The sequence below is a fragment of the Desulfobaculum bizertense DSM 18034 genome (assembly GCF_900167065.1).
In the GTDB taxonomy this organism is placed as follows: domain Bacteria; phylum Desulfobacterota; class Desulfovibrionia; order Desulfovibrionales; family Desulfovibrionaceae; genus Desulfobaculum; species Desulfobaculum bizertense.
In genome coordinates this window covers 57,672-114,705 of sequence record NZ_FUYA01000010.1, presented here as the reverse complement: position 1 = coordinate 114,705, position 57,034 = coordinate 57,672, and the positions used below count along the sequence as shown (strand labels likewise).

The 57,034-nt window shown below is 54.6% G+C and carries 56 protein-coding genes and 1 other RNA gene (1 of these 57 running past the window's edge); 38 read left to right on the top strand and 19 right to left on the bottom strand.

What is annotated here, in order from left to right; translation table 11 throughout:
- The 3 genes in view from cmk to B5D23_RS13185 are tightly spaced (at most 47 nt apart) and all read left to right on the top strand, a layout consistent with a single transcriptional unit that may run on beyond the window.
- Window positions 1-189 carry the 3' portion of a (d)CMP kinase gene (gene cmk, locus B5D23_RS13195; protein WP_078685916.1) on the top strand. 489 nt of this gene lie to the left of the window's left edge, so 189 of the gene's 678 nt are visible here — the last part of the coding sequence; its start codon lies beyond the left edge, outside the window; it ends in the stop codon at window positions 187-189.
- Between the two features lie 11 nt (window positions 190-200).
- On the top strand, window positions 201-959 hold the full coding sequence (gene cobM, locus B5D23_RS13190) for a precorrin-4 C(11)-methyltransferase (RefSeq protein WP_078685915.1): 759 nt from the start codon (window positions 201-203) through the stop codon (window positions 957-959).
- Between the two features lie 47 nt (window positions 960-1,006).
- Window positions 1,007-1,405, top strand: coding sequence for a secondary thiamine-phosphate synthase enzyme YjbQ (locus B5D23_RS13185; protein WP_078685914.1), 399 nt, complete (start codon window positions 1,007-1,009; stop codon window positions 1,403-1,405).
- Between the two features lie 76 nt (window positions 1,406-1,481).
- Here B5D23_RS13185 and B5D23_RS13180 read toward each other — a convergent pair whose 3' ends face one another.
- Window positions 1,482-2,474 carry an NAD(P)H-dependent glycerol-3-phosphate dehydrogenase gene (locus B5D23_RS13180; RefSeq protein WP_078685913.1) on the bottom strand — a complete coding sequence of 331 codons (993 nt, stop codon included), beginning with the start codon at window positions 2,472-2,474 and terminating at the stop codon, window positions 1,482-1,484.
- A 202-nt stretch (window positions 2,475-2,676) separates the two neighbouring features.
- On the opposite strand from B5D23_RS13180, the gene ahbB reads away from it, so the two are divergent.
- The 5 genes from ahbB (at window position 2,677) to B5D23_RS15360 (ending at window position 6,789) form a co-directional block, all read left to right on the top strand.
- Window positions 2,677-3,156 (top strand): siroheme decarboxylase subunit beta, encoded by a 480-nt coding sequence (ahbB, locus tag B5D23_RS13175; protein ID WP_078685912.1) that lies wholly within the window; start codon window positions 2,677-2,679, stop codon window positions 3,154-3,156.
- A 132-nt stretch (window positions 3,157-3,288) separates the two neighbouring features.
- Window positions 3,289-4,557, top strand: a complete 1,269-nt coding sequence (gene hemL, locus B5D23_RS13170) for a glutamate-1-semialdehyde 2,1-aminomutase (protein ID WP_078685911.1) — start codon at window positions 3,289-3,291, stop codon at window positions 4,555-4,557.
- Window positions 4,558-4,569: 12 nt separating this feature from the next.
- Entirely contained in the window at window positions 4,570-5,655 is a 1,086-nt protein-coding gene (locus B5D23_RS13165; protein WP_078685910.1) for a cobalt-precorrin 5A hydrolase, read from the top strand.
- Window positions 5,547-6,392, top strand: coding sequence for a precorrin-3B C(17)-methyltransferase (cobJ, locus tag B5D23_RS13160; RefSeq protein ID WP_078685909.1), 846 nt, complete (start codon window positions 5,547-5,549; stop codon window positions 6,390-6,392). The genes B5D23_RS13165 and cobJ overlap by 109 nt, the downstream gene beginning before the upstream one ends.
- Window position 6,393: 1 nt before the next feature.
- Window positions 6,394-6,789 (top strand): cytochrome c3 family protein, encoded by a 396-nt coding sequence (locus B5D23_RS15360; protein WP_078685908.1) that lies wholly within the window; start codon window positions 6,394-6,396, stop codon window positions 6,787-6,789.
- A gap of 630 nt (window positions 6,790-7,419) precedes the next feature.
- Here B5D23_RS15360 and B5D23_RS13150 read toward each other — a convergent pair.
- Entirely contained in the window at window positions 7,420-7,866 is a 447-nt protein-coding gene (locus B5D23_RS13150) for a universal stress protein (protein ID WP_078685907.1), read from the bottom strand.
- A 201-nt stretch (window positions 7,867-8,067) separates the two neighbouring features.
- On the opposite strand from B5D23_RS13150, the gene B5D23_RS15095 reads away from it, so the two are divergent.
- Complete coding sequence (locus B5D23_RS15095) at window positions 8,068-8,235, top strand: hypothetical protein (protein ID WP_159446009.1); 168 nt, start codon at window positions 8,068-8,070, stop codon at window positions 8,233-8,235.
- On the top strand, window positions 8,232-8,714 hold the full coding sequence (locus B5D23_RS13145; protein WP_078685906.1) for a hypothetical protein: 483 nt from the start codon (window positions 8,232-8,234) through the stop codon (window positions 8,712-8,714). The genes B5D23_RS15095 and B5D23_RS13145 overlap by 4 nt, the downstream gene beginning before the upstream one ends.
- A gap of 129 nt (window positions 8,715-8,843) precedes the next feature.
- On the opposite strand, the gene B5D23_RS13140 is transcribed toward B5D23_RS13145, so the two are convergent.
- Complete coding sequence (locus B5D23_RS13140; protein WP_078685905.1) at window positions 8,844-9,329, bottom strand: CinA family protein; 486 nt, start codon at window positions 9,327-9,329, stop codon at window positions 8,844-8,846.
- A gap of 180 nt (window positions 9,330-9,509) precedes the next feature.
- Here B5D23_RS13140 and B5D23_RS13135 point away from each other — a divergent pair, with 180 nt between their 5' ends.
- The 5 genes from B5D23_RS13135 to B5D23_RS13120 all read left to right on the top strand — a co-directional run bounded on the left by B5D23_RS13135 (window position 9,510) and on the right by B5D23_RS13120 (window position 14,326).
- Window positions 9,510-10,337 (top strand): DNA polymerase III subunit delta', encoded by an 828-nt coding sequence (locus B5D23_RS13135; RefSeq protein ID WP_159446008.1) that lies wholly within the window; start codon window positions 9,510-9,512, stop codon window positions 10,335-10,337.
- Between the two features lie 235 nt (window positions 10,338-10,572).
- Complete coding sequence (locus B5D23_RS13130) at window positions 10,573-10,980, top strand: cytochrome c3 family protein (RefSeq protein WP_078685903.1); 408 nt, start codon at window positions 10,573-10,575, stop codon at window positions 10,978-10,980.
- Window positions 10,981-11,053: 73 nt separating this feature from the next.
- Window positions 11,054-12,469 (top strand): hypothetical protein, encoded by a 1,416-nt coding sequence (locus B5D23_RS13125; protein WP_078685902.1) that lies wholly within the window; start codon window positions 11,054-11,056, stop codon window positions 12,467-12,469.
- A 384-nt stretch (window positions 12,470-12,853) separates the two neighbouring features.
- Window positions 12,854-13,021 (top strand): hypothetical protein, encoded by a 168-nt coding sequence (locus tag B5D23_RS15145; RefSeq protein WP_200803665.1) that lies wholly within the window; start codon window positions 12,854-12,856, stop codon window positions 13,019-13,021.
- An 18-nt stretch (window positions 13,022-13,039) separates the two neighbouring features.
- A complete protein-coding gene (locus B5D23_RS13120) occupies window positions 13,040-14,326 on the top strand; it encodes a ubiquinone/menaquinone biosynthesis methyltransferase (RefSeq protein WP_234985100.1) in 1,287 nt (428 codons plus the stop codon).
- Between the two features lie 14 nt (window positions 14,327-14,340).
- On the opposite strand, the gene B5D23_RS13115 is transcribed toward B5D23_RS13120, so the two are convergent.
- On the bottom strand, window positions 14,341-14,553 hold the full coding sequence (locus B5D23_RS13115) for a DUF2065 domain-containing protein (protein WP_233813190.1): 213 nt from the start codon (window positions 14,551-14,553) through the stop codon (window positions 14,341-14,343).
- A gap of 58 nt (window positions 14,554-14,611) precedes the next feature.
- On the opposite strand from B5D23_RS13115, the gene B5D23_RS13110 reads away from it, so the two are divergent.
- The 9 genes from B5D23_RS13110 to B5D23_RS13075 all read left to right on the top strand — a co-directional run bounded on the left by B5D23_RS13110 (window position 14,612) and on the right by B5D23_RS13075 (window position 27,723).
- The gene (locus B5D23_RS13110; RefSeq protein WP_078685900.1) at window positions 14,612-15,925 is read left to right on the top strand and encodes a nucleotide sugar dehydrogenase; all 1,314 of its coding nucleotides are present in this window, start codon (window positions 14,612-14,614) and stop codon (window positions 15,923-15,925) included.
- A gap of 75 nt (window positions 15,926-16,000) precedes the next feature.
- Complete coding sequence (locus tag B5D23_RS15090) at window positions 16,001-16,168, top strand: hypothetical protein (protein ID WP_159446007.1); 168 nt, start codon at window positions 16,001-16,003, stop codon at window positions 16,166-16,168.
- Between the two features lie 2 nt (window positions 16,169-16,170).
- Complete coding sequence (mqnB, locus tag B5D23_RS13105; RefSeq protein WP_078685899.1) at window positions 16,171-16,869, top strand: futalosine hydrolase; 699 nt, start codon at window positions 16,171-16,173, stop codon at window positions 16,867-16,869.
- A gap of 156 nt (window positions 16,870-17,025) precedes the next feature.
- Window positions 17,026-17,847: a 1,4-dihydroxy-6-naphtoate synthase gene (locus B5D23_RS13100; RefSeq protein WP_078685898.1), complete on the top strand. Its 822-nt coding sequence runs from the start codon at window positions 17,026-17,028 to the stop codon at window positions 17,845-17,847.
- Window positions 17,848-17,888: 41 nt separating this feature from the next.
- Complete coding sequence (locus B5D23_RS13095; RefSeq protein ID WP_078685897.1) at window positions 17,889-18,860, top strand: polyprenyl synthetase family protein; 972 nt, start codon at window positions 17,889-17,891, stop codon at window positions 18,858-18,860.
- A gap of 18 nt (window positions 18,861-18,878) precedes the next feature.
- Entirely contained in the window at window positions 18,879-21,371 is a 2,493-nt protein-coding gene (locus B5D23_RS13090; RefSeq protein ID WP_078685896.1) for a sensor domain-containing diguanylate cyclase, read from the top strand.
- A gap of 137 nt (window positions 21,372-21,508) precedes the next feature.
- Window positions 21,509-24,514 (top strand): AIR synthase-related protein, encoded by a 3,006-nt coding sequence (locus B5D23_RS13085; RefSeq protein ID WP_078685895.1) that lies wholly within the window; start codon window positions 21,509-21,511, stop codon window positions 24,512-24,514.
- 961 nt (window positions 24,515-25,475) lie between these two features.
- The gene (tyrS, locus tag B5D23_RS13080; RefSeq protein WP_078685894.1) at window positions 25,476-26,729 is read left to right on the top strand and encodes a tyrosine--tRNA ligase; all 1,254 of its coding nucleotides are present in this window, start codon (window positions 25,476-25,478) and stop codon (window positions 26,727-26,729) included.
- Between the two features lie 145 nt (window positions 26,730-26,874).
- Window positions 26,875-27,723 carry a 4-hydroxybenzoate octaprenyltransferase gene (locus B5D23_RS13075; RefSeq protein ID WP_078685893.1) on the top strand — a complete coding sequence of 283 codons (849 nt, stop codon included), beginning with the start codon at window positions 26,875-26,877 and terminating at the stop codon, window positions 27,721-27,723.
- Between the two features lie 555 nt (window positions 27,724-28,278).
- Here the strand turns inward: B5D23_RS13075 and B5D23_RS13065 are convergent.
- The 13 genes from B5D23_RS13065 to B5D23_RS13005 form a co-directional block, all read right to left on the bottom strand.
- Window positions 28,279-28,707 carry a F0F1 ATP synthase subunit epsilon gene (locus B5D23_RS13065; RefSeq protein WP_078685891.1) on the bottom strand — a complete coding sequence of 143 codons (429 nt, stop codon included), beginning with the start codon at window positions 28,705-28,707 and terminating at the stop codon, window positions 28,279-28,281.
- A gap of 23 nt (window positions 28,708-28,730) precedes the next feature.
- The gene (gene atpD / locus B5D23_RS13060; RefSeq protein WP_078685890.1) at window positions 28,731-30,146 is read right to left on the bottom strand and encodes a F0F1 ATP synthase subunit beta; all 1,416 of its coding nucleotides are present in this window, start codon (window positions 30,144-30,146) and stop codon (window positions 28,731-28,733) included.
- A gap of 18 nt (window positions 30,147-30,164) precedes the next feature.
- Entirely contained in the window at window positions 30,165-31,046 is an 882-nt protein-coding gene (locus B5D23_RS13055; protein WP_078685889.1) for a F0F1 ATP synthase subunit gamma, read from the bottom strand.
- Between the two features lie 17 nt (window positions 31,047-31,063).
- Window positions 31,064-32,572: a F0F1 ATP synthase subunit alpha gene (gene atpA, locus B5D23_RS13050; protein WP_078685888.1), complete on the bottom strand. Its 1,509-nt coding sequence runs from the start codon at window positions 32,570-32,572 to the stop codon at window positions 31,064-31,066.
- Between the two features lie 4 nt (window positions 32,573-32,576).
- Entirely contained in the window at window positions 32,577-33,128 is a 552-nt protein-coding gene (locus B5D23_RS13045; RefSeq protein WP_078685887.1) for a F0F1 ATP synthase subunit delta, read from the bottom strand.
- Window positions 33,125-33,694 carry a F0F1 ATP synthase subunit B gene (gene atpF / locus B5D23_RS13040; protein ID WP_078685947.1) on the bottom strand — a complete coding sequence of 190 codons (570 nt, stop codon included), beginning with the start codon at window positions 33,692-33,694 and terminating at the stop codon, window positions 33,125-33,127. The genes B5D23_RS13045 and atpF overlap by 4 nt, the downstream gene beginning before the upstream one ends.
- A gap of 85 nt (window positions 33,695-33,779) precedes the next feature.
- Window positions 33,780-34,196 (bottom strand): F0F1 ATP synthase subunit B, encoded by a 417-nt coding sequence (locus B5D23_RS13035; protein WP_078685886.1) that lies wholly within the window; start codon window positions 34,194-34,196, stop codon window positions 33,780-33,782.
- A gap of 201 nt (window positions 34,197-34,397) precedes the next feature.
- Complete coding sequence (locus tag B5D23_RS13030) at window positions 34,398-34,772, bottom strand: bactofilin family protein (RefSeq protein WP_078685946.1); 375 nt, start codon at window positions 34,770-34,772, stop codon at window positions 34,398-34,400.
- Between the two features lie 75 nt (window positions 34,773-34,847).
- The gene (rodA, locus tag B5D23_RS13025; protein WP_078685885.1) at window positions 34,848-35,963 is read right to left on the bottom strand and encodes a rod shape-determining protein RodA; all 1,116 of its coding nucleotides are present in this window, start codon (window positions 35,961-35,963) and stop codon (window positions 34,848-34,850) included.
- A complete protein-coding gene (gene mrdA / locus B5D23_RS13020) occupies window positions 35,960-37,747 on the bottom strand; it encodes a penicillin-binding protein 2 (RefSeq protein ID WP_078685884.1) in 1,788 nt (595 codons plus the stop codon). The genes rodA and mrdA overlap by 4 nt, the downstream gene beginning before the upstream one ends.
- Complete coding sequence (locus B5D23_RS13015) at window positions 37,731-38,195, bottom strand: hypothetical protein (RefSeq protein ID WP_078685883.1); 465 nt, start codon at window positions 38,193-38,195, stop codon at window positions 37,731-37,733. Before B5D23_RS13015 ends, mrdA begins: the two co-directional genes overlap by 17 nt.
- Window positions 38,196-38,207: 12 nt before the next feature.
- The gene (gene mreC, locus B5D23_RS13010) at window positions 38,208-38,987 is read right to left on the bottom strand and encodes a rod shape-determining protein MreC (protein ID WP_078685882.1); all 780 of its coding nucleotides are present in this window, start codon (window positions 38,985-38,987) and stop codon (window positions 38,208-38,210) included.
- Between the two features lie 160 nt (window positions 38,988-39,147).
- Window positions 39,148-40,188: a rod shape-determining protein gene (locus tag B5D23_RS13005; RefSeq protein WP_078685881.1), complete on the bottom strand. Its 1,041-nt coding sequence runs from the start codon at window positions 40,186-40,188 to the stop codon at window positions 39,148-39,150.
- A gap of 144 nt (window positions 40,189-40,332) precedes the next feature.
- Between B5D23_RS13005 and B5D23_RS13000 the strand changes: the two genes are divergently transcribed.
- The 14 genes from B5D23_RS13000 (at window position 40,333) to cydB (ending at window position 53,839) form a co-directional block, all read left to right on the top strand.
- A complete protein-coding gene (locus B5D23_RS13000) occupies window positions 40,333-41,295 on the top strand; it encodes a tRNA modification radical SAM protein MnmL/YtqA (RefSeq protein WP_078685880.1) in 963 nt (320 codons plus the stop codon).
- Window positions 41,292-41,789: a methylated-DNA--[protein]-cysteine S-methyltransferase gene (locus B5D23_RS12995; RefSeq protein WP_078685879.1), complete on the top strand. Its 498-nt coding sequence runs from the start codon at window positions 41,292-41,294 to the stop codon at window positions 41,787-41,789. Before B5D23_RS13000 ends, B5D23_RS12995 begins: the two co-directional genes overlap by 4 nt.
- A 182-nt stretch (window positions 41,790-41,971) precedes the next feature.
- A complete protein-coding gene (gene glmU / locus B5D23_RS12990) occupies window positions 41,972-43,351 on the top strand; it encodes a bifunctional UDP-N-acetylglucosamine diphosphorylase/glucosamine-1-phosphate N-acetyltransferase GlmU (protein WP_078685878.1) in 1,380 nt (459 codons plus the stop codon).
- 44 nt (window positions 43,352-43,395) lie between these two features.
- Window positions 43,396-43,626, top strand: coding sequence for a cell division protein ZapB (locus tag B5D23_RS12985; RefSeq protein WP_078685877.1), 231 nt, complete (start codon window positions 43,396-43,398; stop codon window positions 43,624-43,626).
- A gap of 9 nt (window positions 43,627-43,635) precedes the next feature.
- Complete coding sequence (gene zapA, locus B5D23_RS12980) at window positions 43,636-43,902, top strand: cell division protein ZapA (RefSeq protein WP_078685876.1); 267 nt, start codon at window positions 43,636-43,638, stop codon at window positions 43,900-43,902.
- A gap of 21 nt (window positions 43,903-43,923) precedes the next feature.
- Window positions 43,924-44,103, top strand: a non-coding RNA gene (ssrS, locus tag B5D23_RS12975) — 6S RNA.
- A gap of 260 nt (window positions 44,104-44,363) precedes the next feature.
- Window positions 44,364-45,977 (top strand): ribonuclease Y, encoded by a 1,614-nt coding sequence (gene rny, locus B5D23_RS12970; protein WP_078685875.1) that lies wholly within the window; start codon window positions 44,364-44,366, stop codon window positions 45,975-45,977.
- 613 nt (window positions 45,978-46,590) lie between these two features.
- Window positions 46,591-47,058, top strand: coding sequence for a cytochrome c family protein (locus B5D23_RS12960; RefSeq protein ID WP_078685945.1), 468 nt, complete (start codon window positions 46,591-46,593; stop codon window positions 47,056-47,058).
- Window positions 47,059-47,070: 12 nt separating this feature from the next.
- Window positions 47,071-49,092 (top strand): methyl-accepting chemotaxis protein, encoded by a 2,022-nt coding sequence (locus B5D23_RS12955; protein ID WP_078685873.1) that lies wholly within the window; start codon window positions 47,071-47,073, stop codon window positions 49,090-49,092.
- A gap of 407 nt (window positions 49,093-49,499) precedes the next feature.
- Window positions 49,500-49,874 carry a desulfoferrodoxin gene (locus B5D23_RS12950; RefSeq protein ID WP_078685872.1) on the top strand — a complete coding sequence of 125 codons (375 nt, stop codon included), beginning with the start codon at window positions 49,500-49,502 and terminating at the stop codon, window positions 49,872-49,874.
- Window positions 49,875-49,894: 20 nt separating this feature from the next.
- Window positions 49,895-50,053: a rubredoxin gene (gene rd, locus B5D23_RS12945; RefSeq protein ID WP_078685871.1), complete on the top strand. Its 159-nt coding sequence runs from the start codon at window positions 49,895-49,897 to the stop codon at window positions 50,051-50,053.
- A 123-nt stretch (window positions 50,054-50,176) separates the two neighbouring features.
- Window positions 50,177-51,382, top strand: coding sequence for an FprA family A-type flavoprotein (locus tag B5D23_RS12940; protein WP_078685870.1), 1,206 nt, complete (start codon window positions 50,177-50,179; stop codon window positions 51,380-51,382).
- An 80-nt stretch (window positions 51,383-51,462) separates the two neighbouring features.
- A complete protein-coding gene (locus B5D23_RS12935; RefSeq protein ID WP_078685869.1) occupies window positions 51,463-52,761 on the top strand; it encodes a cytochrome ubiquinol oxidase subunit I in 1,299 nt (432 codons plus the stop codon).
- A gap of 52 nt (window positions 52,762-52,813) precedes the next feature.
- Window positions 52,814-53,839, top strand: a complete 1,026-nt coding sequence (gene cydB / locus B5D23_RS12930) for a cytochrome d ubiquinol oxidase subunit II (protein ID WP_078685868.1) — start codon at window positions 52,814-52,816, stop codon at window positions 53,837-53,839.
- A gap of 614 nt (window positions 53,840-54,453) precedes the next feature.
- On the opposite strand, the gene B5D23_RS12925 is transcribed toward cydB, so the two are convergent.
- Both B5D23_RS12925 and B5D23_RS12920 read right to left on the bottom strand, forming a co-directional pair.
- The gene (locus tag B5D23_RS12925; protein WP_078685867.1) at window positions 54,454-55,905 is read right to left on the bottom strand and encodes a dihydrolipoyl dehydrogenase family protein; all 1,452 of its coding nucleotides are present in this window, start codon (window positions 55,903-55,905) and stop codon (window positions 54,454-54,456) included.
- Between the two features lie 15 nt (window positions 55,906-55,920).
- Window positions 55,921-56,616 (bottom strand): TVP38/TMEM64 family protein, encoded by a 696-nt coding sequence (locus tag B5D23_RS12920; protein ID WP_078685866.1) that lies wholly within the window; start codon window positions 56,614-56,616, stop codon window positions 55,921-55,923.
- Window positions 56,617-57,034: the final 418 nt, after the last annotated feature.

The window sequence follows — 57,034 nt, the reverse complement described above, 5'->3', positions numbered from 1 at the left end:
GGACACGATGCAAATCTGAAAAAGCTGGCCCAGCAGATTCGGGAACGCGATGAACTGGACCGCAACCGAAAAGTAGCTCCGCTGCGTCCTGCCAAGGATGCTGTGGTGGTGGATAGCTCAGAAATGGGCATTGACGAAGTATTTCAGGCGATTCTTGCGGCAGTTCATGCTGCTGTTGAGAGCGAGTAAACAGGATGAATATGGCTGACGCACAGGTTTGGTTTGTGAGTGCAGGCCCGGGAGATCCGGAGCTGATTACGGTTAAGGGACGTCGATTCATTGAAGAAGCAGACTGCGTCATTTACGCAGGTTCTCTTGTCCCCCGTGAGCTGGTAGCCTGCGCAAAAGACGGCGCAGAGGTCTATGATTCTGCCCCAATGACGCTGGAAGAGACCCACGCAATCATTCGCGAGGCAGTAGCACAGGAAAAGAAAGTTGTGCGAGTGCACACGGGTGACGCTGGTCTTTACGGCGCAGTTCGCGAGCAGGCGCGTCTTTTGGACGCAGACGGCATCAGCTGGGCAGTGCTTCCCGGCGTAACGGCGGCATTTGCGGGCGCTGCGGCAGCTGGCATGTCCTTCACTGTTCCGGAAAACACCCAGTCACTCATCATTACCCGCCTTGAGGGCCGCACTCCGGTTCCTGAGCGCGAAAAGCTGCGCAAGCTGGCCTCACATGGCTGCTCTATGGCGATCTACCTGTCCTCTGGCAATCCAGAAGGCGTGCAGGAAGAATTGCAGGCAGGCGGCCTTGATGACGAGACACCAGTTGTTCTGGCCTACCGCGTTGGCTGGCCGCAGCAGACCATTGTGCGCTCCACGCTTGGCAAACTTGCTGCCACCGCACACGAAAACAATTTCACCCGCCAGACAGTCTTTTTGATTTTCCCGGGTGAGGATGGCGAAGACCACATTTCCAAACTCTACGACGAAGGCTTTAGCCACGGGTTCAGAGCCTAGAAGATACCGGGACCGTAGCCGGGGCAAAGCACACAGGAGGAGTTCAGATGGAAAAGCTGACCATTGAAACAGAGCGTCGCGAGTCGCTCGTCAATGTGACCCACCTTGTGCAGGCACTGGTCACGCGCAAGGGCTGGCAAAACGGAGCAGTCCTGCTCTGGAGTCCACACACAACGGCAGGCATCACGGTAAACGAAGCCGCTGATCCTGACGTGGTCCGCGACATAACGCGCCACATGCATAGCATGGTGCCGCAGCGGAGTGACTTTGAGCACGCAGAGGGCAACTCTGATGCGCACATCAAAACCAGCCTCTTTGGCCCCGGGCAAACCCTGATTGTTGCCAATGGCAAAATGCAGCTCGGAACGTGGCAGGGAGTTTTTTTCTGCGACTGGGACGGCCCACGCCGACGCTCCCTGTGGGTACAGTGGCTTCCCGGAGAATGAGTCTCGCCACTCCAAGAGAACAAAAAAGCGGCCCCTTCCAAATGGAGGGAGCCGCTTTATTTTTGTCAGCAAGACGCTATTCGTCGCGAAGTTCGCGAGTCATCAGCTCGGTCACCGCTTCACGCGGGTCCTTGTCTTCGTAGAGCACCTGATACAGCTGCTCAGTGATGGGCATACTCACGCCCTTTTGCTTGGCAAGGGTGTACACGGCTTCGGTGGTTTTCACACCTTCGGCCACAGAGCGCATCTCGTCGAGAATATCCACAAGCTTTCTGCCCTGCCCCAGTTTGAGCCCCACCTGACGGTTCCGGGAGGCGTCACCAGTACAGGTCAGCACCAGATCGCCAAGGCCGGAGAGTCCACGGAAGGTTGCCTTTCTGGCACCCATTTTTTCACCGAAGCGGCTCATTTCTTCAAGGCCACGGGTAATGAGTGCGGCACGGGCATTTGAACCAAAGTTCAGACCATCCGAAACACCTGCGGCAATAGCCATAATATTTTTGAGTGCGCCACCGAGTTCAACACCACGGTAATCCGTGTTTGTGTATACCCGAAAGCTCTCCGAGGAGAGAATTTCCTGAAGCTTTTTGCCCCGGCGCTCGCTAGAGCAGCCAAGGGTCACAGTTGTCGGAATATTCCGGCACACTTCACTCGCGAAAGAAGGTCCAGACAGCATAGCAAAACGCGGTTTCATGTCGGACAGCACGTCGTCCACGACTTCGGACATGGTTCTGAGCGTTTTCAGCTCAATGCCCTTGTTCGCACAAATGATCGTCGGCTTATGTGGAAAATGCGGACGGAACTGCTCCAGTGCGTGGCGGGTAAACTGCGTGGGGACAACCCACACAAATGCTTCGGCACCATCGCAGACCCGGGCCATATCAACAGAGGCGTGCAGACCTTCATCAAGCCGGATGCCCGGCAGGTACCACGAATTCTCGTGATCCTTGTTGATTTTGGCTGTCACACCGCTTTCTCTGGCCCAAATACAGGTTTCCAGTCCCTTTTGGGAAAAGACGTTGGCAAGGGCAGTGCCCCAAGCGCCAGCGCCAATAACGGCAATCTTCATATGGCGGCAGTCTCCTGTAGGGATGTCTTATATGCGAGCGCAGTTTTTGCGCATTCACTGCTTAAAGTCGATGCTACATATTCCGAAGGTGCTGGGCAAGCTCAGTTTCACGGCTTGCAAGGGGTGCTCCCCTTGAGTATCACTGTCGCGGAAGAACGTAAAAATTCCGATTCCACACCTACCAGACAGAGGAAAGAAATCTATGGCAGCTCGTAAGTTTACCGATACCCAGCGTCAGATTCTGCGCCGGATTCAGGGCGATTTGCCCGACAGCGCCACGCCGTTTGCCGACATCGCCGCAGAAGTTGGTGCCAGCGAGCAGGACGTGCTGGATCTTGTCCGAAGTCTCAAGGCCGATGGAGCAATTCGCCGCTTTGGGGCAACGCTTCGTCACCAAAAGGCTGGCTACGCTTTCAATGCCATGGTTGCATGGCACGTGGAAGATGCTACAAAGATCACCGAAACGGGCCACAAAATGGCCGACCGTCAGGAAATTTCCCACTGCTACCATCGCCCCGGAACCGAAGACTGGCCTTACAACATTTATACAATGATTCACGGCCAAAGCCCGGACGACTACAAGCGCGTCGTCAGCGAGCTGATTCAGGAAACAGGCGTGGAAAAATATGAAGTCCTTGAAAGTCTCAAGGAACTGAAAAAATCGTCCATGAAATATTTCTAGGACATTGCAATATCCTGCCGTCCAGCGGCTGCACTGCCGTGCACTCCCTCGCGCGGTACTCTGCATTTTTTATTGGAAGAGGGATGAGCAGAGTTCAGGAAATGCCCTGCATTTTCTGACTGGAGACTCCTTATGACGAGTTCTGAAAAACTTTTTGCGCAGGCAAAAGAGCTGATTCCGGGCGGCGTAAACAGCCCGGTCCGCGCCTGCCTGAGCGTTGGTGCTGACCCACTGTTCATTGAAAGCGCCTCCGGCTCCCACATCAAAACTGTCGACGGCACCGAGCTTCTGGACTTCATCATGTCCTGGGGACCAATGCTTCTGGGCTATGCCCAGCCCGACGTGAACAAGGCCGCCTGCGACGCCGCAGCAAAAGGCTCCAGCTTTGGCGCTCCCTGCGCTCTGGAAGTCGAAATGGCCCGTGCCGTTGTGGACGCTGTGCCGTCTATGGATATGGTTCGTATGGTAAGCTCCGGTACCGAAGCGACCATGAGCGCCCTGCGCCTTGCCCGTGGCTACACAGGCCGCAGCAAGGTTGTGAAGTTCGTCGGCAACTATCACGGCCACTCTGACAGCTTCCTCGCAAGCGCTGGTTCCGGTCTGGCAACCCTGTCCATTCCCGGTACTCCCGGCGTCCCCGAAGAAACCGTCAAGCACACCCTGCTTGCTCCATACAACGACCTCGCAGCTGTTCGCGAACTCTTCGCCAAGCATGGCGACGAGATCGCAGCCGTGATTGTTGAGCCTTGCGCTGGCAACATGGGCCTCGTGCTCCCCGCAGAAGGCTTCCTCGAAGGCCTTCGCGCTGTGACCACAGAATACGGCGCCCTTCTTATTTTTGACGAAGTCATCACTGGCTTCCGCGTTGCCTTTGGTGGCGCAGGCTCCCGCTTCGGCATTGAGCCTGACCTGACCACCCTCGGCAAAATCATTGGTGGCGGCTACCCTGTCGGTGCATACGGCGGCAAGCGTGAGGTCATGGACCACATCGCTCCTGTCGGCCCGGTCTATCAGGCTGGCACCCTCTCCGGTAACCCCGTCGCTATGGCCGCAGGTCTCAAAACTCTTGAGCTGCTCTCCAAGGCTGACTACGCCGGACTTGAGAAGCGTACAGCACAGCTCGTTGACGAACTGCGCGCCATCTTTGCCGAAAAATCCATTCCGGTCTGCATCAACACCATTGCATCCATCTTCACCCTGTTCTTCTCCGAGCAGCCCGTGACGAACTTTGCAAGCTCCCAGCAGGCAGACTGCGAGCGCTACTCCAGCTTCTACCGCCAGATGCGCGCCGCAGGCATTAACCTTGCCCCGTCTGGATTTGAATGCTCTTTCACTTCCTTTGCTCACACCGAAGAAGACTACGACAAGTTCCTCTCCGCTGTCCGCAAGGTTCAGTTCTAACTCGGAGTCCACATGACAGCACAGCTCCCCGATTCTTCTTGCACAGCCCAAACAGCGGTCTATGCCGTCACAGGGCAGGGGGCAGAGCTGGGACACCGTATTGCACGCAAACTGGGTGGTCAGCTTTTCGTTCCCGAACGGCTGGCCACCCGTTTTGATGCCAGCCCCATGTCTGGGCTTATGGCATGCGTTGCCCAGAATTTTTCCCGCTTTCAGCAGCATGTCTTTGTGACCGCTACCGGCATTGCCGTGCGCTCCATTGCTCCGCACCTGCGCAGCAAGCAGCACGACCCCGCTGTCGTCGCCCTTGACCAGCGCGGCCAGCACTGCATCAGCCTTGTCTCTGGCCACATCGGCGGTGCAAACGACCTCGCCACCACAATCGCCAGCATCACTGGCGGGCAGGCCGTCATCACCACCGCAACTGACACTGAACGCCTCCCCTCCCTTGATTCCCTTGCCCTTGAGCACGGGACCTCAATCAGGAATATTTCCGCGGTCAAGCACGTCAACGGCGCCCTTCTGGAGAGTCGCACCGTTGCTCTTTCTGACCCGGACAATCTGCTCGAGCTTCGGTCCCCGCGTGCCGCAGCACAGCCCTGGGCAAAACTTTTCAGGCATGTCTCGCAGCATGAAGCCCTGAATGCACAAGGCCCGGCCGTCATCGTCACCGTTCAGGCTCTCGAAACTCCCGAGCAGGTTCTCGTCCTTCACCCGCGCACTCTCGTCCTTGGGATGGGATGTCGGCGTGGAGTTCCGGCCGCAGATTTGCTGGCCCATGTCCACCGTGTGCTGGATGAACACGGACTGGCAGAACAATCACTTTTGGGCATGGCATCCATTACCGCCAAAAGTGATGAAGAAGGCCTTCTGGAATGTGCCAGAACCCTTCGCGTTCCCATTCATTTTTACAACCAAGAACAACTCTCCGCCGTGAGCGTGCCCAACCCATCAGAGCGCGTTCTGGAGCGGATGGGGGTCCCTAGCGTATGCGAAGCAGCAGCACTGATTCTCTCACAGGCTCCAAGCCTGCTTGTCCCGAAGACAAAAACATCGAACAGCACCCTTGCAGTGGCACAGGTTCCGTCACTGTCGTAGGTCTCGGCCCCGGCTCTTCCGAGCTTCTCGCCCCCCTCGCAGCTCAGGCCATTGAACGCTGCGACGTGCTCGTCGGTTATGGCACTTATATGGACCTCGTGCCCGATGCCCTCAAACAGGGAAAAGACCACATCGTCACCGGCATGAAAAAAGAACTCGACCGCGTGAATGCCGCTGTTGACGCTGCCTGCGAAGGCCGCGACACTGTCGTCATCTCCAGCGGTGACTCCGGCATTTATGGCATGTCTGGCCTCGTGCTCGAAGTCCTCGAAAAACGCGAGCTTCTCGACGACGTGACCCTCAACGTCATTCCCGGCATTCCAGCTCTCGCCGCTGGCGCAGCCCTGCTCGGCGCTCCGCTTATGCACGACTTTGCCGTTATCAGCATGTCTGACCTGCTCACACCCTGGGAACGCATTGAATCCCGCGTCTCCCACGCCGCAGCAGCAGACTTCTCTCTCGTTATTTACAACCCGCGCTCCAAGCGCCGTGACTGGCAGCTCCCAAAAGCCCTCGAGCTTGTCCGTGAGCACCGCTCACCAGAGACCCCCATCGGTATCGTCACCAGCGCATTCCGCGAAAAACAGCAGATTCAGGTCACCACCCTCGGCGAAGTTAAGCCCGAAGACATCGGTATGTTATCCATCGTCTTCATCGGCAACTCGCAGACCCGCAAGGTCGGAAACCGTATCTTGACCCCCCGCGGCTACGCAGACAAATACGCTATGGGGAAATAGCATGCTCCGCTCTTCGCAGGTTCTTTGTCTCGCCCTCTTCATCTTGTGTGCCCCCCTCTTGAGCTTCGCCCTCGAATCTCCAGCTGACGCACCTCATGAAAATGTCCGCGTGTCTCGACCAAAAGGCCTCTACGCCAAGATGCCTCGCGTCAAATTTCCGCACTCGGCTCACAAGCAACTCGCCTGCGATGCCTGTCATCACACTATTCACGAACTCCCGCAGACTATGCGATGCTCCAGCTCCGGCTGCCACGACATGGTCGCCCCACACTGCCCGAGAGAACTCCGCTCCGGACGGTATTTCAAAAACCCCTTCCACAAAGGACGCGCTTCCTGCAAAGGGTGCCACTCCTCCAGCTCCGCTCCCGTTCAGTGTCGTAGCTGTCACAAAAAATAGTGGAGAGGGACGAGGGGGGGGACGAGACTCCGTCTCGTGCTCTACAAGGGGCGCAGTTTTATTGGGGCGCTGCCCCAAACCCTGCAAGGGGCGCTGCCCCTTGACCCCGCCCAAGGACGAGGCCCTTGGGAATCCCAAGTTCGCCCGAAATAAAAGGGGGCCGGATGAGTGAAAGCCTTTGGCTTTCCCCTTCATCCGGCCCCCTTTTTTTCGGTCTAGTGGGCATTTCCCGAATGCGTGTTCTTTTGCCTTTTCTGCCGCACTTATTTTCTTTTTGAACGCAAGCGTTCAAAAAGAAAATGGTGGCAACTCGCAAAAGAGAAAGAGACTCTCGACGTTATGCCCAACAAGTTTGAATTCCATTCACGCGAAGCGTGGATGGAATTCAAACTCGATGAGGATACGTAAGGGAATCATTCCCTTACGCGGGGTCCGGGGCTGGCCCCGGTTCTCTCCCACCCGCCCATCCAGCACTAACGTGCTGGGGCAGGCCCCCAACTTTCCCCCGCCCACCCATGCAGCACCAACTTTTCCCCCTCCTGCCCATCCAGCACTAGCGCGCAGGGCAGTGCCCACAAAAAAAGCCCCCATAAAGGGGGCTTTGAGGAGCGCGAGAAAGCAGGAGTTTATTTACTCGTCGCCGGGGCGGACGGTAAGGACGGGGCAGAGAGAGCCTTTGACGACTTTTTCTGCGACGGAGCCGAAGAGAATGCGGTCAATGCCTTTTCGTCCGTGGGTGCCGATAATGATAAGGTCGGCAGAGTCGTCGAGGGCGGCCTGCAGGATTTCTTCTGCGGCGTAGCCGGTACCGACGCGTCCGGAGACGGTAAGTCCTTTAAAGTTCTTTTCGATGAAGTGGTCCATCGTGCTTTCAGCGCCGCTCACGATTTCACCGACAAAGTTTTCGATGCTTGAGGGCGGGACGTGAAAGCCAACATACTGGTTCAGAGAGGGGGCAATGTAGACGACTGTAATTTCAGCGTCGAATTTTTCTGCCATGAGCCGGGCGTATTCAGCAACGCGGGGGCTGTAGTCAGAGAAGTCGACTGCGCACAAAATCTTTTTAATCTGTCTCATAGAACTACCTCCATATGGGGCTAAGACCCAAAGGTCGCAACAGACCTATTTTTTCCCTGAAAGGTTTTGCTGTAAACTCGATTTAAAAGAACGTGGTCTAGTTTAAGAAGTACCCATATCGAGCCAATTCCACAAGAAAAATCTGACATACTGCGCGGATTTTCCCTATTTGGCGGCAAAAATAGAACGGGCGGGAAAAGAGTGACTGCTCAATTGCAGAGAGAAATCAGTCAAGAGGAAAAAAATGCCGCTTTTTGTGGTGAAAAAAAGGGACGTCCGTCAAAAATACCTGTAAACACGAGCTTGGCAGGCTTTTTGCTGGTTTTTCAGGCAGAGAGAAAAAATTTCTTGGATGAGGAGAGAACATGAAGATAAATCCTGAAAAAATACAGGGACTTCAAAACGAACAGTCGCAGAAACAGCGAGTGAATCAAAAAGACGACACTTTCGGCAAGCTTTTAAGCGGCGAGCTGGAGAAGAGTGGAAAGCCAGCACAAAGCGCAAGCCTTCCCAAGTCGCCAGTGTCTGGGCTTCTCCCCGGACAGATCCTTGCAATGCAGGAGTCGACACAGGTTGGAGCTGCTGGAGCACGGGGAAGCCAGCTCATGGACCAGCTCGACGGAGTGATGAACAACTGGGACAAATACACAGTTGATCTGAAATCCGAAAACACGAGTTTGCGCGAGGCAGACGGCACTCTCAAGGAAATTGAGAGCGACCTTGCTTCACTCCGCGAAAAATGGCCAAACCTTTCCACGGAAAACCCGGAAATGGGATCAATCGTGGATGAAGTTGAAATTCTGGCAGCCACAGAGCGGTTCAAGATGAACCGCGGAGACTACATGTAAAATGACGTGAGCGAACAGGCATGGACGCCTGGGGCGCACACGACAGACACGAAGCAAACAACACGGATGTTGAACATGCTTCGCACCATTTCGGGACCGGGGGCAGACGCTCTCGGTCCCGAAAAGTTTTTAGAGCGCGGCGAGTCGGGAGGAGAGACCGCGGAGAGCCTGCTCCACAGTCTGCTGCTTCACTTCGGAGCGCGAGCCACTAAAGTGAAAACAGTGTGCCGAAAGCTCACCGGCCACAGACCAGCCGATCCAGACCGTGCCAACGGGCTTCTGGGGGGAGCCGCCACCGGGTCCCGCAACGCCCGACACAGCCACAGCATGATCAACACCGAGCAGAGAGCAGGCACCGGCAGCCATAGCCCGAACAGTCTGCTCACTCACAGCGCCGTGCTGCTGCAAGGTTTCAGTGGGCACCTTGAGAAGGGCATTCTTTATCTCATTCGAATAGGCGACGAGCGCGCCAAGAAACCAGTCGGAACTTCCGGGGCAGTCAGTCAGCGTACTGGAGATCAGCCCACCAGTGCACGATTCGGCAGTTGCAATGTGCTCATTTCTGGCACATAAAAGTTTTCCAAGCGCCTGAATTTCATTGTGAAGCGAATTCATACAGTTCTCAGCTCCTTGTGGGGTCTGGAGTTTGCGTTACTACGGCGCATGCGGTACACCGCCGAGTGCAGAGTGAGCCAGAAGCGCCTTGCGGAGAATCCGGAGCGCGGGCACAATACTGCACAGAATCACGGCCATAGTCTCAGAATATTTATTGCGTCACCTCTCCCGGAGAGCCACATGGAACACGCCCACACAATGCACATCTCGGACATTCTTCAGCGACTCAAGAATGACCCGCCACAAGTCCTGCTGCTCGAAGGCGGCAGCACAGATGAGCGTATCGAAGCCGCACGCTTCTGGGCAAAGCTCAACAACTGCGAGAGCGGTTCTGCGTGTGGCCACTGCCCGGCCTGCATTCAGGTGGAAGAGGGAGCACATGCCGACGTCATAACGCTGGACGGCCGAGAAGGGAAAATCAAAATTGACACCATTCGCGAGCTGAAACCGCTGTTTGGCCAGTCCCCGCGCGGCAATGGCAAACGTGTTGTCATTTTTATTGAAGCGCAGGAACTGCTTGTGCCTTCTGCCAATGCCCTTCTCAAAACACTGGAAGAGCCATGCCCCGGCACCCTGTTTGTGCTGCTGGCGCCTCACCGCGAACGACTCCTGCCAACCCTTGTATCGCGGAGCTGGGTTCTCACCCTGCCGTGGCCCCACCACCCTCCTCTTTCCGAGGAAACCCTTGAGTGGCTGAAAAGCTTTGAAGCATTCTTGCAGACAGGCAAAGGCTGGTTCAAAAAAAGCAGTGCCAAGGGAGCAATGAACAAAGACATTGCATTACAGATAATACAGGGATGCCGCCGCGAGCTGGCTCTCCTGCTCTCTGGTCAGGATGCAGGCTCACTTGGACGCCTGCTTGCTGCACGCCTTGATCTCGCCCGCCTCAAAAAATTCGACTTGTCCATGAGTTATGCCGAAGACGCGTTAAACTTGCCCACCGCTGTAAATCCAAATTTGGTTATAGACTGGCTTGCGACACACTGCTTTGACCTCATGCATAGATAAATCTCTATAGGAACGAGTTGAGTGACCAGTTACACTCCCCCTTCTCAAGGCCTATAAGGTTGTGATATTTTGCACTGCAACTTCCTTGAGCTTACTGCTACATCATAAAGAAAAATCAAGCATGGTCGATATGAGAGACTAATCACAAAAATGTCCGCTGCTTGACACGATTGACCGTAAGCAATAGAGGAACCGTGTGAATACTTTATCTTTACCCTGAGGAGGTAAACGCGAGATGAAAAAGATTATTTCTCTTTGCGCTGTCTGTTTCGCTCTGGCGTGCTTTTGTGCACTGCCGGTTCTGAACGCAGCAGACGCACCTGCTGACGGTCTCAAGCTCAGCGCGACAAAAAAGCCTGTCGTGTTCAATCACTCCACGCATAAAAATGCAAAGTGTGAAGCCTGCCACCACAACTGGGACGGCAAGTCTGCAATCAAGAAGTGCTCCGACTCTGGTTGCCACGACAATCTGGACAAAAAGGCAAAGGGCAAGGACTCTTACTACAAGGCCATGCATTCCAAGAAAGCCAAGAATCCTCAGTCCTGCCTGAGCTGCCACAAGGCAGTTGCCAAGCAGCACAAGGGCGACAAGGCTCTCAAGAAAAAGCTGACTGGTTGCAAAAAGTCCGGCTGCCACGCATAATTGCGTAAGTCACGAGGGGGCCATCGTGGCCCCCTTTTTTTATGTTTTGCCCGCACGGGCGAAGAGGTACCCCATGGCACAGGAAAAAGGCACCCCAGATATTCTTGAACTGACTGACACCGATATTATTCAAAAAGGTTCGCTGACGGACAAAAACGCAGCGGAAGATTTTGACAGCAGCTTTGAGAAAGAGCTTGAAGACCTTTTTGCTGAAGACGGCGACTCCGACTCCGAAGAGGTTCAGGACATCGACCTCTCCGACCTTGGGGATGACTTTGGACTGGATGATGACGATCCAGTCACCAGCGACAGCTCTCGCCCTACTCCAGAGGAAACAGAAGAGCTGCTGGACGACCTCGGCGACATTGATTCTGGCGACGACATTGATTCCCTGCTTGGTGAAGTGGAACAGGGAGACATGAGCACCCCTGAGCCAGAGATGCACAGTGCTGCCCCGGCAGAAGACGACAGCTTTGGTGAGCTGGACGACCTGCTGGAAGAGGCGACACCGGCAGAAGACAATACCACAGATGATGATGACATTGATCTGAGTGGTCTGGATGACCTGCTGGACGATCTGGAAGGACACCCGGCAACGCGGGCAGCGGAAAGCGACAAGCCCCGCAACCAGGAGCCGCCAAGCCTTCCTGACGAAGACAAAATTTTTGAAGACGCTGCGGCCGATATGGACGCAGCAATGCCCGAGCTTGGCGACGACTTTGATGGTCTTGATGATGAGCTTGGGGACGACCTTGGTGGCGATGAGGATCTGCTGGACAACGAGCTGAATTCCCCACTGAGTTCTCCGGAAGCAGAAACGCTTGACGATGACCTCTTTGCCGAAGACAAGCCCGCAGCCACGCCTAATGCCGACTTTTTGGATGCAGCAGCTCCCGTTGCTGCCCCAGCTGCCGCCGCAGTCGCCTCTGCCGAAGCACTCCAGCCCCTAAATGAGGCGCAGGACAGCATGAAGGCAGAACTGAAAGAGCTGCGCCAGCGTCTTGAGGCCCACGAAGAGCGCCTTGAGGTGCTGGACGAAAGTAGCAGAAACATTGAGAGCAAGGCGCCATCATCTGAGCTGGACCGCCTGAATGCCCTGTACGCCGAGATGGAAAAACGTCTTGGTGGTGTGGAGCAGCTCATTGGCGAAAAGCTGGAAAAGACGCTTGATGAACGCTTTGCAACGCTGGAAAAGAGCATTGCAGACGCTCCTGCCCCGGAAGTCCCAGCCGAAATGCTGGAAGGACTCAAGGCAGAAATCAAAAGCGAACTTCTGGACGAGCTGGTCGGAACACTCAAGACGGCACTGCGCGAAGAAATCGACGACCTGCGCTCCGAGCTGGAGTCACAGCTTGCCGAAGCGCTCAAGGCCGAACTTCAGCCCGCACTTATCTCTGAGCTGGAAACGCAGCTCGAAACTGCTGTGCCTTCCGCAGCAGCCCGCATCATCCGCGAAGAGATTGCCGAGCTTGCCAAAAGCCTCAGCTAACACAGTATTGCAGTACAAAAGGCCCGCTATGCGGGCCTTTTTTTATGCTCACGCTCCATAAAAAACACACAAAACAAGATTCTTGTGTATCGCAATGCGCATGAATGCCCTGTCATGCACACGACGCAGATTCTTTCATCTGAAATCATTGTTCTTGCGGTGCATCACTACGATGCAGCGCCAAAGAAGCCAGCGCAAAACGCAGCGTATGACAACTCGACGCCACGTGCGCGACATGCTAAAAGGGCGCAAACAAAAAGGGATGGCCTTTCGGGTTATTCTTTTTCCCCGCCCGGTAGCTTTTGACCCGTGGTCTTATGGCGTTTCCCCCCGGGCGGGTTTTCAAACGCACTGCATAGCGCAGTACCCCAAGAGGAGGCTGTTATGGACAAGCTCCAGAAAAACGCCTTGCAGGTGACTAAAGAAATTGTGGTCAAGTTTATCGAAACAGGTCGCATATCCCCCACGAATTTCTCGGAATACTTCTCCAAGATTTACGACGAGGTTCTGGCGACGATTTCTCCTGACGACAACGCCCATGACGAGGGCTAAAACGCACGGCACCACATCATGCAACAACCCGACCCATCTCACCACGCCGGACGTGTGGCAGGCATGTTCGGACGCATCGCTGGCTGGTATGACTTTCTGAATCACTTTCTGAGCCTTGGGCAGGACATTTACTGGCGTCACCGACTGGTGCGCATGCTCCGCCCCGGACCAACAGGTCGCGTTCTGGACCTCGCAGCAGGCACTCTTGATGTCTCGCTGGAGATCAAGCGCCAGTTCCCCAAAAGCAAAGTGCTGTCTCTGGATTTCACTGAAGCCATGCTTCAGAAGGGACAGACCAAGCTCAAAACCGACTCCGGCAGAGACATTCAGCCCGTTCTGGCTGATGGACGTACCCTGCCGCTCCCCACGGCCTGCGTGGATAATGTGACCATTGCCTTTGGCATTCGAAACATTCGCCCCCGCATGGACGCATACCGGGAAATGTACCGCGTTCTGGTCCCTGGCGGACGCATGTGCATCCTCGAATTTGGGTCGGGCCAGAACAAAATCTGGAAAGGCCTGTACAACGTCTATCTGGACAAGATTCTGCCCTCGCTCGGCAAAATTTTCTCCGGAGACAAAGACGCCTACACCTACCTTGCAGAGACCATTGATGGCTTCCCTGTTGCCAGCGAACTGGTTTCAGAAATCACCGAAGCAGGCTTTGAACGAGTGTTCTACGTTCCCCTGCTCTCGGGCATCGTCAACATTCATGTTGCCGAAAAAAGCATCAATGCAGAAATCCCTGTGGATGAAGAGACTCCAGAAGAGCCTTTCAGCACAGAGGACATAGAGCTGGCATCTGAGGGACTCGCTGCCGGACTTGCGGCCTATGAGAAGGCCATTGAGCAGGACACACCTAAGAAGACCGCAGCAAAAAAGAAAGCTCCGGCCAAAAAGGCAGCACCAAAGCCCAAAAAGCCTGCCGCTAAAAAAGCTGCGCCCAAGAAAAAAGCCAGCTCAACAGCCAAGAGCAGCACGGCCAAAAAAAACGCCGTAAAGAAAAGCTCTGCGGCCAAGTCCGAAAAAAAGGGCGAAGCCAAGCCAGCCAAAAAGAGCACCGCGAAAAAAAAGACGACCGCAAAAGCCTCGTCCAGCACGTCTGCCAAAAGCACCGCAAAAAAAACTGCGGCCAAAAAGACGAGCAAAAAAGCGGCAACAAAAAAGGCCACAGCATCCAAGCAAGAAAAAAAGCTTGAACCTGCGGCCAAAACGGACAAGAAATCAGGCGGAGCAGCAAAGAAAAAGACTGCTGCCCAGACAAAAAAGACCACAGCAGTAAAGAAAACTGCTACAAAGAAATAAACGTTTGAAAGCGGTTATGTCCGCACAAGCCAGACAACGAGCAGGCCGATAAGCGCGGTCATCAGCCCCATGATACGAATTTCTGCTGATGACCGCTCGGCCATCATTTTGAACAGACTCGGGAGCTTTGGTGCGGCAAGGGCGTAGAACACGCCTTCCATAACAAGGGCCAGCCCCATTGCAGTCAAAAAAAGTTTCCAGTCAATATGCATGTCTTGTGTGTACATGGAGCACTGCGGCGCTGTCCACTGTCCCCCGCCGATTTCACTACAGGAGTTTCGTCGGATGACGACCTTTGAAGAACTGAAAAGCAAAAAAACGCCTCTGGCCGTTGTTGGCCTTGGCTATGTCGGCCTGCCTCTGGCCGTTGCCCTTGCAGAACACTTTTCTGTCATCGGCTTTGATATTTCTGACCAGCGCGTCAAAGAACTGAGCGAAGGCATCGAGCGCACTGGCGAAGTTGAACCTGAGCGCCTCAAGGCCGCTCCGGTCGAGTTCACCAGCGACCCCAAAGACCTGTCCCGCGCCGGGCTGGTCATTGTTGCCGTTCCCACCCCCATTGACGCCAACCGTCGTCCCGAAATCCGTCCAGTTACAGGCGCAACCCGCACCGTTGGACAGAACATGTCCAAGGGCACTGTGGTTGTCTACGAATCCACGGTCTACCCCGGCCTCACCGAAGAAATCTGTGTTCCCATTCTGGAGCAGGAATCCGGCATGGAATACGGTACGGACTTCTTTGTGGGTTACTCCCCGGAGCGCATCAACCCCGGCGACAAGGTTCATACCCTTGAAAGCATCATCAAGGTCGTTGCAGGACAGGACGAGGCCACAGCTGACCTGCTGTGCAAGGTCTACGCCTCCGTGGTCAAGGCTGGCGTGCACCGCGCCTCCAGCATCCGGGTTGCCGAGGCCGCAAAGGTCATCGAAAACACTCAGCGCGACCTGAACATCGCCCTGATGAACGAGCTGGCACATATTTTTGACCGCATGGACATCGACACTCTGGAAGTGCTCGAAGCTGCGGGCACCAAGTGGAACTTCCTGAACTTCCGTCCCGGTCTGGTCGGTGGTCACTGCATTGGCGTTGACCCCTATTACCTGACCTTCAAGGCCGAAGAAATGGGTTTCCACCCTCAGGTCATCCTTGCGGGCCGCAACATCAACGACCACATGGGCAAATGGGTTGCAGAAAAACTCATCAAAAAGCTCATCGCCGAAGGCTGCCTTATCAAGGGCGCCCGCATCGGCGTTCTTGGCCTGACCTTTAAGGAAAACGTTCCAGACCTGCGCAACACCAAAGTCGTGGACATCATCCATGAACTGAAAGAATACGGCACAGAAATTCTGGTTCATGACCCGCTGGCCGACAAGGCCGAAGCCGTGCACGAATACGGCCTGACCCTGTCTGAACTGAGCGAGTTCAAAGACCTTGATGGACTCATTCTCGCAGTCTCTCACGAAGACTACAAAAAGCTGGACAGCAAGGACCTCGCTGCATGTTTCCGCAATCCGGAACACGGCGTGTTCTTTGACCTCAAAGGTATTCGGGACAAGGAAGACATCAACGCCGCCGGTCTGAAGTACTGGCGCATCTAGGAGACAGGACGCGGCATGAGTGAAACAGTAGCTCGCATTGACTGCACAGGGGACTGCTGAAGCGGATACCGGGAGATGAGTTTGCATCTCCGCGACATGCGCAAAGGCCAGCTCCTTGAAGTCTTCTGCCCCCACGAGGGGCGGGCCAAAATCGACATCATTATCCGGCACTATGCCGCCCATGTGATTTCGACAGAGCGTCTGCCCTCTGCCGCGTACAGAGTTCTTCTGGAAAAGGACTAAACATGCTGCTTTGTGTTTTTGCGACGGACAAGGAATGCGCAGCCGCGCTCCCGGAAATGCACACTGTTCCTGCTCAGGGGCAGTGGCTTCCTCATGTTCGGGCAAACCACGAACTCACCGTCCTTATCACTGGCGTAGGGCCGCTCAATGCAGCCATGCACCTTGGGCGCTGCCTTGCCACGCTTGGCGACCGCCCGGCAGGCGTCATTAACTGCGGCCTTGCCGGTGCCTTTGACACCACCAGCCACCGTCTCGGGAGCCTCTGCATTGCCGCAGAGGAAATCAATCCCGAATACGGGCTGTACACACCAGACGGACTCGTCCCGGACGGACTCGGCTTTGCCCAGTATGAGCAGGATGAACAGCGCGTCTTTGATCGCATTCAGCTTGAGCCATACACGGCAGCCACCGCAATGGGGCTTTCCCTTCCGCAAGGCTGGCCACTCTGCCCCATGCTCTCGGTCGCAGGGGTCAGCGGAACAGCAGAACGTGCGCAGGAAATGCAAACCCGCTACCCGCACGCCATGCTGGAAAACATGGAAGGTTTTGCCCTTGCCCTGTCCTGCCTGCACGAGTCCATTCCGTTTTTAGAACTGCGGAGTGTCTCCAACAAAATCGGCTCCAGAGAAAAAGCCGACTGGAACATCGTGGCAGGCTTTTCCGCTCTTGGGCGGGCCATGACCATGCTTTTGGAGGCCTAGACCAGACCATCCAGACGCCCCATTTCGGAGCAGGTGTCGGATGCACGTCGTGTTTGACATTCTGGTGGGAAGGTCCAAACTAACGCAGAAGCTCCCCGCCCACTGCGGGCAACCACAGGCAGACATATTCTGCCAGATATTTTATTGGGAACGACCATGAATACCGAACCATTAACTGTCGCAATTTCTCCCTGTCCTAATGACTCTTTCATCTTTGCAGCGTGGGTCCTTGGCCGCGTTCAGGAACACCTCTCCCGCCCGGTGCGTTTTGCATGGGCAGACGTGGAAGAACTGAACCAGTCCGCCGCGCGCGGCGAATATGATGTCGTCAAGCTGTCCTCTGCGGCAGCCCTGACCCTGACTGACAGCTACGAGATTCTCCCGGCTGGAGCCGCCTTTGGCAAAGGTGCAGGCCCCAAGCTCATCACCCGTCCAGACTCTCCCAAGGAACTCAAAACCATTGCAGTTCCCGGTCTTGGCACCACGGCATTCACGGTTTTGTGCGCAGCGCTTCCCAATGGCTTTACCCCGGTCCCCATGCTTTTTTCTGACATCGTCAAAGCCGTGCAGGACAAAAAAGTCGATGCAGGTCTGGTGATTCATGAAACCGCGCTGGTCTATGCCCGCTATGGTCTGGAACTGCGTATGGACCTTGGAGCATGGTGGAAGGAACAGGGCGAAGTCGCCCCAATTCCACTGGGCGTTATTGCCGCCAAAAAATCACTGCCACAGGAAGAACGGGACGCGGTTATCACGACCATTCGTGAAAGCATCCGCTTTGCGCAGGACCACAGGGAAGACGTGTGGCCTCTCATCACAACCCTTGCCCAAGAGCTTGACGACGAGACTCTTGAGCGCCACATAGTCGCATATGTGGATGAACTGAGCTATGACATGGGACAGGCCGGACGCTCTGCACTCAAGAGACTTTCCGAGCTGGCATCCCGCACCGCAGCCGCACACGCAGCGGACGCATAAGCATTACAGCCTCGCCCCGAGAGAAGGGAACTTGAATCATTATGCAGAAGATCATCGCAGAATACCTTGGGCATGAACTGCCTCGTATCAACGCTTTTTTGAAAGACGAAACCGACAAGCTGGATTCCAGCGTCCGTCCGCCCATCCAGCATGTGCTTGCCGCAGGTGGCAAACGGCTTCGTCCTCTTTTGACCCTGCTGGCAGCCCGCGCCCTTGGTGCAAAAAACGACGCTGCCCTGCCGCTGGCATGTTCTCTGGAGTTTCTCCATTCTGCCACCCTGCTGCATGACGATATTCTTGATGAAGCAGACCTGCGCCGTGGCCGTCAGAGCGCACATATCATTTATGGCCGCTCCGAAACCATCCTTGCGGGCGATGTGCTGCTTGCACTGGCCAACCGCCTTGTGGCTGGCTATGGCGAACCTCGCCTGACGGACATTCTATCCGAGGCCATCATGCGCACCGCAACTGGTGAAGTAAAAGAAATCGCCAATGTTCGGAACACCGAGCTGAGCAACGAGGATTACCTCGACATCATCACGGGCAAAACCGCCTACCTTTTTCAGGCAGCCTGTGAGTGTGGTGCCATTATTGCGGGTTGTCCCAAAGAGGTTGAAGACGCCGCCCACAACTATGGTCTCTACCTCGGCATCGCCTTCCAGCTCGTTGATGATGCACTGGACTACGTGTCGCCCTCTGACGTCTCAGGAAAGCCCTCTGGTGGCGACCTGCGCGAAGGCAAGCTGACCCTGCCGCTCATTGGCTACTTTGCCCAGCTTGAGCCAGCCCGCCGCGAAGAACTGGAAGACAAGTTCCGCCAGAACCTGCTCTCCGAAAAAGAAACCGCCGACATTCTGCACGAGATCACCGCCCTCAATCTGCCGCAACAGACTCGCGAGGCAGCTCGCAGCTACGTTGATCAGGCGCGTGAAGCTCTCAAAAAGTTCCCGGATACTCCAGAACGCGAAGTCCTCGACTCCATTCTGGACTTTGTTTTGTCTCGCGAAAAATAAACGCAAGAATCAGGAGCCATGTCGAACGTACTGAAGACGGTCTTTCCATCAGCGCGTCAAAGTCTGGACTGCTCCTTTCCGCCGGTCATGAGCCAGCTCCTCGCCGAGCTGGTCCGGCCCGAACCGAGCTTTGAAGATATTGCCCGAATCATTCGCCTTGATCCGGCAATCACCGCTGCTGTGCTGAGCCTTGTCAACTCGCCATTCTACAGCCAGCACGGAGAAATTCAGGATCTCAAGCGGGCCGCAGTCGTCCTTGGCACTCGTGAGATTCTCAAACTGGCTCTTTCCGTGTCCTTTCTTTCCAGTCGGAAGAGCATGTCTCCCCGACTGGGGAACGCGCCATATGCCAACTGGCGCATGGCAGTCTGGGCCGCTATTGCCGCAGAACTCATTGCCGAAAAAATTGCTCCCAAGGTCAAAGAGCAGGCATACATCTGCGCCCTGCTCAAAGATATTTCACTCCTTGTCTTGGCCAACTGCGATCAGGCACTGCCAAGCCCGGAAAAAAACAAAGACCTTCCCCTGTGCTCACTTCGGCACGGTCAGCTTGAACGCGAACAGAGCGAATGGGGCGTCACACATGCCCAGCTTTCCCTTGAGATGCTGGAGCTTTGGGGAGTCTCAGATCTCAGCCGGGACTGCATCCAGCTGCACCATAATCTGGAGCAGGTGGAGGAACTTCCGGCATTGACTCAGGCCGTAATTTTTGCCACGGCATGGGCGGAACACATAAGTGATGCGCAGCACGCGTATCCGCCAGCCGCACTTTTGACTCTTCGGGAGCGGGCAAAACACTGCCTCGAACTTACCGAAGAGGACTGGCAAAACCTTGAAGACCGGTGCATAGAGCGTTTTCGCTCAATGCTCTCTGCCATTGGACTTGAGGAATTGCATCCTGCGGACCGGCTCTATGAGCACTCCGTTCAGACCTTTAAGGATTTTCACATCCAAGGCTCTGAAATTAGCGCTGCACAGGGTGGGCTTTTGACCATAGCTCAGATCATGGGCCGCCACCTGCGCTGGAATTTTGCCATAGAAAACTGGGAACTTGCGCTGTATGACAAATCGCAGCATTCCTGGGCCTTGTTCCGCTACACCGCTGAACGCGGTGCAGAACACATTGCAAGCACCACAAAGCCTTCCCTGCTTCCGTGGTCAGCACAGGGGGCAGCGCACCTGCTTCGCTCCCAGTCCCAGACATGGGGAAGCCTGCGCCTTTCTGAGCAGTCCTTGCCCAAGAGAGGCCGCCACGAGCTGTCACTCTATGTCTGGTTTGCGGCCGAGGCTCTTCACGAGTATGCCGCGCATCAGGCCACGCTTGTCCGCAAGGCCAGCACCTTTGAGGGGCTGCCCGTCAGCGTTGCCGTTCTCGACAAAACAGGCCACGTTCAGGACACGAATGATGCCCTGCGTTCGCTTCTGTCACTGAACACAACACCAAGAGGTGCCTCGCTCGGTGATCTGTTGCACAGCCTCAACCCCGCGCCTTTTGGTTCGCGCTGGACAAACTTCCTTGCCGACCGCTCTCGCAAGGACATGAGCACGCTTCTCTGCTGCTCACCAGACAAGAACTCAGCGCAGTGCCTGCACATTTCAGCTCACAAGCAGGACGAGGGGAAACTGAGCCTCATTATTGAGGACAATGTCGAGCTTTCAGAAATTGAGCTTCAGGCTCTGAGCCACGGCGAATTTCTGGAACAGATTATCGATTCCATGCAGGAGCTGGTTCTTGTCCTTTCCGAAGACGGAACCATTACTTTTGCCTCAAAGAGGTGGAACACTCCACTTTTTGACCTGAATTTTTTTGAAATCGCTCGCCCCGTTCACGACTCGGGACATCACTGGGGACCTGCCATGCTGGCTTCGCTCCGTCAGCCTGTTGAAGTTCTCTTCCACCCTACAGGTGATGCTCCACTCTCTTTGGAGTTTGTCGTGTCGGAACTCGCTTCTTCCGCTCAGAAGCAGAAAAAATATCTTCTTGTTGGTCGCGACCTCACGCAGATCCGCCGTCTGGAGAAACGACTCCGGCAGCGGGCTATCGTGGATGGTCTCACAGGGCTGTTCAATCATTACCAGTTTCATATACTGCTGGAACGCGAAGTTCTGCGCAGCAAACGATCTGGGAAAAGCATTGGGCTCCTGTTTTTCGATCTTGACGGCTTTAAGGAAATCAACGACACCCGTGGACATCAGGCCGGTGATACAGTGCTCAAGACTGTTGCACGCATCATCCGAACCAATATACGTCGCGGTACTGATTTTCCCTGCCGGTATGGCGGTGATGAATTCGCTATTATTGCAACAGAAACAGACCAAAGCGGTCTTCAAATCCTTGCACATCGAGTTCATAACGCCCTACAACAGCACTTTCACGGTGCGCTTGGGACCAGCATGGGAGTCACCATGCTCCGGCACAACGAGAAGCCAAATGAACTTCTGCGTCGGGCAGACGCCAGCGCCTATCAGGTCAAGGCGGCAGGAGGAAACGCCGTCTGCTGGACAGACTAGCCCGCGCACCCCGCGCCACACATGGCGTCATCGAGAGGAAAACCAGCCTTGGCCTCGCGCCAGACTGGATATGTCTTTTTTTGGCAACCACGGGGCTGGATACTCCAGCCGCGCAGCACGTAAAAGGGAGATGAGCAATGCTCAGGCGAGTTGAGTTGGGGCTAAAAGCACATGTCACGGACACAGTGGGCCACAAAGTGGCACGCGGCATAGTGCAGGCACTTGGTGTGCCCGTAAATGATTGCCAAATCGTTCGGGTTTTCACCGTTCAGGGTGTCGACGATTCCGGTATTTCGCGTCTTTTGGACGCGGCAGTCTTGCACGACCCGGTTCTGCATGATGCTTCAACCGAACCCATTTCCACAGATTTTGACTGGACCATCGAAGTTGGTTTCCGCCCCGGCGTAACCGACAATCAGGGCCGTACAGCCCGCGAAAGTGTGGCTCTGGTTCTGGGCCTTTCCAAAGAAGACGCCCAGGACGTCGCAGTCTACACCTCCACACGTTATCTCTTGCATGGCGACCTGAGTGAAGACGATGTCATCAACATCGGCCGAAACTTCCTCGCCAACGAGCTGATTCAGCGTTTTGAATACAAAAGCGCTGCCCAGTGGGCAAAGGAACCCGGCTTTACACCTCGTGCCGCTCAGGTGACAGGTGAAGCCGTCGACGAGGTCAACATCATCGACCTCAGCGTCATGAGCGATCAGGAACTCACGGACTTTTCCCGCGCCAACACACTGGCTCTCTCCCTTGAGGAGATGCAGACCATTCGTGACCATTTCCTCAACCCCGACGTCATTGCCGACCGCAAAGCCGCAGGCCTTGCCGTCAACCCCACTGACGCCGAGCTGGAAGCGCTGGCTCAGACATGGTCCGAGCACTGCAAGCACAAGATCTTTAGCGCAGAAATCGACTACGAAGACCGTGAAAACGGAACCCGTACGACCATCGACAGCATTTTCAAAACCTACATCATGGACTCCACTGCCCAGATTCGTGAGCAGCTTGGCGACAAAGACTTTTGTCTTTCCGTGTTCAAGGATAATGCTGGCGTCATCACCTTTGACGAAAATCACAGCATCTGCATCAAGGTCGAAACCCACAACAGTCCCTCCGCTCTCGACCCCTACGGCGGAGCACTCACCGGTATCGTTGGCGTAAACCGCGACCCGATGGGCACGGGCATGGGTGCAAACCTTGTTTGCAACACAGACGTTTTCTGCTTTGCTTCTCCCTTCTACAACGAAGAGATGCCCCCGCGTCTGCTCCACCCCCGCCGCGTCCTCGAAGGCGTTCGCGAAGGTGTTGAGCACGGTGGCAACAAGTCCGGCATTCCGACCGTCAACGGCTCTCTGGTCTTCCACGAGAACTATCTTGGAAAGCCCCTGGTCTTTTGTGGAACCATTGGCCTTTTGCCCAACGAAGTTGCAGGCAAGCCCAGCCATGAAAAAGACGCTCTGCCCGGCGACGCCATCGTGATGTGCGGCGGCCGAATCGGCAAAGACGGCATCCACGGTGCAACCTTCTCTTCCGAAGAACTGCACGAAGGCTCTCCGGCAACCGCCGTTCAGATTGGTGACCCCATCACCCAGCGCAAGATGTATGACTTCCTCATGCGTGCCCGTGATCTCGGCATGTACAATGCCATCACCGACAACGGTGCAGGTGGTCTCTCCTCCTCTGTTGGCGAAATGGCCGAAATGTCTGGCGGCTGCCGCATGGACCTGTCCAAGGCTCCTCTCAAGTATGACGGACTCCGCCCGTGGGAAATCCTGCTCTCTGAGGCTCAGGAGCGTATGACTCTGGCCGTGCCGCAGGACAAGCTGCCCAAGTTCCTTGAGCTGGCCGAAGAAATGGCCGTCGAGACCAACGTGCTCGGCGAGTTCACCGACTCCGGCTACTTCCATGTCACCTACGGCGACAAGCCCGTTGCTTACGTGTCCATGGACTTCCTCCACGACGGTGTGCCGCAGATGAAGCTCAAAGCTATCTGGGAGCGCCCGGAGCAGGAACCGTACATGCCTCTCTTTGTGGCAAATCAGGGCGAGCTGCTCAAAAAAATGCTCGGCCGTCTCAACATTTGCTCCAAGGAATACATCGTTCGCCAGTATGACCACGAAGTGCAGGGCGGCAGTGCCGTCAAGCCCCTCACTGGTGCAGAAAACGACGGTCCTTCTGATGCTGGTGCTCTGCGCCCGGTTCTCGGAACTGACAAGGGTATCGTGGTTTCTCACGGTATCTGCCCCAAGTTCTCCGAGCTTGACACCTACTGGATGATGGCCTCTGCCATTGACGAAGCCATTCGTAACGCAGTCGCCACTGGCGCAAATCCTGAGCACATGGCTGGTACGGACAACTTCTGCTGGTGCGACCCGGTTCAGTCTGAAAAGACTCCAGACGGCCACTACAAGCTCGCACAGCTCGTTCGTGCGAACCAGGCCCTCGCCCACTACTGCCAGTCCTTTGGCGTCCCCTGCATCTCTGGCAAGGACTCCATGAAAAATGACTACACCGGTGGTGGCAAAAAAATCTCCATTCCGCCCACGGTCCTCTTCTCCGTGCTCGGTCTCGTGGACGACGTGAACAAGTGCGTGACCTCCGACCTCAAGGCCGAAGGCGACCTGATCTACATCCTCGGCCTCACTCGCCCCGAACTCGGCGGCAGCGAGATTTCCGACATGATGAAATCGCCCTTCTCCGAAGTGCCACAGGTCGACGCCGTCTCCGCCCGCGAGCGGTATCGCACACTCTACGCCGTCATGCAGGATCAGCTCGTCGCAGCAGCGCACGACCTCTCTGATGGTGGCCTCGCCGTCGCCGCAGCAGAAATGTGCATCGGCGGTCGCATGGGTGCAGAGATTAACCTCGAAAACGTCCCGGTCTGCCCCGAAGGCATGGCTGTGACTGACACCCTCTACAGTGAATCCAACTCGCGCCTTCTCGTTTCCGTGAAGCCCGAGAACAAGGATGCCTTTGAAGCCGCCTTCGCTGGCCAGCACTTCGCCCTCATCGGCAAAGCAACCGCATCCAGCGAACTCGTCATCAAGAATGGCGAAACCCAGATCCTCGCCGAATCCGTCGACTCCCTCGCTCACGCTTGGCAGTCTACTTTCGGGACTGACGGCACTGGCAACAAATAAGCACGCAAAGCAGGCCTAGGAGCGCTTGAGTGAGTGAGGTACGAGACTCCGTCTCGTGCTCTGCAAGGGGCGCTTGGGTGGGCGGGGACTCTGTCCCCGCACCTCTGCAAGGGGCGCTGCCCCTTGACCCCGCCCAAGGACGAGGCCCTTGGGAATCCCGCTTTCGCCCGAAATTAAAGGGGACCGAAATGTGATGAGAGCTTCGCTCTCCTCTCCATTTCGGTCCCCTTTTTTTCGGTCTAATGGTCATTTCCCGATTGCGTGTTCTTCTGCCTTTTTCTCCCGCACTTATTTTCTTTTTGAACGCAAGCGTTCAAAAAGAAAATGGTGGCGAACTCGCAGAAGAGAAAGGAGCTCTCGACGTTATGCCCAACAAGTTTGAATTTCATTCACGCGAAGCGTGGAGGGAATTCAAACTCGATGAGGATACGTAAGGGAATCATTCCCTTACGCGGGGTCCGGGGCTGGCCCCGGTTTTCTTCCCACCCGCCCATCCAGCACTACCGCGCTGGGGCTGGCCCCCAACTTTCCCCCACCCACCCATCCAGCGCTAACACGCTGGGGCAGGCTCCCAATTTTTTCCAGCCGCCCATCCAGCGCTAACGCGCTGGGGCTGGCCCCAACTTTCCCCCACGTAATGAATCATGCAGAGAGGGTTTGACGTTCTAGTGATGAGAGGATACAAACAACACCGTATCCGCGATATTGAGGAGACGTTAAGGTGAGATTCCGAATGCATACGTACAAAAATTTAGAGAGCAAGATGCCGCGAGGCGAGCGTTGTTCCATCCCCCCCTTCTCCCCCCTGGGAGCCTTGTATACGTATAGCTTGTATTGCTAGCCCGGCGCATTCACCGGGACCAGCGCCGGGCGTACGAAGCGTCCCCTATTCTCTTTTTTTCTCTTACATATTCACAAAATTTACTGTTACGCGAGTAGCAGACGCATAGGATGTTTTACAATGAATATCATTGATGAGCTGAAATGGCGGGGGCTTATTTTCCAGACGACAGACGAAGAGAAGCTTCGCGAATACTTTGAGACTCCTGGCCGCACGCTCTACTGTGGTTTTGATCCATCTGCGAACAGCCTTCACTGCGGCAATCTGGTCCCGCTTTTGGCGCTGCTTCGTTTCAAGCGAGCCGGTCACAAGCCGATGGCGCTGATGGGTGGAGCCACAGGTCGCATTGGTGACCCGAGTGGTAAGGATCAGGAGCGTCAGCTTCTGGATTTCTCCATCATCGATGACAATATTGACTGCATTCGTAAGCAGGTTCACAAAATTTTTGGTAACGACACCGAGGTACTGAACAACTACGATTGGACGAAGACCATGAATCCGATTGAGTTCCTCCGTGACGTTGGCAAGTACTTTACGGTCAACGAGATGATGCGCAAAGAATCTGTGCGTCAGCGGATTGTCCGTGACGAGGTGGGCATTTCCTACACTGAGTTCAGCTACATGATTCTTCAGTCCATGGACTACGACCACCTGTACAACACCAAGGAATGCCGCTTGCAGATTGGCGGTTCTGACCAGTGGGGCAACATCACTGCTGGCACGGAGCTGATCCGCAAAAAGAGCAACGGCGAAGCTTTTGCACTGACCTTCCCGCTGCTGACCACGGCCACTGGCGCCAAGTTCGGCAAATCCGAGAAGGGTGCAATCTACCTTGATCCTGAAAAGACTTCTCCCTGGGAATTCTACCAGTTCTGGGTCAACACCGACGACCGTGACGTTGTCCGCCTGCTCAAGGTCTTCACCTTCAAGACAGAAGAAGAGATCAAGGCGCTGGAGCAGCGTGTTGAAGAAGCTCCGCACATGCGCGAAGCCCAGAAAGCTCTGGCCGAAGAGATGACTATCCTCATCCACGGTCGCGAAGAGCTGGACAAAATTCTTGGTGCTGTTGACGTTCTTTTTGGCGGCGGCGACATCAAAACCGTCGACATCAAAACTCTGCGCGCAGCCATGCAGTCTGCTCCGAGCGTCAACTACGACGCCGAGCTGCCTCAGCTTGCCGACATGCTCGTGGACCTCGGCATTGCCAAGTCCAAGGGTCAGGCAAAGAAGGACATCAAGGCTGGCGCTGTTCGCATCAATGGCGAACAGGTGACTGACATGCTCCACGCCCCGAGCACGGAAGATTTCCTCCACGACGAGGTGCTTCTGATTAAGAAGGGCAAAAAGCACTACGGTCTGGTCACAAGAAACTAAGCTCGTAAGTCCCCGCTTCTTGTGAGGCGGGGACTTTTTTTCTCGTGGCCTCGGCGTTCGTTCGGCTGAGCACAGCTTCACTACCCGCACCGCGCCTGAGGCAATTTAACGTCCGGGCATACCGGAATATAATAGTGAGGCTCAGATGAAAAAGTTTCTCGCACTCTGCCGAATGGTCAAAATTGAGCACTCAATTTTCGCCCTTCCATTCGCCTTCACCGGAACCTTCCTCGCCGCCAAAGGCTGGCCCGGCTTCCGCGTTTTCCTTCTCCTCACCATCGGCATGGTTGCCATTCGCTCCTTTGCAATGGGCTTTAACCGTCTCGCCGACCTCAAAATCGACGCAAAAAATCCGCGCACGCAGAAGCGCCCACTCGTCACAGGCGAAATCAGCATCAAAGAAACCGCACTCTTCCTCACCGGAACGGCCATCATCTTTGTCCTCGCCTGTGCAGGCATGAACACCCTCTGCCTCAAGCTCTCCCCCATCGCCCTCTTTGTCTGCGCTGGCTACAGCTACACCAAGCGGTTTACCTATCTCTGTCACTACTGGCTCGGCGCTGTCCTCGGACTCGCTCCCATCGCAGGCTGGCTCGCCTATGACCCAACATTCACCCTCTCCGCCATCCTCTTCTTCTTTGGCGTTACCTTTTGGGTCGCGGGCTTTGACATCCTCTACTCATGCCAGGACATCGCCTTTGACCGCGCCAACAAGCTGAACTCCATCCCCGCGCACTTCGGCCTCGCTACCGCCCTGACTCTGAGCTCCTTCAGCCACATCATGACCTCCATCTTTTTCCTCCTCGCAGGCTGGGCTGCGCAGGTCGGTGTCTGGTTCTACCCCGTTTGGGCTGTCGTCGCCCTTATCCTCGTCTTTGAGCACCTCCTCATCTCAGAAGATGACATGTCACGCGTGAACGTCGCATTCTTCACACTTAACGGCGTTATCTCCGTTATCTTCTTCCTCGGCGTCCTCGCGAGTATTTATTATTAGGCCTGCCCCAGCCCGCAATGGCTGGATGGGCGGCTGGAAAAATTGGGAGCCTGCCCCAGCGCGTTAGCGCTGGATGGGTGGGTGGGGGAAGATTGGGGGCCAGCCCCCAAACCCCCGCGTAAGGGAATGATTCCCTTACGTATCCTCATCGAGTTTAAAAGCCGTGCAAGCTTCGCTTGCACGGCTTTTAAACTTGTTGGGGCTAGCGTCGAGAGCCTCTTTCTCTTTCCCGTGCGTTACCACCATTTTCTTTTTGAACGCTTGCGTTCAAAAAGAAAGGAATGGAGCGCAAAAAAAACGAACGCACAGGGTGCCCACTAGCTCAAAAAATAGGGCTGATGGAGAGGAAAGCACAGCTTTCATCCCATTCAGCCCTGTTTTTTTTGAGCGAAAGCGGGATTCCCAAGGGCCTCGTCCTTGGGCGGGGTCAAGGGGCAGCGCCCCTTGCAGAGCACGAGACAGCGTCTCGTAGTCCCCCCCCACCTGGTGCCATAAAAAAAGCCGGAAGCTGCGAGAGCTTCCGGCTTTGGAGATCGACGGGTTACGCGTGCGAGCTTAGAGCTGGCAGGTACCGGCACTCTGAGCGCGTTCACGGCACGAGATGCGGGCCATAGAACGGGCGAGGGAGCCTTGTACGCGGGCGTAGTCCATTTTTTCCTGTCGTTTGTCGAGTCTCACCTGAGCGCGTTCACGGGCCTTTTGGGCGCGATCGACGTCAATCTCAGCGGCGAGTTCAGCGACTTCGGCGAGGATGGTTACTTTATTGTTGGAGATTTCAGCGAAACCTCCGGCGACGAACACATAAAAGAGTTTGCCACCTTCTTTGTAGTACAGACTTCCGACTTTCAGAGCTGAGAGAAAGGGGATGTGGTTAGCCATAATACCGAACTCACCTTCGTAGCCCGGGGCGCCCACATACTCGACTTCTTTACTCAGCACGAGTCTGTCGGGAGTGACGATTTCAAGATGCAACGTATTGGCCATAGCTAGCTCCTGTAGATGAGGACTTAGGCCTCAGCAGCCTGACGAGCCTTAGCCTTTTCAACCGCCGTTTCGATAGAGGCGACCATGTAGAAGTCGTTTTCATTCATATCGTCGTGCTTACCATCGAGGATTTCGCGGAAGCCGCGGATGGTATCCTCAAGTTTCACGTACACGCCAGGGAAGCCGGTGAAGACTTCAGCAACGTGGAAGGGCTGTGAAAGGAAGCGCTGGATTTTACGAGCACGTGCAACGATGAGTTTGTCATCGTCGGAGAGTTCGTCCATACCCAGAATAGCGATGATGTCCTGAAGGTCCTTGTATTTCTGCAGGATCTGCTGGACAGCACGAGCGGTCTGATAGTGCTCCTCACCGAGGACGTTGGGGTCCAGAATACGGGAGGTGGAGTCAAGGGGGTCAACCGCGGGGTAGATACCAAGCTCAGCGATCTGACGGGACAGAACGAGAGTACCGTCAAGGTGCGAGAAGGTCGTAGCTGGTGCGGGGTCAGTCAGGTCGTCAGCGGGGACGTAAACAGCCTGAACAGACGTAATGGAACCCTTGTTCGTGGAGGTAATACGTTCCTGCAGTCCACCGAGGTCAGTACCCAGCGTAGGCTGGTAACCAACAGCGGAAGGCATACGGCCGAGAAGTGCGGACACTTCGGAGCCAGCCTGTGTGAAACGGAAGATGTTATCAATAAAGAGCAGCACGTCCTGGCCTTCTTCGTCACGGAAGTACTCTGCACAAGTCAGAGCGGTCAGAGCGACACGGGCACGGGCTCCCGGAGGTTCGTTCATCTGTCCGTAGACGAGGGCGGCTTTCTCGAGAACGCCAGCTTCTTTCATTTCGTTGTAGAGGTCATTACCCTCACGAGTACGCTCACCAACACCAGCGAACACGGAGATACCACCGTGCTGCTTAGCGATGTTGTTGATCATCTCCATCAGGATAACGGTCTTACCAACACCAGCGCCACCGAAGAGGCCCATCTTACCACCCTTGGGGAAGGGGATAAGCAGGTCAACGACCTTGATGCCGGTTTCGAGCACTTCGATGTCAGTGCTCTGTTCGGTAAAGCTCGGGGCTGCACGGTGAATAGGAAGTTTCTTTTCGCACTTCACTTCACCGAGTTCGTCCTGAGGTGCACCGACAACGTTCATGATACGACCAAGGGAGCCGGAACCAACCGGGACACAAATAGGTGCGCCGGTGTTTTCGACTTCCATACCGCGCTGGAGGCCTTCGGTGGCGTCCATAGCGATACAACGGCAGACGTTATCACCCAGGTGCTGGGAGACTTCGACTACCAACTCAGGTGCATCAGAGTTGTTCGGATTCTTAATATTCAGAGCGGTCAGGATATTTGGCAGCTGACCCGCCGGGAACTCGACGTCGACGACGGCGCCGATAACCTGAACGATTTTTCCGTTGGCACTCATAGCAATTATGCTCCCTTATTATCCATTCAGCGCTTCTGCGCCACTGACAATGTCCATAAGGTCAGATGTAATCGAAGCCTGACGAGTCTTGTTGTAGACGAGGGTCAGATTTTCGACGAGATCGTCGCAAGCCTTGGTAGCGTTGTCCATTGCGGCCATACGCGCTGCATGTTCAGAAGCAGAGGTATCCAGCATTCCGCGGTAGAGCTGCACCTTGATAAAACGCGGCAGCAGCTCGGCCAAAAGGCCACCCACCTCGGGTTCGTAGATATATTCTGCATTGGACTGAGCGGGTTCAGCCTCTTCGGACTTTTCTTCCGGGGCAATGGGCAGAACTTCCAAAGCGATTGGGTCCTGCCGCGCCATGTTTATGAACTTGCCGTAGACGACAGTGACTTCGTCCAACTCACCAGCCAAGTAAGCTTTGATAACGTCCATGCCAACGTTGTTGGCGAGACCGAAATCATAGTGACTCATTGCATCGGGGAGACTCATAACTGCTTCGTATTCGGATTTCCGAACAGCTTCGCAGCCTTTTTTACCAACGCAATAGAACTTGACTGTTTTACCTTCCGCAGTTTTCTGAGCAGCGAGCTTCAGGCCCATACGAATCATATGGGAGTTAAAGCTACCACAAAGTCCACGATCGGAAGTAATGAGGACGATGGCCGAAGTCTTGATTTCCTCGCGAACCTCAAGGAGCGGATGGTCAGAGCCATCTGCACCGGAAGCGAGGTCACCAAGCATCTCGTAGAACTTATCCGCATAAGGGCGGAACCGTTCAATGCGATCCTGAGCGGAGCGCATTTTCGCCGAGGCCACCATATTCATGGCCTTGGTGATCTGCTTGGTTTTCTTGACTCCTTTGATCTTCAGTTCGACATCCTTGAGTGAAGGCATGTCACGACCTCCTCAAGTTAAGCCTGAAAGCCCTTCTTAAACTCTTCGATAGCAGCACGCAGACGAGCATCAAGGTCGTCGTCAATGCGAGCCTTGGTGCGAATGTCTTCAAGGACATCAGCCTTGGAGTTGCGCATGAAATCAAAGAACTCAACTTCACAACGCTGAACGTCTTCGACAGCGATGTCGTCCATAAGGCCACGGGTGGCCATGAACATGGAAGCGACCTGTTCTTCAACCGGCTGCGGCTTGTACTGAGGCTGCTTCAGAAGTTCAACCAGACGAGCACCACGGTTCAGCTTCTGCTGGGTGCCTTTGTCGAGGTCGGAGCCAAACTGTGCGAATGCAGCGAGTTCACGGTACTGAGCCATATCGAGGCGCATGGTACCGGCAACCTGCTTCATTGCCTTAATCTGTGCGGAGCCACCAACTCGGGAAACCGAGAGGCCAACGTTAATAGCTGGGCGGACACCTGCGTTAAACAGGTTAGGCTCGAGGTAAACCTGACCATCAGTAATGGAAATTACGTTGGTCGGGATGTATGCGGAAACGTCGCCAGCCTGAGTTTCAATGATCGGCAGAGCGGTCATGGAACCAGCGCCAAGCTCGTCACTCACTTTTGCTGCACGTTCGAGCAAACGGGAGTGAAGGTAGAAGACGTCACCGGGGAATGCTTCACGTCCCGGTGGGCGGCGAAGCAACAGTGCCATCTGGCGATATGCGGTAGCCTGCTTGGAAAGGTCATCGTAGATGATGAGGCAGTGCTTACCGTTATCACGGTAAAATTCACCCATCGTTGCGCCAGTGTATGCGGCAATGTACTGCAGCGGTGCAGGATCAGATGCAGTAGCAGAAACGATGGTGGTGTATTCCAGTGCGCCGTGCTTGCGAAGAACATCAGCAACCAGAGCAACAGAAGCTTTCTTCTGGCCGATTGCAACGTAGATGCAGTGCACGTCGGAGTTTTTCTGGGCCAGGATGGCGTCCAGACAAACTGCGGTTTTACCGGTCTGACGGTCACCAATGATAAGCTCACGCTGACCACGGCCGATTGGCGTCATAGCGTCAATAGCCTTCAGGCCTGTGTACATTGGTTCGTGGACGGACTTACGGGCAATGATGCCAGGAGCCTTCAGCTCAACCGGACGAGTTTCTGTAGCTTCGATCGGTCCAAGACCGTCGATCGGCTCGCCCAGAGGGTTGATGACTCGGCCCATGACTGCGTCACCAACAGGCACAGAGAAGATCTTGCCGGTACGCTTGACCGGGTCGCCTTCCTTGATGTTGGTGTCGGGACCCAGAAGAGCAACACCGACGTTGTCTTCTTCGAGGTTCAGTGTCATGCCCATGAGGCCACCGGGGAACTCCAAAAGTTCCATGGCCATGGCATTTTCTACACCATGAACGCGGGCGATACCGTCACCCACGTAGAGGACCGTTCCGGTCTCGGTCATCTCCACTTTGGATTCGTAATTTTGGATCGAATCCTCAATGATTTTACTGATTTCCTCAGCTTTGATCTGCATGGCCCTACTCACCCCTTTTGATCTGTTCTTTCATACCGTGAAGCTGAGCACGCAAGCTCGCGTCCATAACCTTGTCACCGACTGTCAAAACAACACCACCGAGGATGGTCTTGTCTGTCTCAAAGTCCAGAACGAGCTCCTTGCCCAATTGCTTGGCCAGGCTCTTTCGAACGTCAGTCTGTTTGGCTTTGTCCAGCTTGATTGCAGTGGTCAGTTCCCCACGGACGACGCCCTGAGCCTCATCCAGCAGAACTCCGTAGTAGGATTCAATTTCTGGCATAACAGAAAGACGTTCTTTGTCTGCCAGCAAAAAGAGGAAGTTCCTCGTGGTTGGCTTGGGATTCAGTTTAGAGAGAATCTTTTCAACGATGGCTTTTTTCTCATCCACAGTGAAAAGAGGATTCTTGAAGAGCCGAAGCAACTCAGGAGTCTCTCTCACTACTTTAGCGAAAGCAGCCAAGTCCTTGCCATACGCCTTGATTTCCGCATCACCCTTCTGCTGTCCGATGGAAAACAGCGCCCGGGCATATCTGCGGGCTATGATGTCAGCAATCAATTGAGCACCACCCTCTTTAATGAATCGTCGATCAGCTTGGTCTGCTCCTTGGCATTCAGCTTCTTGGTAAGGAGCTCTTCCGCAGCCTCAACGACAAGCTCGGCAACCTCAGCGCGCACCTGCTTCACAGCGGCACGGCGCTCCTGGTCGGCAGAAAGCTTGGCCTGAGCAAGGATCTTCTCCGCGCTCTGGTTGGCTTCCTCAATGATGGAAGCCTTCAGCTTTTCGCCCTGGGCCTGGAACTCAGCCACAATGGCCTCTCGTTCCTGCTTGATGTTGGCAATACTCGTTTCGACCTCAGCAAGCTGTTTCTCGGCCTCTTCGCGACGTTCGGCCAAGTCAACGAGCTGAGTCTCAATGTTTTTGCGACGCCCGCTAAGAGTGTCGACAATTTTACTGCCGGCAAACTTCCAGATAATACCGGCAAACAGGATAAAGTTGACGACACGAAACAGAAAATCTTTCCAGTTCAGTCCGTGCGCGCCGCCGGCCTCAGACGCATAAGCGACCGAGGATACCGCTAACACGAGCAGTAATGCCGGCACAATTCGTTTGAGCCCTTTCAACGCGAAACCCTCCTTTCCATCCAGTTCTGTGGCTTGAGCAAAAGACGAGAAAGGCGAAACCATCGGGTTTCACCTCTACGCGTAACTAGCCAAGCACCTTCGCGACAACATTGTTCGCCAAGCCGCTGACCTGCCCTTTGAGCTGAACCATGCACTCCTTGGCTTCAGCTGCCACGGCTTCGCGTTCTGTCTTCATCTGGGCCGCAGCTTTTTGTGTGGCAGCACCCACGATGCTCTGCTCTTCTTTAACGCCTTCATCACGAAGACCATTTCGAATCTCAACGCCAGAATGCCGGGCAGCGTCAAGCTGCGCAGAGTATTTTTCGAGCTTGCCAGTAGCGGCAGCCGAAAAACCTTCTGCGTCCTTAACATACCCTTCCATTCTCTCGTTGCGTTTCTTGATGATCTCCCGAATGGGGCGAATGAGAAGAAAATTAAGCACGACCAATGTGACCACGAAGTTCACTAACTGAATAAAAAATGTGATATCGAGATCGATCATACGCGCCCTCTTGGAGGTTGTGAATTATTGAGCAAAGTCAATCGGGCTTTATCTAATTTAGACAAGTCTGTCAAAACTTTTTTCTAATATGCCGTATTCATTAAGGCAGTCCCGAAGCGCATAAACGGGGAAAAAGAAGAGACAAGAAAAGCCCGCGGAGCCTTGCTCCGTGCGGGACAAAGAGAGAGGCAATCGAAAAACCTATGCTCCGGCAGAGAACTCGATGACGTCTGCCGACTGTTCAGACTTTTTGGTTCCCATCTGAATCTGTCCCTCAAGCACGGCACCTTCTTCCATAACCAGCTTGGGAGACGAAAGCTGACCCTCAAGATATGCAGTCTTGTGCAGGGTCGTTTTTCCAGAAGCAGTGACCGTTCCAGTGACCCGGCCGCTCACGATGAGCTGACCAACACTGATGGTCCCTTCAACAAGAGCTTCTTTCCCAATGACAAGAGTCCCTTCGGACTCTATCTCACCCTTGAACGCACCATCTATGCGCACAGAGCCTTTGAACTCCAACCGGCCCTCGTAGGAGGTCCCGGCACCAAGAAATGCATTTATTTCATCACGCGCCATTTCTTCACCTCTGTTATGCGAGAGCTTTTGCGGCAGAAGTTTCCGAAAAGTAGAACCCATATACCTGCTGTTCCTTTAGGCACGCTTGAAGACAAACCTGCGCATGGAAACGTTAAGAACAAGTCCAATGAGACTCAAATTAACGACTGTAGCGCTTCCCCCGTAACTGATAAACGGAAGGGGGATACCAACTACAGGCATTAGCCCGAGGACCATGCCCATATTGATGAGTATCTGCCAGAAAAAATAAAAGAAAACACCGGCGGCAAGGAAGCTCCCAAAACGGTCTTTCGCTTCATGCGCCGTCACATAAATCTGATACAGGAAGAGACAAAAAAGGGAAAGGAGAATAATACAGCCAACAAAGCCCCACTCTTCTCCAAAGACGGCGATTGCAAAGTCCGTGTGCTTCTCCGGCAAGAAGCGAAGCTGACTCTGTGTACCGCTCAGATAGCCCTTTCCCCAGAGCTGTCCTGAACCGATGGCTATCTGTGACTGAATGATGTGATAGCCCGCTCCAAGGGGGTCACTTCCCGGATTTATGAAAGTCATAATCCTCTGCTTCTGATAATCATGCAAAAAGAACCATGAAAGCGGAAGCAAAACAGGAATACTCACAAGCAGTGTCTTGAATACACCTTTCTGAATGCCTCGATACAGAATCATTCCACCGAGCAACAACAGTACAGAAAGGCCAGAGCCAAGGTCGGGCTGGATTATTACCAGTCCTGCGGGGATCATACCCACACCTACAACAGCAAAAAGCCGAAGCCAGTTGAGCGGATTCTGCCCCTTGGAGAGCATTTTCGCGCCAACAAGCAGCATGGAAATCTTTGCAATTTCACTTGGCTGGAGGTTAAAAAAGCCCAAATCAAGCCAGCGGCGCGCTCCATAAATGGTTTTGCCAAAGATAGGAACACAAAGCAGTAATACAACGGTCACCCAAAACACTGGCCACGCGACGGTCTTGAGGTGCCTGTAGTCAAAAACCATGCACACCAGCATCACGCCAAAGCCCATCATGCCCCAGAGGAACTGCTTCTTAAAGTAGGAGTACACCGCAAGTCCGTCTTCAGACCGAAAACCGCTTGCGGAATAGAGGTTTAGCACCCCTACAGCAAAAAGCAACAGGGTAAGGGCAAGAAGTGACCAATTCACATGATATAAAAGCCGTCTGTCTATTGGGGTCATTGTTTTTTTCCAAAGAGATAATCGTAGACACCTTTCAGAATAGGCCCGGCAGCAGAGCCGCCATGACCACCATGCTCAACCATGCAGGCCGCCACGTAGGACTTGCCATCCTTTTGGCCAAAGGACACAAGCCACGCGTGATCGCGCTCTTCATAGGGCATCTCTTCCAGTTTTCTTCGCTTGTTGCCCTTTTTGAGTTTCAGGCTCACGACCTGAGCAGTACCTGTCTTGCCGCCCATCACGGCATCACGGCGTTTCAGACGTCGCGCCGTACCGTTATTGACGGTCTTTACCATTGCCTCAACGAGCAGCTCTCGCTCCTCCTTGGTCAGCGGCAGATGGCGCACCATTTCCGGGCCAGTGCCCTTGGTGAGCTGTGGCACCAGGATGTCACCACCATTCAAAAGCGAACACACAAAGCGTGCAGCCTGCAACGGCGTCACCAGCGTGTACCCCTGCCCAATGGCAAAGTTCAGGTTCTCACCGCCCTGCCAGCCCCGTCCAAAGCGCTTGCGCTTCCACTCCCGTGTCGGGATAAGTCCAGAGCGTTCATGAGGCAGAGAAATCCCGGTCTTTTCACCAAAGCCGCAGGCCTTGGTAAACGAACTCATCTTGTCGATGCCAAGACGGTTTCCCATTTCGTAAAAATACACGTCGCAGGAATGCTGAAGCGCCTCGACAAAGTTTTCCTTCCCATGTCCCCAGTGTCGCCAGCAGCGAAAACGGCGGCGCCCCAGATCATAGTAGCCTGGGCAGTAGACTTTCTCCTTGGGATCAATCCCATAGGACAAAATCGCTGCACCTGTGGCCAGCTTAAAAATGGACCCCGGAGGATATGCGCTCTGGACAACGCGGTTCTGAAGGGGATGCAAAGGGTCATCCCGCAGACTGACCCACTGTTTTTGCGAGAGTCCTGTCACGAACCAGTTGGCATCAAAACTCGGCAGACTCACAAAGGACAGCACTTCACCTGTAAACGGCTCCATGACGACAACGGCACCAGCCTGCCCTTCCAACAGCTCCGTACAGCGCTTCTGCAAGCCTAAATCAATGGACAGCGTCAGGTCTTCACCCGCCTTGGGCAAATCCAGAAGCCGCTGGTTCAGACGGCGCCCTGTTGCATCAACTTCAAGCTGCCGCAGGCCCTTTTGCCCACGCAAGCGCTTTTCCATTGTCAGCTCAAGCCCGCCCTTGCCCACATGGTCGCCAAGGGCCAGCGTCGAATCTTTTTCAAGCTCGCCTTCGTTGGCTTCGGCCACGTAGCCAAGAACATGGGAAAGCAACGGTCCCTGAGGGTAAAAACGGCGGGGGCGAATCATGATCTCAAGCCCGGGCCAGAACAGGGCATTGGCCTCAATCAGGGCAACCTGTTCAAAGGTCAGGCTTGGGACCAGCATCATCGGCATGAAAGACTTCACACGTCGACGGCCCTTTGCATAGCGCTTGTCCAGCGCCTCGCGCGGGACACCTGTCCACGTGGACACCTGATTGAGCATGGCATCCATGTCTTTCACGTCTTCACGGACAATCCCGAGGGCATATGCAGGTTCGTTGACTGCGACCAGCTCACCGTTCCGGTCACGAATAAGCCCACGCGGCGCATGAAGAGATTCCTGCCGAAGCTGGTTGTCACGCGCCTTTTGCGCGAACTCTTCGCCCTTGTGGACCTGGAGATACCAAAAGCGCAGGGCAAAAAGGCAAAACAGTCCCCAGATCAGTGCCTGAAGAATGATGAGGCCTATTTTTGGAGGCGCCTGCCCTTCTGGTTCATAATTGCCGGTCATGGCGAACCCTGTTTTTATAAAGAATGTAAATGAGGAGCCATTCCGCAACAAAAGCTACGGACTGGACAAGCCCCTGAGAAATGAGGCGGGAACGGGAGATGGAAAGGTTCTGGAGCTGCCCCATCATTTCGAACAGGCCAACATGCCAAAGCCCCATCACGGCACCAAGCAGAATGATAAACAGGAAATTTGTGGACTCAAAAACCTTGCGCCCAAGCCAGAACAGAAACACCAGCATGGCGTACCACAAAAGGGACGAGCCAAAGGCGATGGTCGCTGTTCCTTCCAGCACCAGAATCCAGACCAGAACGAACCAGACCCCATAGCGCAGGCGCTGTTCCTGCATCATAAGCACAAGACCCGGAGCAAAAAAATCCACTCCGGGAATGAAAAACTGGCACCAGATGCACACAAAGGTAAAAAGAATCCACCACAGGACTGGATGCACGACACGCCTCCCCTAGCCCGCAGCCGGAGCTTTTTTCTTGGCTCCTGACTTCTTTTGCGGCTTTTTGGGGTCAGCAGACCCGGTCTCTTTTTGGTCCTCAGGAAGAATGCTGTCATCTTCCAGTACAGGCTCTGGCAAAAGCCGGTGAAGAATGAGTCCTTCCTCGACATTGCGCAGATCCACCAGCGGCAGGGCGCGAACATTCAGAAACAGAGAAATGTCCGAGCGTTCCACAGTCTGCACCTGCGCCACGGGCAGGCCCTTGGGGAATATCCCGGCCAGTCCGGAGGTCACAAGCGTCTCTCCGGCCCGCAGCGGTGCATTTTGAGGAATGTACCGAAGTTCCAGCGTTGAATTGTCGCCACGGCCACACAAAACGCCGCTAATGCGGCTTGAGCTGCCAATGACAGGAATTTTACTATTGATGTCGGTCAGAAGCAGAACCGTTGCAACAGTCGGCGCTGTACGCAGCACGCGACCAATGACACCGTCCGCTGTCACCAGCGGATCGTTCTGCTTGACGAGAGACGTGCGTCCACGGTCAACCATGAGGGTATCCAGCACGGCACCGGGACCAAGATGGTGTGCGATGACCCGCACACCGAGCCGGGACCACTCCACAGCCTGACCAAAAGCCATCAGCCGTCTGAGGCGGGGAGCCTCAGCGGCTTCTTCTCGGCTTTTGGCGAGCTCTTCTTTGAGCTGGGCCACAGTATCCTGCAAGGCTTTGTTCTCCTGCCGAACATCGACAAGATAGACGTAATCGTCCCAAAGCCGCACACAGGAGTCCACGACCCAGTTCCCCGGTTTCAGAACCCAGCCAACGAATTCAAGTCCCGTATATTCTGACAGCGAGTCCAGAGTCCCTGTTCGCAGATTCCACGTAAACAGGGAGAGGTACAGGCAGACAGTAACGAGAAGGGCTGCAATAAACCCTTTACGCGATCGGAAGTTAATCGATCGTTACCTCCTTGAGGACGTCCAGATTGTCCAGCGCCCGGCCCGAGCCAAGAACAACTGTAGACAGCGGGTCGTCCACAACGGTGATTGGCAGACTTGTCTCTTCACGCAAGAGCTGGTCCAGTCCCTTGAGCAGCGCACCGCCGCCCGTCAGCACAATGCCGCGGTCAACGATATCAGCAGCCAGCTCAGGCGGAGTCTGTTCCAGAGCAATACGGCAGGCCTGAACAATAGCGTCAACCTGCTCCGCGATTGCCTTGCGGACTTCATCGGAAGTAATGGTAATATTCTGGGGGATACCAGAAACAAGATCGCGGCCCTTCACGGACATTTCCACTTCGTGCGAAGACGGGTATGCGCTTCCGGCCTGAATCTTGATATTTTCTGCGGTGCTTTCACCAATCAGCATGTTATACTTGCGCTTCACATACTGCATAATGGCTTCGTCCATCTTGTCGCCGCCAACGCGGACAGACTTGGAGTAGACAATGCCAGAAAGAGAGATGACAGCGACCTCGGTGGTACCGCCACCGATGTCGACCACCATGTTGGAGGTAGGTTCTGTGATAGGGAGGTCCGCGCCGATTGCAGCAGCCATAGGCTCCTCAATCAGATAAACTTCACGTGCGCCTGCGCTTTCGGCAGATTCTTTGACGGCACGCTTTTCAACCTGCGTAATGCCCGTAGGCACGCAGATGATAATCCGGGGACGAACAAGACGCCTGCTGTTGTGGACTTTTGAAATAAAGTGCCGCAGCATGGCCTCGGTGATTTCAAAATCGGCAATAACACCATCTTTCATGGGGCGAATGGCAACGATATTTGCAGGGGTACGCCCCAGCATCATTTTTGCCTCAAGTCCTACTGCGAGAACTTTCTTTCCGCCCTTGTTGTTCTGCTTTACAGCAACAACTGATGGCTCGCGGAGCACAATGCCCTGCCCTTTGACATAGACACAGGTATTTGCTGTGCCAAGGTCAATCGCCAAATCATTTGAAAAAAATCCGAGAACCGAATCCAAGATTCTGGACATAAACACTCTCTTGGGTCAATGAATTCGTGAAGTGATGACACGCCGTAACACAAGGTTTTTGGCTCTGGTCAACACTCAGAGTTACTATACAAAGCCCTGTCCTGAGGCAAGGGCCGGACATCTAAAAATGCCCCTTGGCAAAAAATGAAACGATACCACAGTCTTTCTACATACCTGCACCGCCGCTTTGGCGGACGAGTCCAAAAGATCCCCCTCGACGCGGGCTTTTCCTGCCCCAATCGAGACGGCACACTCTCCCGCCACGGCTGCATTTTCTGCAATGAGCAGGGAGCCGGAACAGGGCTTTTTGCGCAAGGCTATTCGCTCAAACAGCAATGGGAGCGCTGGACCACGCAACTGGGACCGAAATACGGCACGAATATGTTTTTAGCATATCTGCAATCATATTCAAACACGTATGGCCCACTTGCGCGATTAAAAAATACATTTGACCAGCTTGCAGGGCTGCCGGGACTTTGCGGTGTCTGCATAGGGACGCGTCCAGACTGCCTGGACCAGGAAAAAATTCAATATCTTTCCTCACTTCCAACGCAGGAAGTTTGGCTTGATCTGGGTTTGCAGTCCAGCCACAACACCACACTTGCCCGCATAAACCGCGGGCACACGGCAGAAGATTTTGCCCGTGCCACCGAGCTTGCCAGCGAGCACGGACTCAAAGTCTGCGCTCACCTGATTATGGGACTTCCCGGTGAGGGCACGGATGAGTTTCTTGAAAGTATTACTTTTGTCAATAATCTTCCCATTGCTGGCATAAAACTGCACAACATGATTGTCTTTAAGGACACCATGCTTGAAAAGATGTGGGCAAAGGAAGAAATGCGCCTTCCTGAACTCGCTGAATATATTGAAGCTGTTGTTTTTGCTCTTGAGCAGCTCCGCCCAGAAATCGTTGTGCACCGGCTTGGTGCAGACTGCAATCTGGACGAACTTGTTGCGCCCATGTGGGCACTCAAAAAGCGGCCCATCATGAACGGCGTCAACGCCATGCTCAAGGATCTCGACAGCTGGCAGGGCAAACGTCTTGCCCCAAACAGTCCAATGCCGGAGTGGTTCCAAACGCCCCGGCCCGAGGAAAACAGGTCATGAGAACCAGACGACACGAATATCTTGCAGCAGGTCCACTCTCCCTGAGTCTGGACTGGGACAACGGCGTTCTTTTGCAGCTGCACGTTGACTGGAGCAACGGCAAACATGCCGACACCACGCTCAGTGATGCCGGACAGCGGATACAGGAGTGTCTGGAGCAGTACGTCCGGGGAGAACGCATTGAGTGGCCCCGGGTTCCACTGGCCCTGCACGACAAGACAGCTTTTCTGCAAAAGGTCTACACAACGCTGCGGGATACTGTACACTACGGCGAAACCATCAGTTATGGCGAGCTTGCAGCCCGGGCCGGTTCCCCAAAGGCATACCGGGCCATTGGCACCGCAATGGGACGCAACCCGTGGCCTGTCCTTGTGCCCTGTCACCGGGTGCTCTCCTCTTCGGGACTTGGCGGATTCTCTGCGGGACTGGACATCAAGCGACTTCTTCTTGAACTGGAAGGACACGCCCCTGCCACGGACAGACGTTTTCGCTAAAGCATCTTCGCGCTCCCAGCCCACCCCTGCATGACGCCCTGCTGAATTTTGTTTTTCAATTTGAGGGCGCATCTGCTACATGCTGCCCAGACATTTTCTCAAGGCATATAGAACAGCACTGTTTTGCCTTTCCTCCCTCATACGGGAGCATACTTCAGCCCATTCGAGCCATGAGGTCATTTATGAATACGACACGAAAAACAGGCGCCCTTGTCCTTGCCGCTGGCAAAGGCACCCGCATGAAATCCAGCAAGCCCAAAGTGCTGCACACCCTGCTTGGCGAACCCATGCTCTGGTACGTGCACCGCGCACTTGAGGTTCTCTCTCTCTCCAGCATCACAACAGTCATCGGCCACGGTGCCGATCAGGTCCGCCGCGCCTTTGCCGAGCTGACAGACGATGCCTTTGTGCTCCAGACCGAACAGCGCGGCACAGGCCACGCCCTTCAGGAGGCATGGCCAGCACTGAAAAAGCAGCAGCTCGACGCCGTGCTTGTTGCCAACGGTGACACCCCGCTCGTTCCCGCAGCCCGCCTGCGCCAGCTCGTGGAAGAATCCGAAGCCCGCAATGCGGACATTGCCTTTTTGACGATCAGTCTCGACAAGCCCGGCGCATATGGCCGCGTTATCCGTGATGAAAACGGCTTCGCCAAAGCCATTGTCGAAGCAAAGGACTTTCATCCCGAAGACCACGGCGGCGAAGTTCACGAAATCAACGCAGGCATTTACTGGCTGAACATGGAACGCGTGCCCCCCCTGCTCGGTCAGCTGAACAACAACAACGCCAGTGGTGAATTTTACATCACCGACCTCGTTGCTCTTGGCGTTCAGCAGGGTCTGACAGTCCTCGCCGTGGACGGCGGCACTGACCCCGGTCTTCTCGGCGTTAACAGCCCGGCCGAACTCGTTCGTTCCGAAGAGCTTCTTCGTGCCCAGATTGTGGACGGCCTGCTGGATTCCGGCGTTCTGGTCCACAACCCTGCCGCAGCCTTCATTGGTCCCAAAGCAGAAATCGAACCCGGCTGTGAACTTTTTGGTCCCCTTGAAATTTATGGCAAAAGTCGTATCTCTGGTGAAACCTGCGTGCAGTCCCACTGCCGTATCGACAACAGTGTGATCGGCGCAGGAAGCATCATCAAAGCTTTTACCCATCTTGAAAATGCACAGGTCGATGCATCCTGTCAGGTCGGCCCATATACCCGTCTGCGCCCAAGTGCGCACGTTTGCGACGGTGCAAAGGTCGGCAACTTTGTTGAGATGAAAAAATCAACCCTTGGAAAAGGGTCAAAGGCCAGCCACCTGACGTATCTTGGCGATGCACAGGTTGGTAAAGACGTAAACATCGGTGCAGGAACTATTACCTGCAACTATGACGGCAAGAACAAGTACACTACTGTAATCGGTGATGAATCATTCATCGGCAGCAATACATCACTTGTCGCCCCTGTGGAAATTGGAGCAAAGGCACTTGTCGGCGCAGGTTCAGTGATTACACATAACGTCAGTGAAAACTCACTGGGAATTACCCGCGCAAAACAGAAAGAACTCCCCCGCAGGAAGTAACACATTTCTTGATTTTACATTCTGAACAGGATAGAAATTGAGCTATGGATGCACTGAGCCAGCTAGAAGCCCGAATTGATTCAATTCTTGCCAAGAATCGGGTCCTTGATGAAGAAAATCGAAGACTTCGGCAAGAACTCGACCTCTCAAAAAAAGAGCTCGAAACAAAAAATCAAACCCTCCGGGACGACCTTGAACGTGAACGTGTCGCAAAACAAGACGTTCTCACCAAAATCGACGGTCTGCTGAACAAACTTCAGGCCGAAGACGAATAGCAGGATACCATGCCGAGCTATACACTTGAGGTTCTGGGGCTGGAGGTTTCATTTAAGGCAAAGGCAGACCATACCCAAGTTCTCAAAGCTAAGGAGCTTCTTGAAGAACGATACAGGGAACTGGCACAGCATGGCCGACGCCTTAGCAAAGAAAAGCTTCTGACTTTTCTTGCCCTTGGCCTGGCTGATGATCTGCTCCAGAATAGAGAGAAACTCGAAGAGCTGGACGGGAAACTCACAAGTCTCCTGTCAAAAATTGATAAAGGCGGAACCTGACGTTTTTGACGTCATGACGATATCTCCCTGGGAGGTTCGTGATTGAAGAACGATTTCTGAGCCAACATCTCAATAACGGATGCTGCTACGAGACTGCTGGTGAGCAGACCCGCCACGCGGGGAGCCTAAAGGCAGGACTGCGGTGTCCACCTGAATACTCAGGTTCAAAAGACTTCTTCAACACGGCTTTCCGGGGCTGTATATAAGTACGATAGTTCTCGGCACCACGTGATGTGTTGCGTCTTGCAGCATGCCTCACACCCCCTTTCCTTTTCGGTGCCGATACACGCTTCCGACTCTATTTCGCCCTTCCCCGCTCCACCACAAGGAGCACTCCGTCACTCGGCTCACTCAACATCTCTCCCCCAAAAATCTTCAGTTCTTCTTGCCGCAGGTAGCTTCATGCTACCCAACTGTATCGGGTCCACGGCAACCCGTATTGCATAAATAAGGAGTGAGCCATGAGCTTAGCAGTATTCTTCGCTGCTATCATTGGAATCGTGCTGGGCGCCTCCGCCGGCTATGTCCTGCACAATTATATCACCTCCAAGCGTACCGCTGGCGCAAAGGACCTCGCAGAGCGAATCCTCGACGAAGCACGCAAGGAAGGACAGGCACAGCGCAAGGAGTACATGCTCCAGGCACAGGATGAGATTCTCCGACTCAAAAAAGAGATGGAGAAGGATATAGAAGCCGACTTCAAAGACCAGGAACGTGACCTCAAAGAACAGGAAAGCGACCTGAGAGAACAGAAGCGGGAACTCAAGCAGAAAGAAACCAGAAACCAGGAAAAAGAAGAACGCCTCGACAAAAAAATCGAGACCGTTAACTCTAAAGAATCCGAACTTCTGGTCCTCGAAAAGCAGCTCTCCCAGACCGAAAGGGAACTGGAAGACCGCAGCGAAGAAATCGACGAGCTGAAAGTTCAGCACGTCCAGAAGCTGGAAGAAATCTCCGGTCTCACCGTCGACGAAGCCCGACAGCACATCCTTGATGAAGTCGAGGCTCAGACCAAGCACGAAGCCGCCAAACGCATTCGTCAGATCGAAACCGAAGCGAAAGAAACCGGCGACCGAAAAGCCCGTGAAATCCTCGCCACCGCCGTCCAGCGCTATGCTGGCGACTTCGTGAGTGAGCAGACCGTCGCTACTGTCGCGCTGCCCAGTGAGGATATGAAAGGCCGCATCATCGGTCGCGAAGGCCGGAACATCCGCGCCCTCGAAGCCGCTACCGGCGTCGACCTCATTATCGACGACACCCCGGAAACCGTCGTCCTCTCCGCCTTTAGCCCCCTGCGTCGACAGGTCGCTAAACTCGCCCTCGAACGACTCATCAGCGACGGACGGATTCACCCCGCTCGCATCGAAGACGTCGTCCGAAAAGTCGAGCAGGAAATGGACGTCAAAGTTCGCGAAATCGGTGAACAGGCTACCTTCGACGCTGGCGTCCACGGTATCCACCCCGAACTGGTCCGCCTCCTCGGGCAGCTCCAGTATCGCACCAGCTTTTCGCAGAACGTCCTTCAGCATTCCCTCGAAGTCTGCTCCCTCTGTGGCATCATGGCCGCTGAACTCGGCCTCGATGTGAAAAAAGCAAAACGGGCCGGACTGCTTCACGATATCGGCAAGGCCGTCGACCACGAAGTCGAAGGACCTCACGCCCTTATCGGTGCCGATCTGGCTAAAAAATACGGCGAAAGCAAGGAACTCGTCCACGCTATCGCTGCTCACCACGAGGATGTCGCACCAACAACGACCCTCGCGGTCCTCGTTCAGGCCGCAGACAGCCTCTCCGGCGCCAGACCCGGCGCACGTAAGGAACTGCTCGAGAACTATGTAAAACGTCTCGAAGAACTCGAAGAAATCGCAACATCATTCGACGGCGTCGACAAAGCATACGCTATCCAGGCCGGCCGCGAAATTCGCATCATGGTCGACTCCGAACGCGTCGACGACGACCGTACCTACATGCTCTGCCGCGATATCTCGAAAAAAATCGAAGACAACCTTACATACCCCGGACAAATCCGCGTTATCTGTATCCGAGAACGACGCGCTGTCGGTTATGCAAAATAACCAGCACGCTTTCACGAGTACTCAGGCCAGAAGCACAAGCTTCTGGCCTTTTTTTATTGGGGCGCCGCCCCAAACCCTGCAAGGGGCGCCGCCCCTTGACCCCGCCCAAGGACGAGGCCCTTGGGAATCCCGCTTTCGCTCAAGAAATATGGCTGAATGGGATGAAAGCTCCGCTTTCCTCTCCATCAGCCATATTTCTTGAGCTAGGGGAATTTCCCGAACGCGTGTTCTTTTGCCTTTTCCAGACCGCACTTATTCCTTTTGAACGCCGAAAGGCGTTCAAAAGGAATGGTGGCAACTCGCAGAAGAGAAAGAGCTTCTTTACGCCATTCTCACCCAAGTTTGAATTTCATTCACGCGAAGCGTGGAGGGAATTCAAACTCGATGAGGATACGTAAGGGAATCATTCCCTTACGCGGGGTCCGGGGCTGGCCCCGGTTCTCTTCCCTCCCACCCATCCAGCTCTACGCACTCCCCACCCATCCAGCCGGCCCAAAGCACCTATCATCGACGCATATCCATGCTTTTGAGATGTAAGCACGCTATTGTGTTGACAAAAAAGGGGGAGATATGGCTACAGTAAAATATGATGGATAGGGAGAGGGAGGTTCCCATGACACAGAGCAAAAAGCTTGCGCTACTTATTATCGTTTTCTGCAGCGGTTTATTCTTCCCTGCATACTCTCATGGAGGAGACACACACTATGTAGGTTCAAGGGCGTGCGCGGAGTGCCACGAGAAAGAATACGCAAACTTCACAAAGTACGCGAAGAAAGCTCATTCGGACCAGAGCGTGAAGCTGATGGCGTCGGACCTGACCAAGAAGGAGCTTGAGGGCTGCTACTCGTGCCACACAACTGGCTACGGAAAGGCGGGGGGCTTTATCAGCTACGAAGAGACACCGGAACTTGGGCACGCGGGATGCGAAGTGTGCCACGGACCCGGCGCAACGCATAGCGAAGACGGCGACCCTGAATCCATAACACTGCGCCCATCGCTCAAGAGCTGTGAAACATGCCATAGCGACGAACGAGTACGGACCTTCAACTTTAAGCCCATGCTCTTTGGTGGTGCACACTAACGGGGAGACACTATGAATTTCTATAGCAAGTCGCTCCAGCTCAAGATTCTTGTTCCGGTGTCCATAGTGACACTGCTCACGTTTATCACACTTGGCGTCACAATCTCCAAACGCCATAGACAGGCCACAGATGAAATTCTGCAACAGGCGACGACCCGCCTTTCGGCAACGCTGCTCTCGGCGATTGAAGAACCGATGCGAATTGGAGATAACGCATCGACCAAGGCGCAGCTCGTTAAAATTGCAAAAGACTACCCTGACGTTCAGGTCTACCTGACAAACTTCAGGGGGAACGTCACATACTCCACCGACCCCAAAAGCATCCGCACCCAGTTCACAGACAGCTATGCAAACGGGAAACTGACCCAGCAACTTTCTGCCAGCCTCTCACGCGGAGAAAATTCAAGCGCTCTCCACGAGTTCGCGGGGCGCCCATACTTCTCCAATATCCAGACAATTCCTAATGCCCCAGCCTGCCACCACTGCCACGGTGCGTCGCAGGCAGTACTGGGTTCCATGATCTTCCTGCAGGACGTCAGCCCGGAATTCGCAGAAATGCGTACTTCGGAAAATCTGACCCTTGGCATCTCCCTTGGCGGAGCCGTTGTTCTGCTCCTTGTGCTGCTTGGGTTTATCCGAAAAATGGTGCTGGGCAAGGTGCTGAATATCGCAGAAATCAGTAGCCGAATCCGGGATGGAGACTACGAGGCTCACTTTGAGCGAAACGGCAACGATGAACTGGCAAAACTGTCTGACAACCTGCACGATATGGTGCAAAAAGTTCAGGATCAGCTCCAGTATAGTCAGGGAATTCTGGAAGGAATCAGCACACCGCTCATTGTTACGGATAAAGAACGACGAATCACCTTTGTGAATAGCCCGATGCTCCACGCACTGGGGAAAGAGGGGCAAGACCTGACAGGCACTCCCCTGTATAATCTCATAAGCGCACAAAACGCAGACCGAAGTCACCTCGCCAAGCACTGCATAGAACAGGGAGAAAGCGATTCGGGGCTGCTCCACTTTACGCGAAATGATGGCACAGTAGTGCCTCTGCACTTCGATGTTTCACCGTTGCAGGACGCCAATGCTGAAACCGTCGGCGCAACCCTGATGATGATCGACATGAGCAGAGAAGAGAAGGCACGCGAACGAATCAGCCAGCAACAGGAAAAGCTGCTCAAAGTCGCGGCCAAAGTCACGGATGTTTCGACAACACTCAGCGGCTCTGCCCAAAAGCTGGAACACGAAATGGACGAACTGACGAGCAACGTCACCCAGACATCAAGCCAGACAGGGCAAGTCGCGACGGCAATGGAAGAAATGAATGCGACCGTTCTGGAAGTCGCAAAGAATGCCAATCAGGCCGCGGAAATTTCACAGGAAGCAAGCACGGTGGCCCAAAGCGGCGGGAAGGAAGTGGACAGGACAGTCGGCGAAACCCGGCAGGTCGCCAAAACCACACAAGAACTTGCGCAGTACCTCGAAGACCTCTCGAACAAGGCCGACAATATTGGATCAGTGATGGAGGTCATTTCTGACATTGCAGACCAGACCAACCTTCTGGCCCTCAACGCAGCCATAGAAGCGGCGCGGGCGGGAGACGCGGGCCGTGGTTTTGCTGTTGTCGCAGACGAAGTCCGCAAACTGGCCGAGAAAACCATGAACGCGACCAAGGAAGTGGATCACGCTATTGAGGCAATCCAGACGAGCACCCGGGCAGCAGTTCGGGAAATGGAAAATACCAGAGAACGCGCCGAGGGGACGGAGAAGCTCGCAGAAAATGCGGGAGATGTGCTTGAAGACATCGTGACCCGCTCAGATTCCATTGCCGACATGGTTCGCTCCATCGCAACAGCAGCAGACCAGCAGTCTTCTACCAGCGAAGAGATCAACATCAATGTCTCGACCATTAACGAGCTTACCGGAGATATTGCAGAACGCGTGGCGTCAGCAAACCGGGCAATCAAAAATGTCACCACAATGGCAGGCGAGCTTAACGAGCTTATCGAACAGTTCAAACGTACTGAGTAATCACATCACAAACAGCAACAAGGGCAGAGCATAGCGTTCTGCCCTTTTTCTCTGCCCTTCCCCCTCGCGAAAGAACGTCTTTCATGTTATCTTTCTGCCAGTTTATCCGAAGAGTTTATTTGACAAGAACAGGTATTGCTTACACATTCATACGGTAAAACCAACTCCTGTTCATACATCAGTAGCACACGGCCCTTTCTCTTTTCGACACAGTCGCAAAAGACACAGGACTCCCCCACTACTGACAGCCAAGAGAGGACACCAAAACAGACAGCCTTTCCATTTTCTTCAGATTTTCTAAAAAAAATCCCAAAAGGCTCTTGCCAAGGCATGCGTTTATCGCTAATAGTTCTCATTAACAAAACAAGAGCACAAACTCCCTGACAAAATCAGGGCCAGGAGGAGACATGCCAGAACTGCGTGAAGTCTATAAATGTAAAGCTTGTGGTAATATTGTCGAAGTCCTTCACGGCGGTGAGGGCGACCTCAACTGCTGCGGTGCCCCCATGATGAAATACACTGAGAACACTGTTGATGCTGCAAAGGAAAAGCATGTTCCGGTGATTGAAAAGACAGCAAACGGCTACAAAGTTTCAGTCGGCAGCGTTGCTCATCCGATGGAAGAAAAGCACTACATCGAATGGATTGAGCTGTATGCTGATGGCCGTTCCTACCGCAAATATCTGAATCCCGGCGACGAGCCTGTTGCGGAATTCTGTATTGAGGCGACGAACGTGAGCGCCCGTGAATTCTGTAACCTCCACGGCCTGTGGAAGGCATAAGACTTTTTTGAGGTGAAAAAATGGATAATTACGTCTGTACTCTTTGCGGCTATGTGTATGACCCGGAACAGGGTGATCCTGACAACGGAGTAGCCCCAGGCACCTCCTTTGATGATCTTCCCGACGACTGGGTTTGCCCAATTTGTGGCGCTCCCAAAACCGATTTCGAAAAAGACTGATACGTTATGCCCACCGCAGTCCCTGCGGTGGGCATTGCAGAGTAAAACACCAAGGATACCCCTTGGCTTGTGTTCTCATCTGCAAGGCTTTTACACAACACACACAAAAAAAGACCAAAGAACATGAGACCAATTGAAATCAAAAAAGACATTTTTTGGGTAGGCTGCGTTGACTGGAACGAACTGAACTTCCACGGGTATTCCATTGCACGCCACGGAACCACCTACAACGCCTACCTCGTCAAGGACGAAAAGATCACTCTTTTTGACACCGTAAAGGCAGAATTCCGCGAAGAATTCCTCGAAATGCTTTCTCAGGTCGTCAACATTGAGGACATCGACTACATCGTGGCCAACCACCTTGAGCCTGACCACGGCGGACTTTTGGCAGACCTTGTCGAGCTGGCAAAACCGGAAAAGGTTTTCTGCTCGCCAATGGGCAAGCGTGCCATCGACGCGCATTTCCATCAGGAAAACTGGCCCATTGAAACAAAAAAGACTGGCGACAAGATCAGCCTTGGCAAGCGCACTGTTGAGTTTGTGGAAACCCGCATGCTCCACTGGCCCGATTCCATGCTGTCCTACATTCCCGAAGACAAGCTGCTCATCACCAACGATGCATTCGGTCAGAATGTCGCATCCACAGAGCGCTACGCTGACGAGATGGACAGAAATTTCCTGAAACGCCGCATGACCGAGTACTACGCCAACATTGTTGTGCCGTACTCCCCTGTCGTTGAAAAAACGCTCAAGGGTGTCGAGGAACTCGACCTCGACGTTGACATGATTGCACCAGACCACGGCGTCATCTTCCGCGGCAAGGAAGATGTCGCATTCGCCATGAACAGCTACGCCGAGTTCGCTTCCCAGAAGCCCAAGAACCGCGCAGTCGTGGTGTATGACACCATGTGGCACTCCACCGAGAAAATGGCCAAAGCTATTGTGACTGGCCTTGTCGACGAAGGTGTCAGTGTTCGTCTGATGCACCTCAAGAGCTATCACCACTCCGAGGTCATGACAGAAGTCTTCAACGCTGGAGCTGTGATTGTTGGTTCACCAACGCACAACAACGGCATTCTTCCTCTGGTGGCAGACATGCTCACCTACATGAAGGGCCTGCGCCCCCAGAACAAGATCGGCGCAGCCTTCGGCTCCTTCGGCTGGAGCGGTGAGTGCGTCAAGGCCATCACTGGCTGGCTTGAAGACATGAGCTTTGAGATTGTTGACCCGGTCAAGACCAAGCACGTCCCAGACGCCACTGCCCTTGAGCAGTGCGTTGAGCTTGGCCGCGCCGTGGGCAAGGCCCTCAAGGCAAAGATCGACGAGTAAGCTTCTGCTGCCGGGGATTCGGCTGTCTCCGGCAGCACTTTTGTATTGAGTCCAAACCAACCCACGCAAGGGGGGGCATCATGGATGCACTGTTCCTCTCGCGGCTCCAGTTCGCGGCCGCGTCTATGTTTCACTTCATTTTTGTCCCGCTCACGCTTGGGCTTTCCATCCTCGTTGCGGTGATGGAAACCAAGTACCTCCGTTCCGGAGACGAGACCTACAAGCGGATGGCCAAATTTTGGGGAAAGCTTTTCCTCATCAACTTTGCCCTTGGTGTGGTGACGGGTATCACGCTGGAGTTCCAGTTTGGTACCAACTGGTCACGCTACTCAGAATACGTTGGTGACATCTTTGGCTCACTGCTCGCCATTGAAGCAACTGTCGCCTTCTTTCTTGAATCGACCTTTATTGCAGTCTGGGTCTTTGGCTGGGAGCGCATCAATCCAAAGCTGCACTGTGCGTCCATCTGGATTGTCGCCATCGCCAGCAATATTTCCGGTCTGTGGATTCTGCTCGCTAACGGGTTCATGCAAAACCCCGTTGGTTACGTTCTGCGCAACGGCCGCGCCGAACTGGCGAGCTTCACTGACGTTGTAACCAACCCCTTTGGCTGGCTTCAGTTCTTCCATGTCATCCCCGCCGCCATCATCGTTGCTGCATTTTTTGTCATGGGTATTTCTGCCTGGCACCTGCTGAGAAAAAGCGACGATAACTTCTTCACTAAATCTTTCCGCATGGGTGCGACCTGGGGACTGATCTTCTCCATATTTGTGCTGGCCGAGGGCCATGTCCACGGCAACGACGTTGCCAAGCTCCAGCCTGCCAAGCTTGCCGCAATGGAAGCGCACTGGGAGACCACAGACAACGCCCCCATGTATCTTTTGCAGATCCCAGATCCAGAGAACGAGCGAAACCTTGTTCAGGCTCTTCCGATCCCCGGCCTGCTTTCTTTCCTTGCCTTTAACGATCCGTCCGCCACGGTGCAGGGACTCAAGGACTTCCCCAAGGAAGACCGTCCGCCCGTCATGCTGACCTTTATATCCTTTAGAGCAATGGTCGGTCTCGGCTCCCTGTTTATTGGCCTCTCCTTCCTCGCATGGCTTTTGCGAAACAGAATCACGAACTACCCGCTTCTGCTCAAAGTCCTTGTCTGGTCAATCCCACTCCCCTACCTCGGCCACCAGTTTGGCTGGATTGTGGCAGAAGTCGGTCGCCAGCCGTGGATTGTCTACAACCTGATGCGAACCTCTGATGCTGTTTCCGCTATCACCACCTCGCAGGTTGGCATCTCGCTTGCCGCCCTCGTCGGGATTTATCTCCTGCTTGGTGCCGCAGACATCTTCCTGCTCTTCAAGTATGCCCGGAAGGTTCCGGAATAGGCCAAAAACGTGGAACTGGAATACCAACTTTTTTCTCTGAAGAGGTAGCGATATGTTAGAAGCAACGTGGTTCCTGCTGTGGGGCCTGCTCTGGGCCATCTATTTTATGCTGGACGGCTACGTCCTCGGCATGGGCACCCTGATGCCTTTCATCTGCAAGAATGAAGACGAGCGCCGCACGATTTACAACGCGGGCGGCCCGTTTTGGGAAGGCAATGAGGTCTGGCTCGTCACCGCTGGTGGCGTCACCTTTGCCGCCTTCCCCAAATCCTATGCGGTCATGTTTTCATCCATGTATTCCGCGCTCTTTCTCCTGCTTTTTGCCCTCATCCTGCGCGGCGTCTCTTTTGAGTTCCGCTCCAAGGTAGAAAGCAGCACCTGGCGCGCAATCTGGGACGGCTGCCATTTCATCGGGAGTCTCGCCCCGGCCCTGCTGCTTGGTGTCGCATTTGCCAACATCTTTCGCGGCATTCCCATTGACGCCAACGGCATCAATCAGGAAGGACTCCTTCAGCTTTTGAACCCCTATGGACTCGCTGGCGGCGTGCTTTTTGTTGTCCTCTTTCTCTTACATGGCGCTCTCTGGCTCTGCATCAAGGCCGAAGGCCCTCTGCATGACCGCGCCGAGGCGACCGCACGCAAGCTTTGGCCCCTCGCCGTCCTGATGGTTCTCGCCTTTGTCGTCTACTCCGGCGTCGAGACGCAGCTCTTTGCCAACTATCTGGCGATGCCCGCTCTCTTTATCATTCCCATTCTTGCCGTCGTCGGTCTCATTGGTTTACGCACCGCCCTCGGCAAGCGGCAGGCATGGAAATCTTGGTTTTACTCCAATCTCGTCATTGTCGCCTGTGCCTTCTTTGGCGTCATCGGCATCTTTCCGCGGCTTTTGCCCTCCAGCCTCAACGACGCATGGAGTGTCACCATTTCCAACGGCGCGTCATCACCTTTGACGCTCAAGATTATGCTCGTCATCGCCCTCGTCATGGTGCCCATCGTCATCGCGTATCAGACTTGGGTATATGTTAAATTTAACCACAAGATCACCAAAGAAGACCTCGATTACGAGGAAGCTTATTAGCATCGGTGTTGTGTGCCGGGGTTTATCCCCAGCCTTGAATGGCGGTTGAGGCGCAGCGCGCGCGTGCCAAGCTTGGGGCAATGTTTTGTTGGGGGGGACGCTGTCCCCCCCGCCCCCTGTGAGGGGCGCTGCCCCTCAACCCCGCCTAAGGACGAGGCCCTTAGGAATCCCAAGTTCGCCCGAAATAAAAGGGGACCGAAATGTGATGAGAGCTATGCTCTCCTCTCCATTTCGGTCCCCTTTTTTTCGGTCTAATTAACTGGACGTGTGTTCTTTTTCTTTGCGCTCCAACCCTCTCTTTCTGAACGCTCGCGTTCAGAAAGAAAATGGTGGCAACGCACGGGAAAGAGAAAGAAGCCGCTTTAGGCAGCCCCAACAAGTTTAAAAGCCGTGCAAGCGAAGCTTGAACGGCTTTTAAACTCGATGAGGATACGTAAGGGAATCATTCCCTTACGCGGGGGTTTGGGGGCTGGCCCCCAATCTTCCCCCACCCACCCATCCAGCGCTAACGCGCTGGGGCAGGCTCCCAATCTTTCCCCACCACCCATCCAGTCCTCACGGACTGGGGCAGGCCCCCAATCTTTCCCCACACCCCATACAGCCTTCTCATCCCACTACTTGCCGCAAGCGCGACCGCGGTAAGAGAAGAGGGTGCTAAGGACGCCGACGACGCGAGGGGAGAATATTTTAGGGCTAATGAAGCTGCCCGCGGCTTTCTTGTTAATTTCTGCGAGCGTGGGATAGGGGTGAATTGCTCCGGCGAGAGTGGAGAGCTTTACGCCTCCGGCCTGCACGGGCACCCACTCACAGAGAAGCTCACCGGCGTGCGGCCCGACGATTTGGACGCCAACGGGCTTGCCTTTGGAGAGAACAAGCTTGAGCTTCCCTTGCAGCTCTCCTTCTGCAAGCGCGCGATCATTGGCGCTAAACTGCTCCTCAATACACTCAACACCAGAAAGCTGCTTTCGAGCCTGCCCCTCGTTCAGGCCAATGCCAGCAAATTCGGGTGAAGTGAACGTGCACCAGGGAAGATTCGTGTAGTCGGCCTTGCGGGGGACGCGGAAAATTGCATTGGACACAACAATGCCCCCCTCGTAGCCAGCGGCATGCGTAAACTGCGGCGCTCCTGTCACGTCGCCAGCAGCAAAAATATGCTTCTGCGAGGTTCGCATACGGGAATCAACCGTAATGCCCCGGCGAGAAACTTCCACTCCTGCGTTGTGCAGTTCAAGAGCATCCATCACAGGAGCGCGCCCAAGCCCCAAGAACAACTGGGCGGCTTCACACTCATGCCCAGCACCGTCCTGCGTCTGATAAAAAACGCGGCACTGCCCATCGACCTCCTCAATACACTGAATAGAAACTCCGGTGTGCACAGTAACGCCCTCGGATTCGAGAACCTGCTGCACAAGAAGCGCCATGTCAGAATCCTGCTGCGAAAAGAGCTGCGGACTGCGCTGGAGAATCGTCACCGAGCAGCCGAGTCGCGAAAAAGCCTGCGCAATTTCACAGGCGATTGCACCGCCACCGAGGACGATCATGGATTCAGGCAGAGATTCCTGCGAAAAAATTTCCTTGTTCGTGAGGTACGGTACACTCTCCAGCCCCGGAATCGCGGGCGAACTGGATTCGCTGCCTGTCGCAATAAGCCACGATTTTGCCGTGTATTTTTTGCCTGCAACATCCACGGTATGCGGGTCAACGAACTGTGCGGGACCAAACTCGACCTGCACGCCGAGCGAGCAAAAACGTTCCACGGAATCGTGCTTTTGGATTTCTGCCTGCACCTCACGGATGCGCTTGGCCACGCGCGAGAAGTCCACAGGCGGCAGCTCAGGCTGGGGGAGTCCAAAGCGCTCGGCCTGATGCATCATGTGGTACACATGCGCGCTGCGGATCAGCGTTTTGCTCGGAACGCAGCCAAAATGCAGGCAGTCGCCACCAAGCGCGGCTTCACGCTCAATGAGCAGCACCTTTGCCCCAAGCTGGGACGCACCTGATGCGGCGGTAAGCCCCGCTGCACCTCCACCAATCACTCCAAAGTCAAAATCAAATGACGTTGCCATGTGTGCACCTCGTGCCTAATCCTGAGGCGGGAGCTTCCGGTGCCTTTGCACCACTCCCATAATTTTTTTCGTCAGCAGCGGGAACAGGCCCAGGAGCGCAAAGGACACCAGCAGGCTCGGTGAAAGTATCCCCGCCAGCGAACTCAGCTGCCCAAGCTCTTTGCCCGCGTTCACGTAGACCATCGTCCCCGGCAGCATTCCAAGCTGCGAAACCCAATAGTATCGCAAAAGCGGCATCGGGGTGAGACCCATGAGCAAATTTATTGCAAAGAAAGGAAAAATCGGAATCAGGCGCATGGTAAAGAGGTAGAATGCCCCCTCTTTTTCCACTCCGCGATTGATCGTCCCCAGCTTGTCACCCAGCTTGCCCTGCACCCAGTCCCGCAGCACGTATCGCGATGCAAAGCACGCCAGCGTCGCACCAAGGCTACTCGCAAACGACACCAGAACAAGGCCTCGCCAGAACCCAAACAGCGCTCCTCCCAGAAGCGTCATCACGGCCGCACCAGGCACCGACAGCGCCGTCACCAAAACATAAATAACGAAGTATCCGCCCATCACAGCAAATGCATGCTCCGCGTACAGCCCCCGGAACGCCTCCTGTTGCGCCTTGATATAGTCCAGCGACAAAAAACGCCCAAGATCAAACACAAAGTAGCTTGCCACAAGAGCAGCAAGAACCAGAACCAAAAAAACTTTCCCTTTTTTCATCGGCCCTCCAATGCAAAGTGTGGCAGGAGAGTGTTTGCTTGTGTGTGTGTTTTGGGGGCGTTGCCCCCAAGCCCCCACCGGGGCCAGCCCCGGACCCCGCGTAAGGGAATGATTCCCTTACGTATCCTCAGCGAGTTTAAAAGCCGTTCAAGCTTCGCTTGCACGGTTTTTAAACTTGGGTGAGATGGCGTAAAGAAGCTCTTTCTCTTCTGCGAGTTGCCACTCTGTTTTTTCTGAACGCGAGCGTTCAGAAAGAACACGGGTGTGAGAAGGCAAAAAAAACACGCAATCGGGAAACGCCACGAGCTGGAGTATGGGGCTGATGGAGAGGAGAGCATAGCTCTCATCCCACTCAGCCCCATACTCCAGCGAAAGCGGGATTCCCAAGGGCCTCGTCCTTGGGCGGGGTCAAGGGGCA

Coding starts and splice junctions, on each gene's coding strand:
- cobM (WP_078685915.1), top strand. CDS start 201: ATGGCTGACGCACAGGTTTGGTTTGTGAGTGCAGGCCCGGGAGATCCG.
- B5D23_RS13185 (WP_078685914.1), top strand. CDS start 1,007: ATGGAAAAGCTGACCATTGAAACAGAGCGTCGCGAGTCGCTCGTCAAT.
- B5D23_RS13180 (WP_078685913.1), bottom strand. CDS start 2,474: ATGAAGATTGCCGTTATTGGCGCTGGCGCTTGGGGCACTGCCCTTGCC.
- ahbB (WP_078685912.1), top strand. CDS start 2,677: ATGGCAGCTCGTAAGTTTACCGATACCCAGCGTCAGATTCTGCGCCGG.
- hemL (WP_078685911.1), top strand. CDS start 3,289: ATGACGAGTTCTGAAAAACTTTTTGCGCAGGCAAAAGAGCTGATTCCG.
- B5D23_RS13165 (WP_078685910.1), top strand. CDS start 4,570: ATGACAGCACAGCTCCCCGATTCTTCTTGCACAGCCCAAACAGCGGTC.
- cobJ (WP_078685909.1), top strand. CDS start 5,547: ATGCGAAGCAGCAGCACTGATTCTCTCACAGGCTCCAAGCCTGCTTGT.
- B5D23_RS15360 (WP_078685908.1), top strand. CDS start 6,394: ATGCTCCGCTCTTCGCAGGTTCTTTGTCTCGCCCTCTTCATCTTGTGT.
- B5D23_RS13150 (WP_078685907.1), bottom strand. CDS start 7,866: ATGAGACAGATTAAAAAGATTTTGTGCGCAGTCGACTTCTCTGACTAC.
- B5D23_RS13145 (WP_078685906.1), top strand. CDS start 8,232: ATGAAGATAAATCCTGAAAAAATACAGGGACTTCAAAACGAACAGTCG.
- B5D23_RS13140 (WP_078685905.1), bottom strand. CDS start 9,329: ATGAATTCGCTTCACAATGAAATTCAGGCGCTTGGAAAACTTTTATGT.
- B5D23_RS13135 (WP_159446008.1), top strand. CDS start 9,510: ATGGAACACGCCCACACAATGCACATCTCGGACATTCTTCAGCGACTC.
- B5D23_RS13130 (WP_078685903.1), top strand. CDS start 10,573: ATGAAAAAGATTATTTCTCTTTGCGCTGTCTGTTTCGCTCTGGCGTGC.
- B5D23_RS13125 (WP_078685902.1), top strand. CDS start 11,054: ATGGCACAGGAAAAAGGCACCCCAGATATTCTTGAACTGACTGACACC.
- B5D23_RS15145 (WP_200803665.1), top strand. CDS start 12,854: ATGGACAAGCTCCAGAAAAACGCCTTGCAGGTGACTAAAGAAATTGTG.
- B5D23_RS13120 (WP_234985100.1), top strand. CDS start 13,040: ATGCAACAACCCGACCCATCTCACCACGCCGGACGTGTGGCAGGCATG.
- B5D23_RS13115 (WP_233813190.1), bottom strand. CDS start 14,553: ATGTACACACAAGACATGCATATTGACTGGAAACTTTTTTTGACTGCA.
- B5D23_RS13110 (WP_078685900.1), top strand. CDS start 14,612: ATGACGACCTTTGAAGAACTGAAAAGCAAAAAAACGCCTCTGGCCGTT.
- B5D23_RS15090 (WP_159446007.1), top strand. CDS start 16,001: ATGAGTTTGCATCTCCGCGACATGCGCAAAGGCCAGCTCCTTGAAGTC.
- mqnB (WP_078685899.1), top strand. CDS start 16,171: ATGCTGCTTTGTGTTTTTGCGACGGACAAGGAATGCGCAGCCGCGCTC.
- B5D23_RS13100 (WP_078685898.1), top strand. CDS start 17,026: ATGAATACCGAACCATTAACTGTCGCAATTTCTCCCTGTCCTAATGAC.
- B5D23_RS13095 (WP_078685897.1), top strand. CDS start 17,889: ATGCAGAAGATCATCGCAGAATACCTTGGGCATGAACTGCCTCGTATC.
- B5D23_RS13090 (WP_078685896.1), top strand. CDS start 18,879: ATGTCGAACGTACTGAAGACGGTCTTTCCATCAGCGCGTCAAAGTCTG.
- B5D23_RS13085 (WP_078685895.1), top strand. CDS start 21,509: ATGCTCAGGCGAGTTGAGTTGGGGCTAAAAGCACATGTCACGGACACA.
- tyrS (WP_078685894.1), top strand. CDS start 25,476: ATGAATATCATTGATGAGCTGAAATGGCGGGGGCTTATTTTCCAGACG.
- B5D23_RS13075 (WP_078685893.1), top strand. CDS start 26,875: ATGAAAAAGTTTCTCGCACTCTGCCGAATGGTCAAAATTGAGCACTCA.
- B5D23_RS13065 (WP_078685891.1), bottom strand. CDS start 28,707: ATGGCCAATACGTTGCATCTTGAAATCGTCACTCCCGACAGACTCGTG.
- atpD (WP_078685890.1), bottom strand. CDS start 30,146: ATGAGTGCCAACGGAAAAATCGTTCAGGTTATCGGCGCCGTCGTCGAC.
- B5D23_RS13055 (WP_078685889.1), bottom strand. CDS start 31,046: ATGCCTTCACTCAAGGATGTCGAACTGAAGATCAAAGGAGTCAAGAAA.
- atpA (WP_078685888.1), bottom strand. CDS start 32,572: ATGCAGATCAAAGCTGAGGAAATCAGTAAAATCATTGAGGATTCGATC.
- B5D23_RS13035 (WP_078685886.1), bottom strand. CDS start 34,196: ATGATCGATCTCGATATCACATTTTTTATTCAGTTAGTGAACTTCGTG.
- B5D23_RS13030 (WP_078685946.1), bottom strand. CDS start 34,772: ATGGCGCGTGATGAAATAAATGCATTTCTTGGTGCCGGGACCTCCTAC.
- rodA (WP_078685885.1), bottom strand. CDS start 35,963: ATGACCCCAATAGACAGACGGCTTTTATATCATGTGAATTGGTCACTT.
- mrdA (WP_078685884.1), bottom strand. CDS start 37,747: ATGACCGGCAATTATGAACCAGAAGGGCAGGCGCCTCCAAAAATAGGC.
- B5D23_RS13005 (WP_078685881.1), bottom strand. CDS start 40,188: ATGTCCAGAATCTTGGATTCGGTTCTCGGATTTTTTTCAAATGATTTG.
- B5D23_RS13000 (WP_078685880.1), top strand. CDS start 40,333: ATGAAACGATACCACAGTCTTTCTACATACCTGCACCGCCGCTTTGGC.
- B5D23_RS12995 (WP_078685879.1), top strand. CDS start 41,292: ATGAGAACCAGACGACACGAATATCTTGCAGCAGGTCCACTCTCCCTG.
- glmU (WP_078685878.1), top strand. CDS start 41,972: ATGAATACGACACGAAAAACAGGCGCCCTTGTCCTTGCCGCTGGCAAA.
- B5D23_RS12985 (WP_078685877.1), top strand. CDS start 43,396: ATGGATGCACTGAGCCAGCTAGAAGCCCGAATTGATTCAATTCTTGCC.
- zapA (WP_078685876.1), top strand. CDS start 43,636: ATGCCGAGCTATACACTTGAGGTTCTGGGGCTGGAGGTTTCATTTAAG.
- rny (WP_078685875.1), top strand. CDS start 44,364: ATGAGCTTAGCAGTATTCTTCGCTGCTATCATTGGAATCGTGCTGGGC.
- B5D23_RS12960 (WP_078685945.1), top strand. CDS start 46,591: ATGACACAGAGCAAAAAGCTTGCGCTACTTATTATCGTTTTCTGCAGC.
- B5D23_RS12955 (WP_078685873.1), top strand. CDS start 47,071: ATGAATTTCTATAGCAAGTCGCTCCAGCTCAAGATTCTTGTTCCGGTG.
- B5D23_RS12950 (WP_078685872.1), top strand. CDS start 49,500: ATGCCAGAACTGCGTGAAGTCTATAAATGTAAAGCTTGTGGTAATATT.
- rd (WP_078685871.1), top strand. CDS start 49,895: ATGGATAATTACGTCTGTACTCTTTGCGGCTATGTGTATGACCCGGAA.
- B5D23_RS12940 (WP_078685870.1), top strand. CDS start 50,177: ATGAGACCAATTGAAATCAAAAAAGACATTTTTTGGGTAGGCTGCGTT.
- B5D23_RS12935 (WP_078685869.1), top strand. CDS start 51,463: ATGGATGCACTGTTCCTCTCGCGGCTCCAGTTCGCGGCCGCGTCTATG.
- cydB (WP_078685868.1), top strand. CDS start 52,814: ATGTTAGAAGCAACGTGGTTCCTGCTGTGGGGCCTGCTCTGGGCCATC.
- B5D23_RS12925 (WP_078685867.1), bottom strand. CDS start 55,905: ATGGCAACGTCATTTGATTTTGACTTTGGAGTGATTGGTGGAGGTGCA.
- B5D23_RS12920 (WP_078685866.1), bottom strand. CDS start 56,616: ATGAAAAAAGGGAAAGTTTTTTTGGTTCTGGTTCTTGCTGCTCTTGTG.